The sequence below is a fragment of the Polaromonas vacuolata genome, assembly GCF_012584515.1.
Classification (GTDB): Bacteria; Pseudomonadota; Gammaproteobacteria; order Burkholderiales; family Burkholderiaceae_C; genus Polaromonas; species Polaromonas vacuolata.
On sequence record NZ_CP051461.1, the window covers coordinates 1,169,868 to 1,226,269 of the forward strand.

Genomic DNA, 56,402 nt, shown 5'->3' on the forward strand with positions numbered 1-56,402 from the left:
AACCCAATGGGATTCACGTGACGGCAGAGATGAAGACACGACCCGGCCGAGCTCGTCGAGTATGCGCACGGTGTTGGCGCTCCAAGGCCTGACCATATTGCTCGCCGTAGCGAGCGCTAATTGAAACCGCTCGTCACGCACTGTGAAGTACTGAGTGCCATGGTCAAAACTGCCAAAACTGCTGTCCCGTGTGGACATGCGTCCGCCTGCGCCGCGGCTTTTTTCAAATACCGTTACCTGGTGACCAGCCTGCATCAAAGTGCGCGCGCAAGCTATGCCGGCAATGCCCGCACCGATTACCGCGAAATGGCGGGGCGTTAATTTGGCAGCGGCAGCGGGAGGGCGGGATTTATTTGTCATGTCTTTGTACTTTTTTCTAGAGTTGGAAAGTCAACAAAAGGGATACGGTCAGAACCCGAGCAAAAGTTTTTTTTGCAGCAAGTCTAATTTTTTCCCTGTCCCCACTCTACACGCTGGCGGAGGTGGCAGCGGCATAAACGTACTTTTGATTTGCGTTGTCTATCAACGAGTAAGTCTTATCGGTCTAGTAATGCCTTGCGCGTGAGCGGTTTTTCTAGTTGCTTGAGCCACCACTGCAGCGCACGGCCCGGCTTGCCGCCAGCACTGGCGCGCCAAGCGTAACTAACCGTGACCACCCGCGGCGATTGCGCTACCGCCTTGGCCACCAGATGGCCGGCATCAATATGCGGTCTGGCTAGATATTCGGGTAAAAACCCCGCGCCCAGACCACGCAACTGGGCATCGAGTTTGGTTAGCATTCCGGGCACGGTGAATACATCTTGGCCACCGATTAGACCTATCGTCATACCGCTGCCGGACTGTACCGAGTCGGCTACTGCCACGACGCGGTGCGCTTGCATGACAGCGTCGCTAATTGGCTCAGCTGCGTTGGCCAGTGCATGCCCAGGCGCGACGGCAAATACAAAGCGTGTCTGGCCTAAGGGCTTGCTGCGCAGGCTTTGGGCGTCAGGTAGGGTTGAACTGCGGTTGGTTAAATCTGGCACTACGCCTATGGCCAAGTCGGCTTGGCCGCTGGTGAGGGCTAGCAAGGTGCCAGATAAGGCCTCATCGCGCAGCTTTAGCCGGGTGGGCGCTTGCTGCGCGAAAAATTCTTCGCATAACTCGAGTACTGTTTTGCGTGAAATGATGCTGTCTAAGGCCAGCGTGAGCTGCGGCTCCCAACCGGTTGCAACGCGTTTGACGCGATTGGCAACGGCGTCAAGCTCGAGCAGTAAACGGTTGCCTTCGCGCAGCAACTCTGCGCCGGCCGGGGTTAGCTTGGCTTGCCGCGAGCTGCGGTCAAACAGCAGCACATCGAGGGCATCTTCGACCAGTCGTATTCGATAAGTCAATGCACTGGGCACCACGCCCAGCTCTCGCGCCGCCGCTGCCATGCTGCCGTTTCTGTGCACTGCGTCTATCAGGCCGAGTGCTTGCGGTGTAAGAGTATCGCGAATGCCGGCTTTAGCCATAGATTTTGTCATTCAAATAATTGCAATGATGCCATCAAAACAATGCAACTAATTTGTTTTTAATTAAAGTTATATTTAATCCAACAGAGCACAGTAGCAAGATTCCTCAAGCTTTTTTGTGACTCGTCTACAAAGGTAACTCATGCAAATTCGTAAATCTCAAGACCGTGGCTATGCAGACCACGGCTGGCTCAAGTCTTTTCATTCTTTTTCATTTGCTGGCTATCACGATCCAGCACACATGAGCTTTGGTAATCTGCGCGTGATTAACGAAGACCGCATAGCCGCTGGCCGCGGCTTTGGCACACATAGTCACAGGGACATGGAAATCATTAGCTACGTGCTCAGCGGTGAGATCGCGCACAAAGACAGCATGGGCAATGTCAAAGGTATTCCGCCCGGTGATGTGCAGCGCATGAGTGCCGGTACTGGCGTGCAGCACAGCGAATTTAATAATGCACCAGACGCCAATACGCATTTTTTACAAATATGGATAGAGCCCAACGTCACCGGTATTGCACCTAGTTATGAGCAAAAAACATTTGCTGAAGTTGAAAAACGCGGCCAATTGCGGCTAGTGGCATCGGGCAACGGCGCGCAAGAATCGGTCACTATTCATGCGGATGCCAAAATTTATGCGGGTCTGTTCGATGGCGTTGAAAGCGCTTCATTAACACTTGATCCGGCACGTAAAACCTATGTGCATTTGATACGTGGCACTTTGGCTGTGAATGGCGAAACGCTAGCGGCCGGTGACGCCGCACTGCTGGAGTCGCAAGCGAGCTTGCAGCTAGACGCTGGTGTGAACGCCGAGGTGTTGGTGTTTGATTTGAGCGCTTGAGGCCTTGGCGTGCATGTTTATTAGTACGGAAATGAGCGAATTTGCGGATGTCGCGTAAGCCGCTTAGACTAGTCCGTCAGTTGTGATTTTGTGTTTTATCTAGCTTTTTTCCATTTTTTTATTGTCTTTTTTAACCCTTTTTAAAAAGAAAGCTCACTATGTTCAACGCACTGCAAAATCCTTTATCCCTAGTTGGTCGTGTCTTGTTGGCGCTGCTATTTATTCCCGCAGGCTACGCCAAGATGCTTGGCTTTGCGGCAACGACCGGCTATATCGCGTCCAAAGGTGTGCCGCTTCCTGCAGTTGCCGCAGCGATTGCGGTGTTAATTGAACTTGGCCTTGGCGTGTTGCTGCTCGTGGGCTGGCAAGCGCGCTTTGCGGCGTTGGGCATTGCCTTCTTCACGGTGGTCATCACCTTTGTTTTTCACCCCATCTTTGGTGTTGCGGCAGAAGTCGTGCAAGCTAATTCCATGAGTTTTTGGAAGAACGCCGCTATTGCCGGCGGCTTGCTCTCAGTCGCCGCATGGGGCGCAGGCGCTTGGAGCGTTGATGGTTTGTCGAAAAAGTAATTTCTCTTAAATTTTCGTTCCGTGTATTTTTTCTTTTATCTTTTTTAAGTCACTCATTTTCATGTCAAAAATAACTGTTCTCTACCATTCCGGCTACGGCCATACCCAGCGCATGGCGCAATCCGTAGCCGACGGTGCAGGTGGTAATTTACTTGCTATTGATGCCGACGGTAATTTGCCCGAAGGTGGTTGGGAACAACTCGCTGAGGCCGACACCATCATCATGGGCTCGCCAACTTACATGGGCAGTGTCAGTTGGCAGTTCAAGAAGTTTGCCGATGCATCGTCTAAAGCTTGGTTTACTTTGGCATGGAAGGACAAGCTTTTTGCTGGCTTTACCAATAGCGCCAGCATGAATGGTGACAAGGGCTCGACCTTGAACTATATGTTCACGCTGGCCATGCAGCACGGTGGTGTTTGGGTGGGCTTGGGCATGCCGCCAGCCAACACCAAAGCGGCTGACCGCAATGACCTGAACTATCTCGGTTCTAGCAGCGGCGCAATCGCCCAATCGCCTTCAGATGTGGGCGCTGCCGATATGTTGCCGGGCGACTTAGAGACAGCGCGTTTGTTCGGTGCGCGCGTGGCGCAGACTGCGGCGCGTTTTAAGGCTTAACCCGAAGCGAGTGACGTCCTAATCAGCACAAGTGTTGATGGGTTTAGCTTTTGGTTCCAATGCCGCATCCACTGCGCGCCTTTCGTCGAACACAAAGCAGTCACCTTCAAAATGCGCATGGCCTTGTTGCTCAAAGTATTTGAGAATGCCGCCGTCTAGCTGATAGACGTTTTCCAATCCAGCTTCACGCATGAAGATGGCGGCTTTTTCGCAGCGTATGCCGCCGGTGCAAAAGCTGACCACGGTTTTGTCTTTGAGCTCATCGGCATGGGCTTTTAAGGCGGCCGGAAATTGCGTGAATTTGCTGATGCGCCAGTCAATCGCGGCTTTAAAGCTTCCCACATCAACTTCAAAATCATTGCGCGTATCCAGCGTCACCACAGGCCGACCCGTATCGTCACAGCCTTGGTCTAACCAGCGCTTTAGGGTTGCCGCATCAATTGCTGGCGCACGACCGGTTGCGGGTTGAATCGCCGGATGGTCCATGCGTATGATTTCTGGCTTGATTTTGACGAGTAGCTTTTTAAACGGCTGAGTCTCTGACCAGCTTTGCTTGACTTCTAAATCGACCAGTGCCGGCTGCTCGCGCAGCAAGGCCAAAAAATCATTTACTTTATCGGCTTGTCCAGCTAGAAAAAGATTAATCCCTTCTTCTGCCAGCAGAACCGTGCCTTTAAGCTCACGGGCCATTAAAGCTGCCAACAATTGTTCGCGTAGCGGCGGGAGCGGGCCTAGGGCTGTGAACTTATAGGCTGCAATATTGAGAATTTCCATCATGTCAAGGATTGTAGGTAAGCGCAGTCAGGCGATAGGACTAGCGGCGACGAAAGGTCGGTTCGGCGACCTAAAATACGGCTATGTTTGTTCATTTACGTATCCACACCGAGTTCTCAGTCGTCGATGGCACGAATCGCATTGACGAGATAGTTCCCGCCGCCGCAGCCGATGGCCAGCCCGCACTAGCGATTACCGATTTAAGCAATCTTTTTGCCACCATAAAGTTTTACAAGCAAGGCCATAAGTCCGGCGTTAAGCCCTTGATAGGTGCTGATCTCTGGGTGCAAGTGCCGGGCAAAGATGCTGCCAGTCCACCCGCCCGCTTGCTGCTACTGGTGCAAAACCACCGCGGCTACCTTAATCTGTCTGAGCTAATTACCCGCGCTTGGACGCTGGGTGTGGTGCGTGAGCAGGCGATTGTTAGTCTTGCCTGGTTAGAAGAGCTAAGCGAAGGCTTGATTTGTTTGTCTGGCGCTCAGCGCGGCGCCGTCGGTCAGGCCTTGGTGCAGGGCGACGATGGCCGCGCCATGGACTGCGCGCTGCTGCTCGCTGGCATTTTTCCGCACCGCTTTTACATAGAACTGCAACGCGCCGAACAGGCCGATGATGCGCGTCACGTACCTGCCGCTGTTCAATTGGCGGCACGCCTACATTTGCCGGTAGTGGCGACGCATCCGGTTCAGTTTTTGAGCTATGACGACTATGAGGCGCATGAAGCCCGAGTCTGCATTGCCGAGGGCGAAATTCTGGGCAACATACGCCGGATTCGTAAATTCACACGCGAGCAGTACTTCAAGTCGTCCAGCCAAATGGAGCAGTTGTTTGCCGACATTCCCTCGGCCATCGCCAACACCTTAGAAATTGCCAAGCGCTGTAACTTAACGCTCGATCTGGGCAAACCCATGTTGCCCGACTACCCGACGCCGGAAGTCAACGGTGCGCACATGACGGCGGACGAGTATTTTCGCTATGCCTCATTTGAAGGCCTAGAGCAGCGGCTGCTACACCTCTATCCCGACGCGGTTTTGCGCGATAACAAGCGGCCCGAGTATGCGGCGCGTCTTGAGTTTGAAATCAAAACGATTTTGAACATGGGCTTTCCGGGTTACTTTTTAATCGTTGGTGACTTTATTAACTGGGCCAAGAAAAATGGTTGCCCGGTCGGGCCGGGACGCGGCTCGGGGGCTGGCTCTTTGGTGGCGTATTCGCTCAAGATTACTGACCTAGATCCATTGCAGTACAACCTGTTGTTCGAGCGATTCCTCAATCCCGAGCGGGTGTCAATGCCCGACTTTGATATTGATTTTTGCCAGACCAATCGCGACCGCGTGATTGATTATGTCAAGGATAAATACGGTCACCAAGCAGTCAGCCAGATCGTGACTTTTGGCACCATGGCCGCACGCGCAGCGATTCGCGATGTTGGTCGGGTGCTGGACTTTCCCTACGGTTTTTGCGATGGAATTTCTAAGCTCATTCCCAACAAGCCCGGCCAAGCCGTCACCCTGCAACTGGTGCCCGCCGAGCGTAAAAAAGGCGATAAGCTGGTTTATGCACTTGAAGCTGAGCCGATTCTGGCTGAGCGCGAACGCAAAGAAGAAGACGTGCACACGCTCTTGGAGTTGGCGCGAAAACTAGAAGGCCTGACCCGCAACGTCGGCATGCATGCCGGCGGCGTGCTGATTGCGCCGGGCAAGCTGACTGATTTTTGCCCGCTGTATTTGCAGCCCGGCAGCAGCTCAGCGGTGAGTCAGTTTGATAAAAACGACGTAGAAGCCATTGGTCTGGTGAAGTTTGACTTTTTAGGTTTGGCGACGCTGACTATTTTGGAGATGGCCAAAGACTTCATCATTGCGCGCCACCCCTCGCAAAGCGACTTTAATTTTGAGAATCTGCCGATTAATGATGCGCGGGTTTATGCGCTGTTTGCGCGTGGCCAGACCGAAGCCGTGTTTCAGTTTGAAAGTAGCGGCATGCAGCGCATGCTCAAAGACGCCAAGCCGGACCGCTTAGAAGACTTGATCGCGATGAATGCGCTCTACCGTCCCGGGCCAATGGATTTGATACCGACTTACATCGCCCGTAAGCAAGGCCGCGAGGTGCCTGAGTATCCAGACCCGCGGGTTAAACCCATGCTGGAAGAAACCTACGGCATCATGGTCTACCAAGAGCAGGTGATGCAAACGGCGCAGATTTTGGGCGGTTATTCGTTGGGCGGCGCCGACATGCTACGCCGCGCCATGGGTAAAAAAGACGAGAAGGAAATGGCCAGCCAGCGCGAGATTTTCCGCAAAGGCGCAGGCATTAACGGCTTGACGCTAGAAAAAGCCGATGAGGTTTTCGACTTGATGGAAAAGTTCGCGGGCTACGGCTTTAACAAGTCGCACTCGGCCGCTTATGCGCTGCTGGCTTATCACACGGCATGGCTGAAAGTGCATTACACCGCAGAGTTTTTCTGCGCCAACATGACGGTCGAGATGGGGGACACTGACAAGCTCAAGATCTTGTTTGGCGATGCGCAAAAAATGGGCATTAGCTTTGAGTCGCCGGATGTGAACCGCGGTCAATACCGCTTTGAGCCGATTACTTCTAGCAGCATTCGTTACGGTCTGGGCGCAATCAAGGGCACTGGCCAGCAAGCGATTGCCGCGATTGTGGCGGCGCGTGAAAGTGGTGGGGTGTTTACTTCGCTCTATGATTTTTGCGTGCGGGTTGACCGCGCACGGTTAAATAAACGCACGGTTGAGGCTTTGATTAAAGCCGGTGCTTTTGACAATCTGCATCTAAACCGTGCAGCCCTCAGCGCGTCCATAGACCGGGCGTTTGAGTTCGCAGCCGCACTAGAAGCCAACGCCAACCAAGGCGGCTTGTTCGATATGGATTCGCATGCGGCCAGCACACAAGAGCCGCCTTTGGTCGAAGCCATACCGTTGGGTGTAAAAGCCCGCTTAGTGCTGGAGAAAACCGCGATTGGTTTTTATCTTTCCGGCCATTTGTTTGATGAAGTCGAGCGCGAAGTGCGCCAGTTTGCGAAACGCAAAATTGAAGACTTAATCGATTCACGAGACCAGCAATTAATCGCCGCAATAGTGACTGATTTGCGGGTGATTAACGGCCAGCGCGGCAAGTTGGCGCTGTTCAAACTCGATGACAAGACGGCGATGATTGAAGCCACTGCCGACGAGGCTGTTCTCAACGCCAACCGCCATTTGCTCAAAGATGATGAGTTGGTGATTGTGCAGTGCGTGTTGCAGCCAGATAGATTTTCTGGTGGCTTTAGGCTCAAAGTCACTCAGGTCTGGGACTTGGAGACGGCGCGTTGCAAGTTCGGTAAATACCTGCGCGTTACCGTCGCTAGCAAAGCCCCGGACTTTGCCCGAATGGCACGCGACTTTCCGCCGCGCTTAGAAGCATCTGATTTAGGGGATGTCGTGCGTGGTTTACCCGTGCGACTGAGCTTGACCAGGTCAGTTGATTTTGCCGCCGGTTCAGGATCGGTTTGTGCCGAACTGATGCTGGGTGATAAGTCAAAATTTTTACCGACGGATGCGGCGCTGGCTAGCTGGATGGCGCAAGCCGGGCAGGGGCAGGCTGAGATTGTTTATGAGTAATGTGCCGCAAGCCCAGCCGTTTTTAAACTGCGTCCCACGGATTAATCACCGTCAGGCGGGCTGCTAGATACGGCGCTGTGTCACGCGACGCAATCATGAACCCTCTTGAGGCGGCTATTGCTGCGATGTAGCCGTCAGGCGTTGGAAAACCTCTGCCAACGGTTCTTGCTGTGACGGCCAATTCGGCATAGCGCCTGGCTGCATCGGTGTCGAAGGCTAGGATTCTGTCCCGGAACAGCCCCAAAAGTGCGTCTAGTGCTTTTGCCAACATGTCTTTGCGCTTACCGCTTGGCAGCGCCGCTATGCCAAACAATAACTCGGCCAGCGTCACGCTGGAGAGGTAGAGCGTTGGAGCGGCTTGGGCATTGAGCCAAGCCCTTACAGCGGGATGCGGCTCAGGCTTCATCGCTTCAGACACTACGTTGGTGTCAAGAACTATCATTCAAACCCCAGTGGCTCGGCCGGTGCTGTGTCGCGCACGCTGTCGAAAACGTCGAAATCGGCATTGGTGAGCCCAATTTCGCGGCTCAAAGCTGCGAGCGCGTCGCCCAAGCAAAGCCGCGCTTCTGGCTTGACGGCAAGGGCAATAATCCTACGCACTTCAGCTTCGGTACTGAGCCCATTGAGTGCGGCCTGTATCCGCAAAGCGCGGTGCACCTCATCTGGTAGATTACGAATGGTCAAAATTGCCATGATGTCACCTTTTGAAATTGCATTCAATGCATGCATACTAGTATTTTGAATGCAAGAATGCAAGAATGCAAGAATGCAAGAATGCAAGAATGCAAGAATGCAAGAATGCAAGAATGCAAGAAGGCAAGAAGGCAAGAAGGCAAGAAGGCAAGAAGGCAAGAAGGCAAGAAGGCAAGAAGGCAAGCGTAAGAATAATGCGCTCAGAACGGCGGTGAAAAGACTAGGCGGCGGCTTGCTCTAATTTTTAGCTTGGTGATCAACTTAGAAATAGTTGAAAAAAAGTAAAAGTTCGAATTTAGTTTTATTTGTCTTTCGGACTGAGATCCAAAATCACCACACCAGGTGCTCGGCCGTTGGTGTCTAGCGGCATGGAGCCCATGCGAATAATCGCTCGCACCACAGCATCATCCCAAGCCGCATTACCGCTGGATTTAACCAAGCGCTGGCTGATGATGTTGCCGTCGGGCAGGCTTCTGACTTCCACTGAACTCATGGGGTTGTCGGTGAGTTGGTCGCTGAAAACAATATTCGGTCTGATTCTTGCCCTGACTTTGCCGCCGTAGCTGGCCGATGGCCCGGCTGATTTCAGCGCTGTGCCAGTGTCTGCCGCGCTGCCATTCGCACCTGCAACACCGGCTTGCGTTTTCATGCGGTCCAAGTTGTCTTGACGCTGTTTTTCTCGTACGGCTTGGGCTTGTTTTTCTTTTTCTTTTTCAGCTTGTTGTTGGGCGACTTTTTGTTCAGCGGCTTTCTTTTCTGCTAATTTTTTCTCAGCTTCTTTTTTCTCAGCTTCTTTTTTTGCCTGCTCTTGTTTGAGTTGCAAGGCTTTTTCCTTCTTCGCTTGGGCTAGTTTTTCGGCTTCTAGCTTGGCGTCTTTGCGCGCTTGTTCTTCTGCTTTTACTTCTGCTTGTTTGGCTTTCAGTGCGGCTAGTTTTTGAGCCTCAAGCTCTTTTTGTTTTGCCAGTTCTTTGCGTTTTTTCTCTTGCTCAAGCGCAATATCCACGACGGGCTCTGGCGGTGCAACTTTCACTATTGGAGCCGGTGGTGGTGGTGGCGGCGGAGGGGCTGGCGCAGGTGTAGCTACTTCCGGCACGGGCGGCAGCTTTGGGGCGGGCGGTGTGGGTGCGAGTATTTCTCTGGGCGCCACTTGCTGCGCAATGTCGGACCAAATCTCTGCATCGTAAGTCACTGATTTATCGGCACTCTTCCAGTTTACCCCCCAAGTCAGGGCTGCAATCAGCAGTGCGTGAATGAGCAGCGCTAGACCGAATGCGCGCAGGTTTCCCGGCTCTTGGGGTGGACTAAATTCAATGCGGTCGGTACGGCTGGGCATGCAGGTTTTGACTTAATTACCGGTTTGAACCGACAGACCTATGCGTGGGATACCGGCTTTTTGCAGCTTGTCCATGACCTGAATCACGGTTTCGTAGCGAATAGATTTATCGGCGCTGATGACGACGGGCACGGCTTGCGCATCGGCTGTTGCAGGTTTCACGCCGGGCGCGAGAGCTACTACATCAGCGGCGACGTTGGCCATGCTGCTGGCCCTGCTGTCGGTTTTGAGTTTGAGTTGTAGCGACTCATCTTTTGCGATAAGAATTTGTACCGGATTGAGGGGCTGGCTAGGCGCTTTACCGACCTTGGGCAGCGAAATCATGCTGGGCGTGATCAATGGTGCGGTGACCATAAAAATAATCAACAGCACCAGCATCACGTCAATGAAAGGCACCATATTGATTTCGCTAATCGTGCGCCTACCGCGGCCGCGGGCTCTGAGTTCTGACATTGCTGCGAACCCCTTAATGACCGGAGGGTGAGTGTGCGCCTAAGTTGCGCTGCAAGATATTTGAGAACTCTTCGATAAAGGTCTCTAACCGATTGGCGATGCGGTCAATGTCGTGGGTAAAGCGGTTGTAGGCAACGACTGCCGGTATCGCCGCGAACAGGCCTATTGCGGTGGCTACCAAGGCCTCTGCAATGCCGGGTGCGACGGTTGCTAAGGTGACTTGTTCCAATGCGGCTAAGCCGGTGAAGGCGTGCATGATGCCCCACACTGTGCCGAACAAACCGACATAGGGTGAGACAGAGCCGACGGTAGCCAGAAAAGATAAATTGGTTTCTATGCTGTCGAGTTCACGCTGGTAACTCGCCCGCATGGCGCGGCGTGCACCGTCCATCAGAGCGCCGGGATCGGTGATTTGGCGTTCGCGCAGTTTTTGGTATTCGCGCATGCCACTGGCAAAAATTCTTTCCATAGCACCCGAATGTTTGGCGTTTTGTGCGGCACCGGCAAACAAATCGTTAAGGCTGGTGCCAGACCAGAATTCACGGTCAAACTCTTCATTGAGTTTTTGTACTTTCTTCAGCGTGCCTATTTTGCGAATGATGGCTGCCCAGCTGGCTATCGATACGCCGACCAGCAACACAACAACGAACTGAACCACCCAACTCGCGTGGAGTATGAGGCTGACAATGGAGAGGTCTTGGGTCATGGATGTGCTTGTATTTAAGTTGTAGTTTTTGCGAGGCTAGCCAGAACATCTGGCGGTATCCGCTTAGGCGACATGTTGGCCACATCGACCCAGCCTATGCGTATGCTGCCTTCACAAATCAGGGGGCGGTTTTGCGGGTCATCGTCTGCAGATGTTAAAAATGCTTGCTGTTTTATTATCAATGATGCCTTGCCGCTTTCTGCCAGACTCGCAGTAACAAGAAGTTGCTCATCGAGACGGGCAGGACGCAGATAACTGATTTGAGTTTGACTGACGACAAACATGCCGCCGCTTCGCTCCTTCAAGCTATGTTGCTCAATACCCAAATGTCTGAGCCACTCGGTGCGTGATCGTTCAAAAAACTTTAGGTAATTGGCATAAAAAACTATGCCGCCGGCATCGGTGTCTTCCCAATAGATTCGTACCGGCCAACTGAAAACCGCTGGTTGCTGTGATTCTTCGGTCTTATCTAATGACTTATCCAATCACGGCCTCCAGCCTAGCAATCGCCATTTGCAGCTGCGTCATGGAGCTGGCAGTTGAAAACCTGACGTATTGCGCGGGTGCTGCATTGCCAAAATCACGGCCGGGTGTGACCACTAAATGGGCGCGTTTCATGAGTTCAAAAGCAAAATCCCAGCTGCCGCCCGTGCCATCTGCTTTGGCTTTGGCTATGCCCCATTTATCAGCGACTTGGCGGCAGTCGGCGTAGGCGTAGAAAGCGCCGTCTGGCATGACCGGAACGGTTAAGCCGAGTCGATTGAGCTCTGGGATGAAGTAGTCGCGCCTAGCTTTAAATTGGCTGCGCCGGGATTCGTATTCCGCCAGACTATCGGGCTCAAAACACGCTAGCGCTGCGCGCTGGGCAATCGTGCTTGGGCAGATGAATAAGTGCTGGGCCATTTGCTCGACTACGCTGACTAACGCGTCGGGCACCACCATCCAGCCCAAGCGCCAACCGGTCATGTTGAAGTATTTGCTAAATGAATTGATGCTGATCAGGCTTTGGCCTAACTCGCCCGGCATGGCCAGTGCGGTTTGACCGAAGCGTTCCTCGTAGCTCAGGCCTAAATAGATCTCGTCAATTAAGGTAATGCCGCCCTTGCTTTGCACAAATTCGTGAATGCTTTGCAGTTCTTCGGGTGCGATAGATGTGCCGGTAGGGTTGGACGGCGACGCGAGCAGCACGCCGCGGGTGTTCTTTCCCCAAGCGGCTTGGACTTTGGCGCGGGTGAGTTGAAAACGTTCATCCGCCGTTGTTGGCAGCAGCACGGCCCGGCCTTCTGCGGCACTAACGAACTGCTGGTTGCAGGGGTAGCTGGGATCGGGCATGAGGATTTCATCGCCGGCCTCTATCAGTGCCAAGCAAGCTAAATGCAGGGCTGCCGATGCGCCAGCGGTGATGATGATGCGTCTGGGTGCTACATCCACACCAAAGCGCGTGGCATACCAAGCACTGATTTTTTCACGCAACTCTGGCATGCCGGTAGCTTGGGTGTACTGGGTGTCGCCGTCGGCAATCGCCTTGGCTGCTGCTTGCTGCACCAGTGGTGGCGCGGTGAAGTCGGGCTCGCCAATGTTTAACAAAATCAAGGGGTCGCTGCCGGCCGCTAGATCACGCGCCATAACGGCAGCCGCCTTGGAAACCTCCATGACATAAAAGGGTTGAAGGCGCTGGGCCCGTTGGGCGATTTTCACTGGTGGTGCTTTGGTGAGATTGTTTTTTTCGGTTTTTTAGATTTAACGCGCTTGGCTGCTGACTTCGGCTTCCCGCAGCATGGGCGCCATTTTGTGCAGCACGCCGTTGACGTATTTGTGTCCGTCGGTGCCGCCGAAGGCTTTGGCCAGTTCAATGCATTCGTTGATAACCACGCGGTAAGGCACGTCTAGGCAATGCTTGAACTCATATGCGCCTATCCACAGCACCGAGTGCTCGACTGGCGAAATTTCGTTCATCGGTCGGTCTAGCAGCGGCAAGATGATGCTGTCTAATGCCAGCGCTTGCTCTATGCAGCCGTGTAGCAAGGCGTCGTAATGGGCTGAATCGGCCTTATTAAAACCGGCTAAATCACGTGTGAATGCATCAATCGATTCAGCCGTGTTGCGGCCCACTAGGTGCTGGTATAAGGCCTGCATAGCGAACTCACGCGAGCGTGTACGGGCTGACTTGTCAGCGGCTTTTTTCACACCCGTGTCGGTCAGGCCGGTGCGTGATTGTGGCGCGCGCTTAAGAGGTGTTGTTGGTTTTGTAATTGGGTCAGCCATAGCGCCAGTCGGTTAGTAAAAATTATTGTTCTTCAAAAAGGCCAGCTTTGGGCTTGGCCTAGCGCTTAGCCTAGCGCTTCTATCAGGTTGGCCATTTCGACGGCGACGCGTGCGGCGTCTTGGCCTTTTTCAGTCTGGCGATCAAAAGCTTGAGACATGTTTTCAACAGTCAGTATCGCATTCGCGATAGGTATCTGGTAGTCCAGTCCTAACCGGGTGATGGCGCCGCCGCTCTCGTTCGCCACCATTTCGAAGTGGTAGGTTTGACCGCGAATGATGCAGCCAAGCGCAATCAGGGCATCGAATTTTTCGCTCTCGGCCATGGCTTGCAACGCGCAGGCCACTTCTAAAGCGCCAGGAACTTGTACATGGGTGATGTTTTTGGTTTTCACACCCAGCACGGCTAACTCTTCTAGGCAAGCGTCTGCCAATGCGGTGGTCACGCCATTGTTAAAGCGCGCTTGGACTATGCCAATCGAGAGTTTTTTGCCGTTGAGTAGTTCGCCCTGGCCCTTATCTGCTTCTAACATCTGCTGTCCTTTTAAGAGTTGGCTTGGTCACGGCTGAGGTAGCCGACCAGTTCAAGGCCGTAGCCTTGCATGCTGGGCATACGTCTTGGCGTGCCCATGAGGTTCATTTTGGTCACGCCGCATTCGCGCAGAATTTGTCCGCCTATGCCGTAAGGGCGTAAATCCATGCGGTTGCGCTCTTGCGGCGGGTGGTTGGGGGCTGCGCCTTCAAACTGGGCGAGCAGTTGCTCTGCACTCTCGCCGCAGTTGAGCAGCACGGCCACGCCTTTACCTTGCTTGGCGATATAGCCTAGGCTTTGCTCCAAGCTCCAGGCATGGGTTTGGCGACCAATTTCAAGCGTGTCCATGATGGACAAGGGTTCATGCACCCGCACTGGGACTGTGTCGCCGTCTTCCCATTCCCCTTTGACCAGCGCTAAATGTAGGCCTTCGCCGTGCATGTCCCGAAAAGCGTGCGCAGTGAATAGACCGTAAGCGGTTTTCAGTTGACGGCTAGAGACTTTTTTGATCAAAGATTCGGTGCGGCTGCGATGCTCAATTAAGTCGGCAATTGTGCCAATTTTTAGACCATGCTCGGCCGCAAACAGCAGCAAATCGGGCAGTCTGGCCATGGTGCCGTCGTCTTTCATAATCTCGCAGATCACCGCCGCTGGCGAGCAGCCCGCCATGCGCGCGAGATCGCAGCCAGCTTCAGTATGGCCAGCGCGCATTAGCACGCCACCGTCGACAGCTTGCAGCGGAAAGATGTGGCCGGGCTGAACCAAGTCTTGAACTTTTGAATTCTTGTCCACGGCTACTTGCACAGTGCGCGCCCGGTCAGCGGCTGAAATGCCGGTGGTCACGCCTTGGGCTGCTTCTATGGAGACGGTAAATGCGGTGGAGTGCAGCGCGTCGTTGCGCAGCGCCATGGGTGGCAATTGCAATTGCTCGCAGCGCTCTTTTGTCAGTGTCAGGCAAATCAGGCCGCGGCCAAAACGGGCCATAAAGTTAATCGCTTCGGCGCTAACGTGGTCGGCGGCAAGCACTAAGTCGCCTTCGTTTTCGCGGTCTTCTTCGTCAATTAATATGACCATGCGGCCGGCGCCCATTTCGGCGACTATCTCGGCGACGGGGGAAATTGCAATTGCTGAGGTCATTTATTGGACTTTAAGGTGTCCTGCAGCATACGCTCTACATAGCGCGCTATCAGGTCGATTTCGAGGTTAACGCGGCTGCCGTGGGCTAGCTGCTGCAAAGAGGTATTTTGTACGGTATGCGGAATCAAGTTGATGCTGATCTCGCAGCCTGCGCCAAATGGGCTTTGCTCGGCGCTTAAATCAGTGACTTGATTCACGGTCAGGCTCACGCCGTTGACGGTAATTGAGCCTTTGTAGGCGAGGTATTTGGCTAACTCGCTGGGGGCAAGAATGCGTAATTCCCAGCTCTCGCCGATTTCAGCAAAGTAGCTGACATGGCCTATGCCGTCTACATGGCCGGAGACCATGTGGCCACCTAGGCGGTCGTTGGCGCGCATGGCTTTTTCTAAGTTGATCACGCCGGTCTCTGTCAGGCCGCTGGTTTTGTCCAAGGACTCGGCCGAGATGTCGATATCGAATTGCCCTTTGGCTTGGTCAAAGCTGACTACCGTCATACAAGCGCCATTGATGGCAATGCTGTCGCCCAAACCCACATCGTCGAGGTAAGACTCGGGCGTGGCAATGGTCAAGCGCTTGCCATAAGTTGATGAGCTGCCCAGGCTTTGGATGGCGACGATGCGCCCCAAGCCGGTGATGATTCCGGTAAACATAGTTGTATTTTCGCAGGGATTAAGGGGAACTCTTGCAAAAAAACCTTGGCTGATTTTTTTCGCACTAAAGAGTGACGGTTTTAAGCGGTAATTTTGAAAAATTTCAGAACTGATCTCGCCCGCTAGGTCTTGCTATTACACGCAGATCTGGGCCAACCCTGTCGGCGGACAGGAATTCCAAGGCCCAGGCTTGGTCTATCTCAGTGAGCGGCCCCAATAACGCCAAGTCTTGGCCATGGCCTATGAGTTTGGGCGCAATGTAGTGCAGCAACTCGTCGACCAGCGCTGCGCGTATGAAAGAGCCGTTGAGTTTGTGGCCGGCTTCTAGGTGTATTTCGTTGACTTCTCGCGTGGCTAAATCGGTGAGCATGGCTTCTAAGTCGACCTTGCCGTTGGCGTCAGGCAGATAAATCACGCTAGCGCCGCTCGCTTGCAGCGCAGCTTGCTTATGCGCGTCGCGCACGGCGGCATAAATCAAGACCGGTCTATCGGCCGCGAAAAGCGCTGCGTTGGGCGGCGTTTGCAGCCGGCTGTCGACCACCACCAGCCGGGGCTGGCGCGGCGTGGCAATGCCGCGTACATCCAGCCTGGGATTGTCTTCTAGCACCGTGCCAATGCCGGTCAGCACGGCGCAGCTGCGGGCGCGCCAAACGTGACCGTCGGCGCGTGCTTCTGGGCCTGTTATCCATTGGCTTTGGCCGTTTTTAAGTGCTGTTTTGCCGTCTAGTGAAGAGGCTACTTTTAGCCTTAACCAAGGCCGGCGGCGAATCATGCGGCTGAAAAAACCGATATTGAGCTCGCGCGACTGTGCTGCGCCTAAGCCGACTTCGACGCTGATGCCAGCTGCGCGCAGCCGCTCAAAACCTTGACCGGCTACCAGTGGATTGGGGTCGGCAATCGCGGCGACGACCTTGCTGATGCCAGCAGCGATCACCGCATCACAGCAGGGCGGTGTGCGGCCGTGGTGGGAGCAGGGCTCTAGCGTCACGTAAAGCGTAGCGCCTAGCGTGCTGTGGCCTTGTTCGCTGGCGTGACGCAAAGCCATGACTTCGGCATGTGGACCACCGCGCACTTGGGTATGGCCAAAACCTAATACCTGGCCCTGAACATCGACTAAGACCGCGCCAACGGCGGGGTTCGGTGGGCAGATGAGCCTAGCCTCGGCAGCTTGAGCCAGCGCCAGAGCCATGGCTTGATCTGGCGAGAGTGGGGAGTTTGTATTTTTCATGCATTCAGTGTGAGGCGCCGAGTACTGTTCTTCACCGGCTTAGTGTTATTTTATAAGCTGGCTTGGTGACAGACTGTCTCAGACATTCTCGGCAGGCGGCTATTCATAATTTGGCCAATACCTACTTTGACTTTAGTCCACTGTGTCGCCGTCTGTTTTTCTGAAATGTCTTCTACGGTGTCGACGACCAACGTACTGGCTAAAGCGCAAGTATCTTCAAACGCGAGTGAAAAACGCGTGCGCTGTATGTCGTTTAGCTGCCAGGCAGTGTCTGATTTTGAAAGCTCAGCCCTTGTAATGGCCAAGGCGGCTAGGTTAAGCCTTGGGTTTACTTCCAGCATTTGAGGCGCTCGCCAGTGCCCGAAATACCGCGCTGCCCCGTGTGATCTAGGCTTAAGCTGCCGCATTCATCGCCAGTCATGGGTCCGCCATCGGTAGGCGTGGCATTCAGAATAAAGCTGTTGTCTGTGCTGGAAACGCTGAGCTTATATATTGCCTTTCCTTCGCCGACTCGGGGTGACTGGCTAAAAGACTGAGCTGCAAACGCCTCACCCACCTTATTGCCTGCTGTGTCTTTTGCATAGCTGTAGTTTTCGCTGTAAAAGCGCTCCATCCATTGCTGAGCGCTAGCGAGTTGGACTTTGGCGTCCGAGCGCCGCCCCCTCGCTATATGGGCGCTATAGGCGGGCCATGCGGTTGTGAGTAATAGGGCCAGTATCAGCATGACTAGCATCACTTCAATCAGTGTGAAGCCCTTATTACTTGTGAAGCGGTTGGCTTTAGTCAATGTTTTAGTCGGCGTTTTCATGGCTTTTTCTCAACGCCTGAAAGTGTTCATGCCGGGAACTTCACGCCAACCAATTCTGGCGTTAAAGCTGCGCATGCAAAGCGTGTGGTCAGCGCTTTGACCTATGACTCGGTAGGCGAAGGTATTGGCCGCGCAGGACTGAGTCAGACACTGCTCTGGGTGCTCTTCGCAAAATTTCTGGGTTTGTGCAGGCTTGGCTGCAGCAACACGACCAGATCGATCTGAGGCTAGTTTGACTTTTTGATCCGTGCTGGGTATGGCAATGAGCTTGCTCGGTTGTCCGTTGACCTGCCGCAAACTGCCCAAGCTGGTACTGCTTGGCAAACCGGTGTTGGGGTCCAGCATATAAAACCGGCCAACTGGGGCGTGGTTGCATTGGCTTTGATCGGACGCTGGTCTGACACTGGTGAACAGTATATTTTCGCTGCGCTCATCAGGGCTGCTCAGCAGCATTTCCGAGCGACTGGGAAAATCGAAGTACCAACCATCCTGATGGCTCAAATCTAATGCGTTGGCACTGGTTGCGCTGACTGTCAGTGCACCATTGCTTGTGCTGATGAGTTTGCGTTCTAGTAGCGTGGTTGTACCGCGAGGCGGGTTAGCGTGAGCGGGGTTGGTTGCGGTTTCACTGCTTGTGATGATGCTGCGGTCGTAAACACCATACATGCGCTGGGTGATTCCGTCGGCTGGAAAATCGTTGGCGCTTAGAGACTTACCTGTGCCAAACACTACCATCACACCGCCGCGCTTTGGAAAGCCAAAAGCCGGTGCGCTTGTGATGGCTAAAGTCTGGTCATTGGCGGTTTTGGCCGTATAAAAAGGAAGACTTAGGCCGTTTTTTTTTAAAGGCGGAACCCCAATTTCGTGGATCGCTGCTGCTTAAATCGAATTTCCAGACATTGCCCTTTAGGTCGGTGGCGAAGGCGTAGTCTGCCGTGCCGTTGTTGTCTATGTCTATCCAGCTCACACCCATCATGCCGTTGCCGCTGTCTTGGCCTAACGGTAAAAGTTTGTAGTAGTCGTTATTGATGCGCCAAACACCGCTACTGTCTGGGCCGTCAACGCCAAGAACAAAAAGTGCTGCGTTACCGTTGGCAGAGTTCACGCCATTGGGAATGAGCACCGCCCACTTGCCGTTGTTCAGCTGAACTATGGGTGAGGCTTGGCCGCTGAAATGGTTAACGCCGGGTTCGCTTAAAACATGGCCCATATCGCTGTCATCAGTTGGCGTGAATTGCCACTTAAAAATCGCTGCGGCATTGGATTCGACCAGCTGGCTTGGGTCAGTTACGGCCAATGCAAAAACCCCTTTTGCGCCGCGCCCCAGACTGGCAAAAAGATAGCTGGCCCAACTCGGTTGGCCGTTACTGGTTTGGCTGGTGATCACATCACCGCTAAATGGATTGCCGTCCATGCCCGCGCTAATGGCTGCCGTGGGCTTTGCTAAATCGGGCAGCAATGCTGCCAACATACCCGGCAAAAAAGATATGACGGGTGTACCCGTATTGGCTTTAAAGGCATGCAGCATGCCGTCATTAGCGCCTACCCAGAGTAGTTTTTCCCGTTGCGCATAGGTCGCAGAAAACGCCGCGTAAGAAGGCAGGCCAGCGGGTAGCAGTGCATCAAAAAACCGTGCGCTTGGCCTGCTTTGAAGCCAAGGTACGGCGTTCACGACAGTGCCCATTAAATTGCTTTGGCTGCGCGCCTGGAAGCGCTCGCCGCGTGGGTCTTCGTTTTGGGTGTCGCCGCGAATATAGTCCAGCAAAGCTTGGGCGCGATGTTCGGCTTTATCGCGACTCAATTTGCCAGTCAGGTCTGGGCTGCTTAACGCGACTTTGTATGCGGTGTTAAGTGCATTCCATTTCAAACTTATGCCTTGATTTTTACCTTGTGCAGTCGCTTGGTTGCTAATGATTTGTCGTTCTGTCCATGGCCATCGCTTGAGTGTCTCGCCGGCGTTCCAAGTCGCTGTGGTTTGAAAATTTCCATCTGCTTCGAGTCGGTAAGCCAGTACTGAACCGGTTTTAAGCGTTGGGTCGAATTGGCTGATGTATTTATAACTACCGACCACTAACTGACTGGATGAGACTGTTAGTCCTGCATTTGCTGATGTGACAATTTTTTCAAATCTGTCTTTGAGCTGGCGCTCTAGCCGCTCTGGCTGGCGGGTTGGGAAGTAGCCCTCAGGCATGTCGTCGCCGCAAGCTGCCAGCGGTGCATCGCCACAAGACTGGACGTCTGTACGCTGGCTACGCCATGAATTTTCGGGCAAAGACTCGCTGCTGCTGAGGTTAAAACTGCTGGCTTTGGTTGTGTCGAAGCCACCATATTTTGCGGCGTACCAAAGTGGGTCTTTAAGCAATACATCTGCTGCGCCACGCATGTTGAAGGTGCCGACAACGGGTAGGTCTACATCGTGGATGGTGCGCGCGCCTAAGCTACTCATGCAGGGACTAATGAGTAGGCCTAAATCTTTTGCCAGTGCGCGTGTGGCGACGTGGTCTGGCCAGTCTTGGGCTTTATAAGGTCCAGCGGCAATGGCATGCCCGTTAAGGCTGCCTGTTGTTTCGCGATAGTCTTGGCTGGCGCACAGTGTGCCTGCCATGCTAACAACAGTAGGCGTTTTTGCATTCGCTGGCACGACCCCGACATGGCCGTGTGTGAGGTAGACCTTGTCTGCCGAGTCTTGTCTTTGCTGGCTGCCGGACGGTGCGTTGGCGTGGTTTACGCCGATGATGCTGTAACCCTGCGCGGCTTGGTCGTTACCGCCTACATTGACGATGTCGCTAGTAATTTTTATTTGGTAGTCGGCGCCTTTGCTTGGCGGCGCGATGATGTCGTAACGCAAGTAGCCGGTGAGAGCCATGTCATGGTTGCCGCCAAACAGCGCATCGCTCCAAGTGACCAAAAAAGCGCCGTGTAGGTCGGACGTGCTAATCGCAGAAAAAGTCAGCATTGACGAAGCGCCGTTTTTTGACCGACCTTCTGGCGTGATGTAGACAAACTTTTGCGGTTGACTGTGGGGTATGGCTACGGCTATACGTGCAGTACTGCCGCCCAAATTCATGACCATGGTTTTGACCGTTAATGCGTGGGCTGGCGCATCGGCAGGCAGGCTTAGGTTTTGTATCTTGTGTGTGTTGCCATAAAGCGCTGCGCCAGCTATATGGTAGGAGCCGCCTAGAGCTGGTGCTTCTGGGCAAATGCCACTGACATCGGCTAGATTGGTCACGTATTTAGCGCTGCAGTCTTGGCCAAATTTGCCGTTTAAAGTGTTGCCAATACCGACGGCTCGCCAGCTGTTGTTTATGCCTTCTGCGCTGCCCACGCGCTGGGTGTAGCTAGCCAGTTCAGGTTGGCCAGGTAGCGCTGAAAAGAGTTGGCCAGCCTCTTGGTCAAAGCTCAACGCGCTGCTAGAGATGGCCAGTATGTTTAGCGGTCGGCAAGCTGGTTTGCCGTAGTGGCTCACTCGGCTAATATCGCTTTGATTAAGCGGATTAAGCGGATTAAGCGGATTAAGCGGATTAAGCGGATTAAGCGGATTTTTGACGCTGATGCCGCGGCTGTTGTCTTTACTTTTCGGCGGCTTGTTGTCGTTATTGCCAGCGTAATAATTCAGCGCTTGCACCACCATTTCGCTTATCGGATTGCCCCAAGCGGGCAGGCTGCCTTCGTTGGCCTGCATTTGAGTCGCTGTTTGGTGAGTCGCGCCATAACTACCATTTTGCCGGCCATAAAGCGTTATGCGGTCTAGCGCCGCAATCGCACCTTGGCCGGCGCTGGCGCAAGCGGGCGGCAAACTGGGGTTGTTGCCGTCGACTGAAATACTGTTGGCTGCATGGCAAAAACGCCCGGTTTTGAGGTCAATCTCATCTTGTAAATCGCCGATATTTTTGCGCAAAGCACCGGCGCTGAGGTTGCGGTCATAGCTGCCGGTGATCAGGCCGATTTCTGCTTTTGCACTGCTTTGACCGGCAGCGGGGAGGCCCAATTCTTGTAGTAAGCCATAGGGCTTGTAGTTGCTGTCTGTGGTTTGCTTGGTCGCGCTGGCTTGGTCAAATTTTTGACAGCGTTCTTGGCCTAGTAGTGCGGGCTCGCAAACCTTGATGCGCAGCGTTAAGTCTGGGCCTGTGTGGCCGTATGCGGCGGCATCGCTTGCTAGGGTGGGGAGGGCGGATTCATGTCTCAAGCTGGCGCCTCCATACCAGGCTTGGATGTTGCTGTAATAACGTGCCAGCTTATTGCCAAGCTTGGCAGCATTGGCCGCCTTAGGGTCAAGTTGCTCGTCAGCCCAGATGCAGCTGCGGTCGTTGATCGTGGCCCACATTTTGTAATTGCCTTTGGCTAGGCGTAATTGCGGTGTGCCCGATTCGCTGTCAAGCGCTGAGCGGTTGCAAAGCGTTAACCCGGCGTAGTTATTCACGTTGTCGCCGGTTTTTTTGGTCAGATCACGGGTCGAGAACGGGGTGTAGTCGCGGATATCTGCCCCAGCGTAAAACTTAACGAAGGCGTGTGAGTCCTGGCTCAAGCTAGCAGTCTCCAGTAGGGTTTGTTTTAGGCTGTCGGTGCTGCGCTTGCCGCCATACAGAATCTTGCGCAGGACATCTAGCCGCGTCATACTGGCCCAGTTCAAGAAGTTTCCACTCCACAAACTGGCGCTGGCAGGGCAACTATAGCGCACGCCTTTGTCCGTTGCTGTACGGTTAGTCTGTGCCATGCTGTCTGGCTCAAAAAGGTCATTGTTATACCTGTAGCATTTGCTGGAATCAAAATAACCGTAATAGCTAAAGCTTGGTTTGAACGTGGTGTCTAAAACACCATCGCCATCTAAATCCTCGAAGTCGCTATAGGCCGGTGAAAACAGTGTGTGGTCTTTGGATACGACCAACATCAACATGGGTTTAAGACTGTTTGTGGTGATGTTGGGCGGTAGGGCAGATAGCGGCTGGGCACCCATAAGATCGCTGCAAACCATGCCAATGCAAACTGGTAGAGAAATTCTTATTAGCCACCAGCAAGACAACATTTTTTTCAGAGCAAATGGTTTCATGTGGCAGTGTTGAAAAGTTAAAAACCTAAAATTATTCAAAGGGTTGAAAGTAGCTTTGCAGCACGATTTCAGTGTTCGGACTGCGGCCAAAGCCGCGTGCATTGATACGGAAATAGTTGTTTTGGCCAAGCCGAAAGTACTCGATCAAATACTCACTCTGACGAGATACGCCGATAATTTTTGGTCTACCCGTGTAGGTGCCAAAGGGCACGCCACCGCTGAAGTTGCAGTTCTCGGCTAAGCGCGCAGGTTTGCTGCCCAGGTTGTCGTTCCATTGGCCACCCTTCGAGGCTGGCCACCAAGGTTCTGAGAGTTCTGTGTTGCTTGCGCTGGCTAATTTGTAGTCACTGCTTTCGTAGCGCGCAGGATTTATGGCACATTGGCCTTGCGAACAATTGGCGTTGAACTGAGCAATACTTTCGCTGATCGGCCGTGCATCGCCTCTGGCGCAATAGGCACCGGGGCGGATCGCACCATTGGTGAGTAAAAGGTCAAATTCTCCGTCCCTGAGCGCCGCTTCTGCTGCCTCATGTGCGACTTGTGCATCGAGCTGCTGTCTGGCTAAGCGCTCACTCAGACTGACGCTGTTTGCGCTCCAAAGCGCCATGACCGTCATAGCCAACATAAAAAGCAATACGACAACTAATGCCGCGCCGTGCTGGCCCGTCAGCCTAGCCCATGACTTAGCTGATTTTTGGCCTGCGGTAGTGGGTTTGAACGCCTGCATGGACTGCTTTGCTTTAGTGAATAAGCGTTTGCGTGAGGTTGTTGCGCAACGCAAAAATCTTGCGGTAAACGCGGCGTATAAAGTTGTCCTTAGTTGTGACGCGCATGCCTTTGCAGTCGATATAAGTCGATACAGCGTTAGGGCTGGAGGTCAGTTTTGTTGGGCTTAATCCGCGCGCTAGCAGGCACACTTCTACGGATGACACGCGCGACCAGGCATTTCTCGTTTGCGCGTCTATTTCTAAATTGGCCAGCACGTCCATCTGACTGGCGCTGTAGAAAGCAGTTGCTTGCCGGGTTTCTGGGTCTGCGAAAACGCCGTAACGGAACTGCAAATCTTCTATGCCGTTGATTGCCGGCATGTAAGCGCTGGCGCGGTTACCGCTGCAGGCCAGGCTTGCAGTCTTGATGCTTTGGCCATCTTGGTTAAAAGTGACTGGGTTAAGGGTAAATCGGGCCGATACCCATAATGGCGTCTTGGCCGTGCGACCCAAATTGTTGCTTGAGTAGGTCGCAGCGCTGGCGTTGTTGTCCAATCTGTCGATGTTTTCTGCACTCAGACCTACATTGCCGCCGGCGCAATCCATGCGTTGGCCGATTTTTGACCCCATGGCGTCGTTGGTAAAGTAGTTAACCACCAGCGTGTCAGCGGTGATGCTGCTCGACGGGTGTGCGACGCAACCTTCGCCCTGAAAGCGCATGGCGGAGCAGCCGAATACACCGCTGTCAAAGGCTACGGGTGCACCCGCCACCACATTTGTATAGACGTCTACTTGTAGCCGTTCGCGCCCAGTATCCAATGCCCGAATGGCGGGATAAAAGCCAGCGTTAACCAGAACGCGTCCAATCATGTCTAACGCGAATTGACCGCTTTCGTCCACGCTTTGTTGTTCAGCCAAGGCGCGTCTGGTGTTTGAACTGTCTAAATAGAGGTTGGCTGCCGCAATCACAAGCGCTAAGTTGATGACCAGTGCAATCATTAATTCGATGAGGGAAAAGCCGCGCTCTTTTTTTGCGAAAGGGCGGACTTGCTCCGTCATGGCAGCAGCAGTGTGGTGTGGCAGCGCACGCCCTTAGGCACTTGGGCAGTACCGGGGCAGCAGTTTTGAAGACTGGCGTTAGATAGGCCGAGTTTGTCGCAGCTGTCGCTGTCGCGTAGTTGTTCGGTTTCGCGCTTAAGGTCTGATCGGGTGCGGTGCTGTTTGTCAAACCACATCAGAGTTAGCTTGATACCGTCTTGAGAGTTGCCAGAAATTTGCGCTGATCCGCCGGGTATTTCTTCACGCAGTTTGACGCGCCAACTGGCTACATCGCAAACTGACCTTTGCTGCGCACCTAAGTCCGAAGCGTTGCAAAACTTAGGCACTGCGACTGGCACTAAGGCCTGATTGGCCCAGCTGCTCACCAGATGAAATGCTGATGCGTTAGCGCTTTGTTCTTTTTTGGGTACTTGTGACAAATTGCTGCGCATGCGGTCAGAAAAATCCGCTGTTAGAAATGCCAGTTTGGCGCGCGAGGTGGCGCTTACCTGCTGACCTATAGATTGCGCTTGCAGCGCTGCCATGCCCAAGGTTGCAATACTCATGATGACTAGGCTGACAAGAACTTCTATTAATGAGCTTCCAGAGCAAGATTGCGGTGCATTAGCGCGGTCGGGCTTCATAGCTTTGTATTGACGTTATGACTGACGTTATTGCTGGCGTTAGTCTCAATTCTGGTGCGCCCCATGACGTCTACGTAAATGATGCTCGACATAGGGTCTTGGCTGCGTTCGGTGTCGGTAAGCCGCAGTTGACCGGTTTCACCTAAGCTCATACCGCCTTGCGGGCCAAAGCTAAAACTGGTTTTGTTGTTGACGCTGCGCAATGTGTAGCGCTTATCGCTCGCTTGTCTGACCGAGATGATGTAGCCGGGGCTGGCCGGATCGGAGTTGCTCACTGTAGTGCAATTTGGATTGAGAAAAACTATCCAACCCATCTGCCAATCATCTGGCCCATAACCGTCTGCGCCTGAAGCGTTGCACTGAGGTGCGGCTGTGCTTGTGCTGCTGGACTTACAGACGCTGGCGCAACTATTACGGTTAACTGCTTCGGCACGCGCCTTGTGCATAGCGCCTATGAAGTCGTGGCTTAGTGACTGCATATTGCTACGCCTGAAAAACTCGCCCAGAGCCGGTGCTGTCAGCGCGGCGAGGATTGCGGTAAGGCTAATAGTTACTAGCAATTCAGTGAGGCTTAGGCCTGACAGCGCTTGGTGAGCGGGACTAAATGGCTTGTGTGGGCTAGGTACATCTGTACCTAAGGTGCTTGCTGCTGTTGCAGCGATGGCAATTCGCTCTGGCAGAGCCTGATTACTGCGTGGCTCGACTGCAGCGGTCGAATAATGCATGGCGCAATTTTAGGTAGGCCTATCGACTTGATGCCAGCCCACTTATCAGCTTTATTCTGCCGTTCATCCTCCGCAGCGTACGCTCTCTACATTTCGACTTTTAACGATTGACCTCATCCACCATGACTCGAAAATCATCTATGTCTTCAAAGCTTCGGTAGACGCTGGCAAAACGGATGTAGGCGACTTTGTCTAGCCTTTTGAGCTCGTGCATAACCAGCTCACCTAAGTGCGGGGATGCAACTTCCCGCAGGCCTAGGCTGAGTAGCTTTTCCTCTATGTGTTCGACGGCGGCGTCAATTTGTTCGACGCTGACCGGGCGTTTTCGCAGAGCCAACTTCATCGAGTCCAAAATCTTGCCGCGCTTGTACTCTATGCGCCGGCCATCTTTTTTGACTATTGTGGGAAAAGTGACGTCAGCGCGCTCGTAGGTAGTAAAGCGTTTTTCACAGCTGCCGCACTGGCGGCGTCGGCGTATGAAGTCAGCATCTTCTGAGACCCGGGTCTCGACTACCTGGGTCTCAAGATGTCCGCAAAACGGGCATTTCATAACCGCTAGTCCTAGGCTTGTTGCAGCATGAGAAAAAGCAAGCGTATGCCCTGTTTTCTTAGCTGTAAACCGGAAAGCGAGTGGTCAGCGCATGCACTTTTGCACGCACTGCTGCCAAATTAGCCTCGTCACGCGGGTTGTCGAGCACGTCGGCAATCAGCATGGCGGTTTGGCGCGCTTCTTCGTCTTTGAACCCGCGAGTCGTCATAGCGGGTGTGCCTATGCGCACACCGCTGGTGACCATTGGCTTTTCTGGATCGTTAGGAATGGCGTTCTTATTGATAGTCATGTGAGCACTGCCCAGTACGGCTTCAGCTTCTTTGCCAGTGATGCCTTTGGCGCGTAAATCAACCAGCATGACATGGCTCTCAGTACGGCCGCTGACTATGCGCAGACCGCGCTCAATCAAGGTGTTGGCAATGATGTCGGCGTTACGCAGCACTTGCTTTTGGTAGACCTTGAACTCAGGCGCCATCGCTTCTTTAAAGGCAATCGCTTTGGCTGCGATCACATGCATTAATGGGCCACCTTGCAGACCAGGGAAGATGGCGCTGTTAATGGCTTTTTCATGTTCGGCCTTCATCAAAATGATGCCGCCGCGTGGGCCGCGCAGGCTTTTGTGAGTGGTTGAGGTCACGACGTCTGCAAACGGAACTGGGTTGGGATAAACACCCGCCACGACAAGGCCTGAGTAATGCGCAATATCGACCATGAAAATAGCGCCAACGTCTTTGGCGACTTTGGCAAAACGTTCAAAGTCAATCTTTAAGCTGTAAGCGGACGCACCAGCAATAATGAGCTTGGGCTTGGTCTCATGGGCTTTGCGCTCCATGGCGTCGTAGTCAATTTCTTCTTTGTCGTTCAGACCGTAGCTGACGGCGTTAAACCACTTGCCGCTGATATTGAGCGACATACCGTGAGTCAAGTGACCGCCTTCAGCCAAACTCATACCTAATATGGTGTCACCTGGTTTTAGAAAAGCCAGAAAAACTGCTTCGTTAGCCGATGCACCGCAATGCGGTTGTACGTTGGCGGCTTCGGCGCCAAACAGTGTTTTGATGCGGTCGATAGCGAGTTGTTCGGCAATGTCAACATGCTCGCAGCCACCGTAGTAGCGGCGGCCGGGATAGCCTTCTGCGTATTTGTTGGTTAGCTGTGAGCCTTGTGCGGCCATCACTGCTGGTGAGGCATAGTTTTCGCTAGCAATCAGCTCAATATGCTGCTCTTGGCGTTTGTTTTCGGCCTGTATGGCGGCAAAGATTTCAGGATCGGTTTGTTCAATGAGAATGTCGCGGTGATACATGGCAGTCCTTTGGAAAGACGTGGTCCCTGTGCATTAATCAATGCTAGAAGGGCTGCCCAGGCGAACGGCTGATCACTTTAATGTGCCAAAACAGCCATTAAAGCGGTGCGCTTCCCAGTGGTGTCCCACCTTAACTTAACAGCTTTTGCTGCCAAGCCTATCGCCAGTTGCGCACCTATTAAGTGTAGCGCAGAGGAGAAGGCTGTCGCCTTGCCCGGGCTTTACCAGAAAGTGGATAAGGCGGCTACTTTTTCAGAAGCGTTGTCACTGCCTGGGCGACGCTCTGAGGCTGGCAATGACGCTGGAATTGGACGTGATTGACCATTGTTGATGTTGGGCGAGGATGGGCTAAGTCCGGCGACAACAGCTAATAAACGAGCGTGCTCTGCCATGACTTTACTGGTGTAGCCACCGTCGCTATCAAGATTTGCAGCGCCTACGTAGTACTTCAGACCGCCCTCAATAGAGCCAGCACGGGTGATGCACTCTTGCAGCACTTTTACGCCAACGCGTAAATTGGTAACTGGATCAAATGCGGCCAGACGGCCACCGAAGTTTTCATATTTGTCATGATGGATTTTTGTCATCACCTGCATCAGTCCCTGAGCGCCAACAGGACTTTGCGCAAAAGGATTGAAACCAGACTCTATCGCCATAATGGCGAGAATCAAGGTTGGGTCAAGTTTGGCTTGTTGGCCAATCTCGAAAGCGGTTGCAACCAAAACGCTCAACGGCTCCGGTGCCACGCTATATTTTCTGCCCAACCAAAAAGCCAGCGCGGCTTGTTGTTTCGGTAAATCTTTTGGATTTGCCGCAGTTGCGCGATCAATCGCTTCTGGCTCAGTAAAACCAACAATCACTTCCTGGCGATCTTGCAACCAAGTCATGAGTCTGGCCTCGCCAGCTTGGCGCAGATCCGGGCGTGCAGTCAAAGTGATCACAGCAAAAGCCACTGCCAAGCCCAAAAGAGCAAAGCTGTTGTGGGTGATTTCGAAAAAGCCTTTCATAACATCTTCGGCAATATTGCCTAGACTGTTTTTAAGGTTTTGTATTTGCGTATCAAAGCTATGCTTGTAGCTTGAGTTGCGAGATGTTGACATAGCATTCCTGCTCTTACGCTTGACAAACACGGTATAGATGTGAGCATCAAGCTTGGGATTTGGGTCGCGATCAAAGCAGGAACAGCTTTTTTTGCTGTGATACATCCTGTTGGTATTTTGACCCTTAATTTTTCCTAGTCTTGCTAAGACTAAGGACGCGGGCGGTCCGGTTTGGTTTGGACAAGGCGTATCTTAATGGCGTGTCATAACCTGTCAAGTATAAGAAATGCGTTTTATATGCATTAAGGTTATTGCTAGTTTCTTTTGTGAGCTGACGAAAATCTGCTAGCAAGTCTTCAAACACCCGCTCATCACTGGTGAAGATCCAATGACAAAGTCAATCACAATGCAATAAGTGATGAATTTAAATATCTTGAAACTCATTTTTGCCGCGCTTAAGCTGTGTTTAGCCTAACTCGGTTGGGCAGCTGCCGGGTAACCAACCCTGGCTCACAGTGGTGATGATTAATCGTCCCCATTGCACAGTGAGACGATAGCTCTCTCCTGCGCTAAAGCCGGCGTCATGGGTTTGAATACCCGCCGCCAACCCCGGTTAGCCAGTCTGACCGGGGTTTTTTGCGACTGGTAAAGCTGTGTTTTTAGTAGCAAGTCAGTGTTCAAAATGAGGCTGGATTTGTAAGTTAATTGGGTCAAGCCATAAATCGGCGAAAATAGGCAATATTCGTGTTGGCTTGCCGATTCAAGAAGCCGGTTTCCTTCAAAAGTTTTTATCCCTGCCGCTTGGTGTGGGCGTCCAATAGGTCGCCCCTTGGCTGCTTTTTCTTGTTTAATATTTATGCTGCGTTTTCCCATGTCCAAATCTTCCAAATCTGACGCCGCCACAGCGGCCAGCTCCGCGGCCAAGACCGGCTCCGCAAAGTCCGACCAGGTGCATCCGCTGGATGGTTTGACGGGTGGTGCTTTTTCTGCGCCGACCTCGGGTGACAGAACCGCGCGCATTCGCCAGTGGCTGCTGAGTGAGCCAAATGCCGAGCAAATGGCAGAGGTCTACAAAGACTTGGCCAACCGCGACAAGGGCGCAGCCAAGCCACTCAAAGAAAAGCTCGACGAAGTCAAACGCAGCAAGGGCCAGGAAGCCGCCGCCGCCGAGTGGGCCGGCAAGGCCGAAGTCTTGCTGGGTCTGGGTAAGCTTAATTTAGCCGATGCTTTAGCTTGGCAGCGCGATGCCGCCAAGGCTGGCGCACCACTGTCTAAAGAGCCATTAGCAGGCCTGAAAGCCCAGTTGGCTGAACGCGTCAAGACCATCGAAGACTTGCAGCACCGCACACAAGTACAGCGTGAAGCTGCCGTATTGATTGCTCAGCGTATTGAAGTGTTGTCCATCAAGCCTTGGCGTGATGCGCAGAGCGCACTTGAAACTTTGAGTGCCGATGTCGCGCATTGGCAAGCCCAAGCCGATGAAATTGCTCAAGACATTAATTGGGCCAGCGTCGATGCAAAATTTCCGCCACTACTAGAAGCCTCACGCGGCCAGTTGCTAGCTGTCTGGGACGCCTTTCAAGGGGCTTTGGACTTGGCTGTAAAAGCCTCAGAAGATGCCAGTGCTACTTTGCCGGCTGTGCCACTTTGGGCTGAAGAATTGCGCGCCGGTCGTGGCCAATTAGTGCATGCCGTTGGCGAAGCTGCACCCCGCCCGCCGAAAACTAAAATTGATCCTGCTGTTCTTAAAGACATGCGCGAGAAAGCGGCCTCTATTGTTCAAGCAGCATTGCACAAACTTGAGCATGAAGTCACCGAAGGCCACGGCAAAGCCACTCCGAAAGTTGCGGCAGATCTGCGTCAGGCGCTTAAAGAAAATATCCGTAATATCGACAATAAACTCGAAGCTGCAGCCCACGCAGCACTGACGGCCGCCGGCGAACTCGAAGGCTGGCAGCGCTGGCGTGCCGACCAGATTCGTGAAGAACTGGTTGTCAAAGCCGAAGCATTGGTTCTCAAGCCTATGGGCGGACGCAAGCAACAAGAAGCTTTGCGCGTGATGCGCGAGCAGTGGAAAACCAGCGATCAAGGCGGCACGCCCAATCATGCGCTGTGGAAGCGTTTTGATGATGCTTGCAACGAAGCCCACAAATTGGTCGAAGTCTGGCTGGAAACCGTTAAAGAGCAAAGCGAAGCCGCCAAAGCGCAGCGCCGCTTACTGATCGATGAAGTATCGGCTTGGGCTGAGTCGAACAAAGGCAATACCGACTGGAAGCATCAAATCCGTAGTCTCAATGGATTTGTCGACAAATGGCGCGAAGCCGGCCACCTAAGCGAGAAGGCCTTTGCAGAAATGCAGCCGCTCTGGAAAGCCGCAATGGATCTTGCTGATTCAGCACTGAGCACTGCTCGCAGCGATAGCTTGGCGCGCCGCAAAGCCATGATTGAAGAAGCTCAAGCCCTAGGCGCTGAGCCGCAACTGCGGATTGACGCGGTAAAGCATTTACAGCAACGCTGGCAACATGAAGCTCAAGGCGTGCCGATTGAGCGCAAGCAAGAACAAAAGCTTTGGGACGCTTTCCGTAAACCTATTGATGACGCCTTTCAGCGCAAAACCGCTGAGCGTGAAAAAGCCACTTCGGCACTCGGCGAGTTTGACCGCATGGTGTTGGAAGCATCGAAAGCGGTTGCAGTCGCCAGTGCTACCGGCGATGCGCAAAAAATTCATGCTGCTGCCAAAGCTTTGGAAGCCATTGTGCGCGGCCAAGTAGCCGCGCCGGTTGTGGCCGTGCCTGCTGCTGCGCAAGAAGCAGTACAAGCTGTAACGGCTAACGAGAACGACACTGCATCCGTACAAGCGCAGGCTGAGCCAGTAACAGCCGTCGAACTGGACGCAGCAACTGACACCCCTGCGCCAGACACGGTTCAAGAAGCCGTAGAAGAACAGGCTCAAGAAGATGCACCAGCCGAAACGCCTGCCGCACCAAAGGCAGCGCCCAAGCCAGTTGTTGCTATGCGCGGTGATGACCGTCCTGGCATGCGCAAGGCTGAGCCTGCACCGGCTGCTCGTGGCGGCAAATCTGGTGACCGCAAAGACAGTCGTCCGGGCAGCAAGCCGGGCGGTCCGCGTCAAAGCACCGACAACAAGTTCGAGCCTTACCGCGAAGAGCGCACAGAACGCTTTGCGCGCAGCGAGCGCCCGGCCTTTGAAGAGCGTGGCCCACGTTTGGGTGACGCCGCTTTCCGCGCCCAGCGTGAAGCCTTTGAAGCGGCCAACATGGCGCTTAAAAAACTTTCTATGCATGCCCACGGCGAAGTGCTAACCCACGTTCTGACAGCGTGGGAAAAGCGCGATCCTGAGCAATTGCCAAGCGCCCAAGACTTGGGGAAACTGGTCACATCAACCGTGCGTGCGCAATGGGTGCAGGCTGTGGCCAAGCCTTCGGGCAAGGACGCGTCGGACGCCTTGCTGCGTCTTGAAATGGCTTCCGAGTTGCCAACACCGGCCGAGCACATTAGCGCGCGCCGCATGATGCAGTTGCAATTGCTGACCAAACGCAATGCCCCCGCTCCCGCAGAGACTTGGGGCGAAGATGCCGCCAAGGTAATGGCTGGCGAGTTTGATGCCGCATCGGCCAGACGCCTGCAAAACGCGTTGAAGGTTTTGCTCAAACGATAAGCGCTAATTAAGGTGATTAAACCTGCGCCAAAAACAGTGTCTGCGGCCAGTAGGCCACAGACATTGGGCGAAGAAATCGCCAACAGCATCAGCCACGGTGTGATTTTTCTCGCTGTGCTGATGGTCTGGCCAGTACTTATCATCGGTGCGTGGCGTAAGGGCGACTGGATTGATGTGGCGGGCGCCGCCGTGTTTGGCTTGTGCATGGCGCTGCTTTACTTTACCTCGATGCTTTACCACGCCTTGCCTTCGCTGCAGGCAGTGCGCGCTAAAAAGCTATTCCAAGTGCTGGACCACAGCGCGATTTATCTCTTGATTGCCGGCACTTATACGCCGTTTACTTTGGGTGTGTTGCGCGGTCCTTGGGGTTGGAGTTTATTCGTCTTGGTATGGGCCATGGCTTTGGCCGGTATTACGTCGAAAGCACTGGCCGGCATACGCTGGCCGCGTCTTTCCACCGTTTTATATTTGGCTATGGGCTGGTTGGTGATAGTTGCCGTCAAGCCGATGTGGGAACTCGTTCCCGGCTGGGGCCTATTTTGGCTGCTTGCTGGTGGTTTGTCATACACGCTGGGTGTGGGATTTTTTGCCACTGATTCGCGGCTGCGTTACGGCCACTTTGTCTGGCATTTGTTTGTCGCAGCGGGCACCACCTTTCACTGCGTGGCGGTGTTTTATTACGCGATTTAATTCGCGTTGATTTTTAAAATCTGCAGGCTTAGTTTTTACGTTTTCTAGAGATTGCAGTTAAAGCCTAGGCTTTAACTGGCTTGTAAAACGCGTCAAACAGCAGCGCTAAGTCTGCGAATTCCGCAACAAACTGCACGCGATTAACAAAATACGCTTCAGACGTCACTGCAAAAAATTCGGCGGGCGACGTCGCCCCGTAAGCATCTAGCCAAGGCGCTGGCTGTCCAAAGCGCTGGCTGATTGCTAACTGTCCTCTAAAGCGTTCATACGCTGTGTGCATCAGTTGATGCCACTGCGTGTAGGCCGCGCGTGTAGCCAAGGGCGGACAACCATTGGCTGAGCCGTCGCTCATATCTATCTTGTGCACAAACTCATGTATGACCACATTCGAGCCGTGCGCGGTTTTCTCGCTGGACGGTGAGGCATCTTGCCAACTCAATGTAATCGGCCCGCCCTGCATGGCTTCGCCGGCCAACGCTTGGCTATAGCGGTGATGCACACCCGCTGCATCAACCGCTTCCCGGCGCGCCAGCATAGCGCCGGGGTGTATGACTATGCCTTTGAAGTCGGCGTAATAGTCCAGCCCCAAATGCAGCACTGGCAAACAAGCTTGGGCGGCAATTGAGACGGCAATCGCGTCGGTCACTAGCAGTCCATTGGCGCCAGCGAACTCTTTGTCGCCGAGAAATTCGCTGGCCAGTTGGCGCAACTGCTGTTGTTCAGGAATCGGCAACTCGGATAAAAATAAGTACTGTGCTAAGGTGTCGCGCCAAAGCGGTGTATCTATCGGCCGTGGCAGGGACAGCAAGCCGACCGTAGATAGAAATTGTTGGATTTGCTTAAACATGTATTTTCAGTTTAGGCCTGTTCGTTGCCACTTCAGCGCGGTGAAATTGCAAACCCTTGAAAGCTTCTTTAAAGCTCAGACCAGTGAAATACGTTCAATTCTGCTTGGCGTCAGGCGCAATACTTCAGCCCGGGCGGGCGTGGCTGCGCCATCCCAATCGCTAAGCACAATACGCGTTAAGCCAGCGCCAAGATCGTGGCTAGCTGGCTTGTGAGTGTGGCCGTGAATTAAGGTGTTGGACTTTGCCGCGCTAAGCCAAGCGCGTGCGAACTTAGCATCGACATCGGCGTATTGAACGCCGGAATTTTTCCGCGCTTCGCTTTGCGCTCGCAGTGCTTTGGCAATCGCTTGGCGTTCGGCCAGTGGTTTGCTTAAAAATGCTTGTTGCCATTCTTTTGTGCGCACTTGAGCTCGAAACTGCATGTATTCCAAATCATCAATACACAGCGCATCTCCATGCGAGAGCAAGTAATTTTGACCCGCCCAATGCAGTACGCAGGGGTCATCCAACAAGCTGGTTTTACAGTCGAACAGCAGGCCTTGGCCGAGTAAAAAGTCACGGTTGCCGTGCATGAAAAAAAGCGCCAGCCGCTCACCCGTTGCGCGGATGATGTCGGTGCACTGCTTTTCAAAGCTCGCATCAGCTGGACTAACTACATCATCTCCAACCCAAACTTCGAACAGGTCGCCCAACATAAAGACGGCGTCGGCAGAAGTGTTCTGCATATAGCGCTGCCAGAGCGCAAAAGTGGCCGGTTCATTGGCCTGTAAATGCAGGTCCGAAATGAAATCGACCGTGCGCCAGTGTGCTGGCGCATTAAGCGCAGCAAACCGGGGCACGGTCTGAATCATATTGACGTTTTTGTCTGAAAATTACAGCGCGACGGCTTTTTCAATGATTACGTCGGTCTGTGGCACATCGCTGTGACCGGATTTATTGCCAGTCTTGACGGCTTCAATTTTGTCCACTACATCCATGCCGCTGATGACTTTGCCAAACACTGCGTAGCCCCAGCCCGAACCGCTAGGTGCGCTGTGGTTGAGGAAGTTATTGTCGGCTGCATTGATGAAAAACTGCGAGCTAGCTGAGTGCGGCTCATTGGTACGGGCCATGGCCAGGGTGTACTTGTCGTTTTTCAGGCCGTTGGTGGCTTCGTTCTCGATTTCACCGTCGGTTGATTTTTGTTTCATGCCGACTTCAAAACCGCCGCCTTGAACCATGAAACCAGGAATTACCCGGTGGAACACTGTATTGGCGTAATGGCCTTTGTTCACATAGCTCAGAAAGTTAGCAACTGTTTTTGGCGCTTTAATGGCGTCAAGCTCTATCGTGATGATGCCGTGGTCTTTAATGTGCAGTTCAACGGTTGGGTTGGTCATAGTGTGTCCTGATAAGGTTTAAAAAATATTGCAAGAAGAAGAAGACGGCGCTTGTTGCCGACTTCAGGCGAAATTTGCGGAATGCTTAGTTTTGAATACTGGCGGACTTGATCACGACCGGCGTTTTAGGTACATCGCTGGGGAAGGGGCCAGCAGCGCCAGTTGGAACCATACGAATTTTGTTCACGACGTCCATGCCGCTAACTACTTTACCAAATACGGTGTAGCCAAATAACTGCGGAGAATTAATCAATTGGGCGCGCGGCACATTGGTGTAGGTTTGACCCTGAAACTCAATTTTCGCCACAGGGTCGCCGGCTGGAATAATCGTTGGGTTGAGAAAATCATTGTCTTTGACATTGATGAAAAACTGCGAAGAGGCCGAGTTAGGCTCAGATGTGCGAGCCATTGCCAATGTGCCAATCACGTTTTTGTCACCGCCTTTGGCCAGCGCTTCACGACCTTCATGCACAACGGGTGGGCGAGTTTTTTTCTCGTTGTATTTGGCGTCGTAGCCACCGCCTTGGACCATGAAACCGGGAATTACGCGGTGAAAAATTGTGCCGTCGTAATGCTTGTCTCTGACGTATTGCAGAAAGTTCTCAACTGTTTTCGGCGCTTTGTCGGGATAAACCTCGACCATGAAATCACCTTCACTGGTGACAAATTTCACCTTTGGCGCGGCTTGCGCCAAAGCTGGAGCGGCTAGGCTGGCCAAAACTAAACTGGCAACAGCGGCTAGTAGTGCGCTACGTCGTTGAAATGAATTGCGCAGGCGAGTTGTTGCTAGAACTAAATGCATTAAGTGGCTTTCTTCAAAAAATATAAATCTATTGCCAGCTTTTGACATACCCAGTGCTGGCAATGGATTGACTGATATTGCTCGCTTGAATCTTTCAATCGACTTGACTTATCTGCCAAGCCGAATCTTTAAAGGGAGGTTTCAGTTTAAGCGCCCTTAGCAATGGATTGATAAGCCTCGAGTTGAACTGTTTTAAAGCTCTTATTCTTACTTTGCCATGGTCTGAGTATCGCTGCCTAAGTCTTGGCACATACCAGCTAGTTTGACGGGTGATTTTTGCGTTGAAAGTCAGTACTTTTTACCGTAATTTTTAGTATTGACAGTGCTGCGTTATGGGTCAAAACCTCAGTCGTCGCAGGTATCTTTCTTATTCTGCTGTTCGACACGCCGCACTCTGACATAAATAAACGACTGACCCTGATTGCTGGCGGTGTATAAAAACCAATCATCCGCCATTGGTTTTTTGCACGATTGAGCCGGGCTTTTCGACTTTCTTCATCACTGCTGTTGCTGTGGTGTTTGCAGGAGCAGATTGATCTGAACTTAAGTCCTTGGTCTCTAGCGCAAACAGACGGCTGATTATGTTTAATTTGGGCTGGACGCTGGTATTTTTACTGTCTAGTTGCAGTGCTTTGCTATAGGCTTGACTAGCTAATTTTGCGTAAACATCGCCTAAATTTTCATGTGCTCTTGCATAGCTGGGGTTGGTACGTATAGCCATTTCAAGAGCGGCTCTGGCCTTGTCAAATTGATTTTGCGTGGCGTATAAAGCGGCCAAGTTGTTGTAAGGCTCTGGCAGTTCGGGATAGTCTTTGGTGATATCGCTAAAGGTTGCAACGGCGTCTGCTGATTGACCCGCCTGGGTTTGAATCACACCTTTTAGAAAACGCATTTGCGGATCGCGTGGCTTCACGGCTAAATATTGATCGGCTTTTGTCATGGCCTGGGAAAGTTGACCAGAACGCACTAACTGATTGACGTCGGTATATTCGTCCGCATGCGCCACTGTGGCAGTGAGCGCGCTAGCAAGGAAAACGCTGTGTAGTGCGATTCTAAGCAAGGTGCGCAGGGACTGGCAATAAATGGGTACTGGCTTTGACATATTGAATCTTTACAGTTTTTTATTTGTGCTCGTTTGGGCTTGAATGATTACTTGGACAATCACTACTGAGTTTGCTGAGCCATCACAAGCACCAGCCTTAGTCTTAAAAAGTGCAGCAGTTCGCCGGTCAATTAAGTGATTAAGCCAGACTGTCAGCGCAGCAAAACTACCCATTATTGTAACGGAGGGCTATTAACTCTTTTGCCTGGTACCCAAAGGTGCGCGTCAACCTTAAGGCCTAGTGCTCACAAAAAATGCTATGCCTAATAATGATTTACACCTACTTTTATAGATCAATACCTGGCCCGACTTGCTCTACACTGAGTGCCTTAAGTTCTTGTCTTCGATTTTTTCCCCGGTCAATGTTTGTTAGTGTTTAGCTGACCACAACTCTTGGCCATCCCCGTTTCTCGCCCTATTGGGTTTATTCTTTTTGCCTTTACGCGCCAACTTTTCATGAGCCTCAGGATTTACAACACGCTAACCCGTGCAGTTCAAGCGTTTTCGCCGCTGATACCCGGTCATGTCCGCATGTATGTTTGCGGCATGACGGTTTACGATTTTTGTCATCTTGGCCATGCCCGCGCCATGGTGGCGTTTGATGTGGTGCAGCGCTGGTTAAAGGCCAGCGGCATGCAGGTAACCTATATACGTAATGTCACTGATATAGACGACAAAATTATTCGCCGCGCTCTGGAGAACGGCGAAACCATACGTGCACTTACTAATCGTATGGTCGAGGCCTTGCACCAAGACGCTGATGCGTTGGGAATCGAGCGGCCAACACACGAGCCCCGCGCCACCGACTATGTGCCGCAAATGCTAAACCTGATTGGCTTGCTTGAGCAAAAAGGCTTGGCCTATCGCGCCCAAGGCAGTGCGGATGTGGGTGATGTTAATTTCGCGGTGCGCAAGTTCGCGGGTTACGGCAAGCTCTCGGGTAAGTCGCTAGACGAGCTCCGCGCTGGCGAACGCGTTGAAGTGCTGGATGGCAAACAAGATCCGCTCGACTTTGTGCTTTGGAAAAGCGCCAAGCCCGAGGAGCCCGAAGACGCTAAATGGCCAAGCATTTATGGCAGCGGCAGACCGGGTTGGCACATCGAGTGCTCGGCCATGGCTTGCGAACTCTTAGGCGAATCCTTTGACATCCACGGCGGTGGCGCGGACTTGCAGTTCCCGCACCATGAAAATGAAATCGCTCAATCCGAGGGCGCTTATGGCCAACCACTGGCTAGCGTCTGGATGCACAACGGATTTGTGCGACTAGATAACGAGAAAATGTCCAAGTCACTGGGCAACTTCTTCACCATCCGTGAAATACTGGCCAAGTACGATGCCGAAACCGTGCGGTTTTTCATCGTGCGCGCACACTACCGAAGCCCTCTCAATTACAGCGACGCGCATCTTGATGACGCCTACAGCTCGCTCAAGCGTCTCTACACCGCCCTCGACTCAGTGCCACCTACGTCTCAAGCGATTGATTGGACTGATTCTTTTGCGCTGCGTTTTAAAGATGCCATGGACCAAGACTTCGGCACGCCAGAGGCGGTAGCCGTGCTGTTTGATTTGGCGACTGAAGTCAATAAAAGCCGCTCCGCTGAACGCTCAGGCCTGCTGCTGGCATTAGGCCAATGTTTAGGCTTGCTGCAAAGCGCGCCGCGCGAGTGGTTGCAACGCCGGCGTGAAACGCCGAATGCGTCTGGCGAATCCAGGACTGAGGGCAATACTGCGACCGATGTAAGTGCTGCCATCTCAACCGAAGCGATTGAATCGCTGATTGCCCAGCGCGCAGCCGCTAAAGCGGCGAAAAATTTTGTCGAGTCCGACCGCATACGTCAAAGCCTGTTGGCCCAAGGTATTGCACTTAAGGACGCGCCGGGTGGAACCAGTTGGGAAGCGCTGCCTTAATGGCCGTCTTCCAAACCACTCCGCAAGCCTCAAAGAAACCGTTTAGCAAGCTATGACAAAGACCGTTAAAAACGCCTCCACCAGCATGCTGCCAACGCATCTATTGGAGAGCGACGCCCCAGCGCCGCCGCATGTGAACACCATACCCAGTTACTGGGCCGATGCTTGCGTTCACTTAGTCAAAAAAGACCGTGTGATGAAGCGCTTGATACCGCAGTTTGGCGATGCCTGTTTGCAGTCTCATGGCGATGCTTTTTGCACGTTGGCCCGAAGCATAGTGGGTCAACAGATATCCGTGCCTTCGGCGCAAGCGGTGTGGAACCGCTTCGTGGCTTTACCAGAGCGTATGACGCCCAGCCATGTCCTCAAGCTCAAAGTCGCCGACATGCGCGCCGCGGGCCTAAGTCCACGCAAGGTGGAATACCTTGTTGACTTGGCTTTGCACTTTGACTCTGGCAGCGTTCACGTCACCGATTGGGCAGCGATGGAGGATGAAGCTATCATTGCCGAGTTAGTGGCGATTCGCGGCATTGCTAGGTGGACGGCTGAGATGTTCTTGATTTTCTACTTGATGCGTCCGAATGTTTTGCCGTTAGATGACGCCGGTTTAATCAGCGGCATTAGCCACAATTACTTTTCGGGTGAAGCCGTTAGTCGCAGCGATGCGCGTGAAGTAGCTGCCGCTTGGGCACCTTACTGCAGCGTAGCGACTTGGTATATTTGGCGCTCCATGGATTCTGTGGCCGCCAGCACTGTTATGGCGGCTTGAGCTGCCCTAGACACTAATTCAAAATAATTTCAGAAGACTTTAAGGAGCAGCAGATGGCCAAAAAGACCTTCCTCGATTTCGAGCACCCGATTGCGGAACTCGAAGGAAAAATAGAAGAACTGCGTTACGTGCAGACCGAATCAGCCGTCGATATCTCCGAAGAAATTGAGCAGCTGGCGAAAAAAAGCCAGCAGCTGACCAAAGATATCTACAGTGATTTGACACCTTGGCAAATCACCAAAATAGCGCGCCACCCTGAGCGTCCCTACACGCTCGACTACGTGCGCGAGATATTCACTGATTTTGTCGAACTCCACGGCGACCGGCACTTTGCGGATGACTTATCCATAGTTGGCGGCCTAGCGCGTTTTAACGGCACGGCTTGCATGGTCTTGGGTCAGCAAAAAGGACGCGACACCAAAGAGCGCGGACTGCGCAACTTTGGTATGAGTAAACCCGAGGGCTACCGCAAGGCCTTGCGCTTGATGAAAACGGCTGAAAAATTCAAGCTGCCAGTATTTACTTTTGTCGATACGCCAGGCGCTTATCCCGGCATTGATGCTGAAGAGCGCTGCCAATCCGAGGCCATAGGGCGCAATATTTTCGAGATGGCCCAGCTTGAAGTGCCCATCATTACTTGCATCATAGGCGAGGGCGGCTCGGGCGGTGCGCTGGCTATTTCGGTCGCGGACCAAGTGGTGATGTTGCAGTATTCAATCTATTCCGTGATCAGCCCTGAAGGCTGCGCTTCGATTTTGTGGAAGACTTCAGACAAAGCTGAGTTCGCTGCCGAAGCCATGGGGATTACCGCGCACAGGCTTAAAGCTTTAGGCGTGATCGACAAAATCGTCAGCGAGCCAGTGGGTGGCGCGCACCGCGATCACAAGCAGATGGCGGCTTTTCTCAAGCGCGCGCTGAATGATGCTTTTCGCCAAGTCAGCGACCTTAAAGTCAATGAACTGCTTGATCGCCGCTACGACAGGCTGCAAAGCTATGGCCGATTCACAGACACCAAGGCCGAAGCCAGCAAGTAATCCGCAGGCCACAGGTTTTGCTAGCGAAGCTATTGATTTATGAAGCTAGAACCCGCGCCCCATCAACTTGCCGCTGCAATGCAAGCTTTCACGCCCAGCCTGCCGCTGGCTGTGGCACTGAGCGGCGGGGCTGATTCATCTGCCTTGTTGATGGCCTGCGCGCAAAAGTGGCCGGGACAGATCAGGGCGATTCACATTCACCATGGTTTGCAAATCGCCGCTGATAGTTTTGCGCAGCAGTGCATAAACCTTTGCGACCAGTTTGAAGTGCCTTTAGTTATACACAAAGTAAACGCCAGACACGCCAGCGGCGAGAGTCCCGAAGACGCCGCCCGAGTTGCCCGCTATGCGGCTCTTGAGGACGTATGCAGGGCCAACTGGTCACCACTTCCCGTTATGGATATTGCGATTGCTCAGCATGCCGATGACCAGGTCGAGACAATGATTTTGGCTTTGTCTCGTGGTGCTGGCCTGCCTGGTTTATCCGCTATGCCGGCGCGGTGGCAGCGCGGTGCGATTACCTATCACCGACCACTTTTAAATGTGCCTGGTGCGCAGCTCAAGGCCTGGCTTAAAGCCTGCGGTCAAGTTTGGTTTGAAGACCCGAGCAACAGCGACGAAAACTTTACGCGCAACCGGATTCGCGCACGTTTATTGCCGCCGCTAGAGGCCGCTTTTCCACAGTTTCGCGAGACGATTGCGCGCAGTGCTCGCCACTGCGCCCAAGGCCAAGCCTTGTTGGTTGAATTGGCTACGCATGACTTAAGCGAAGTTGGTATGCCGCCCGTTATCAAGGCATTGCAAAAACTCACTGCGCTGCGCCAAGCCAATGCGCTACGCCATTGGCTTAAACAAGCGCATCGCGCCATGCCAAGCGAGGCGCAGCTGCTGCAGCTGCTCTCGCAAATTCAAGCCTGCACCACGCGCGGCCATCAGATACATCTAAAAATTGGTTCTGGTCATGTGCTGCGCGACGACGCACTGCTGCGTTTTATGCCTTCGCCATCGATGCGCGAAAAGTCAGCGCGCCAATCCGCTGTCTAAAAAAGGTACTCGGCTAAGCGCCAATTAGTGCCCAAAGTATTTGCTTTGAAGTACGCGTTGAAGGGTGTAATTTTGGCCCAAGGCTGGTCGTTATAATTGTTTTGTTGTTGGCGCTCACGGCGCTCTAAAAAAAACAATAAACCAGATTTAATTTCGCAACCCACCCCAAAAGATTTACATCCTGCAATGGCATTGATTGTTCATAAATACGGCGGCACGTCCATGGGCTCCACGGAGCGTATACGCAATGTCGCCAAACGCGTGGCCAAATGGGCACGCGCCGGTCACCAAATGGTCGTTGTTCCCAGCGCTATGAGCGGTGAAACCAACCGCTTACTTGGCATGGCTAAAGAGCTGGCGCCCGCCAGCACCACTGATTCCTACAGCCGCGAACTAGACGCCTTGGCCGCCACTGGCGAGCAAGCTTCAAGTGCATTGCTGGCCATCGCTTTGCAAGGCGAAGGCATGCAATCGGTGAGCTACGCCGGCTGGCAAGTCACTATCAAAACTGACAGCGCCTATACCAAGGCGCGCATTGAATCGATTGATGATGAAAAAGTACGCGCCGATCTGGACGCGGGCAGAGTCGTCATCATTACCGGCTTTCAAGGCGTGGACGAAGGCGGTAACGTCACCACGTTGGGCCGCGGTGGCTCAGACACATCGGCGGTTGCAATTGCTGCAGCACTTAAAGCCCATGAGTGTTTAATTTTTACCGATGTCGATGGTGTCTACACCACAGACCCCCGCGTCGTTCCAGAAGCGCGCCGTCTGACGACTGTTAGCTTTGAAGAGATGCTGGAGATGGCATCTATGGGTTCTAAAGTGCTGCAAATTCGCTCGGTCGAATTTGCCGGTAAATACAAAATGCCGCTGCGCGTTTTGTCGAGTTTTACCGACTGGGATATAGACATCAACATCGAAGCCGCATCCGGCACTTTAATCAGTTTTGAGGACGACGAAAAAATGGAACAAGCCATCGTATCGGGCATCGCATTTAACCGCGACGAAGCCAAAATCTCAGTGCTTGGCGTGCCTGACACCCCAGGCATTGCCTACCAAATTTTGGGTGCGGTGGCAGATGCCAACATCGAAGTCGATGTGATCATCCAAAACATCAGCCGTGATGGCCGCACAGACTTTAGCTTCACAGTTCATCGCAACGATTTTGCCAAGACCATGGACTTGCTCAAGACTAAAGTTGTGCCGGCACTGGGCGCTGAAGAAGTTCGCGGCGATGCCAAGATTTGCAAAGTCAGCATTGTTGGTATTGGCATGCGCAGTCATGTGGGCATCGCCAGCAAGATGTTCCGTGTGCTGAGCGAAGACAGCATCAACATACAGATGATTTCCACCAGTGAAATTAAGACCTCTGTCGTGATTGACGAAAAGTATATGGAACTGGCAGTGCGCGCTTTGCATAAAGCTTTTGAATTGGATATTGCGCCGGTCTAAAGAGTAGATAAAAAACTCTGCGGGCTCGTGAGCCAAAAACGGCCTAAAGTCGTGACATAATATACAAATTGGAAACGTGACCGAGTGGCCGAAGGTGCTCCCCTGCTAAGGGAGTATAGGGTGTAGAGCCTTATCGAGAGTTCGAATCTCTCCGTTTCCGCCAAATCAAGCCCCAAGTAAATTTTTTACTTGGGGCTTTTTTATTGCCGGTTATTTTTTAAAAAGTCTTACTGCGTCGCGTGAAGATAAGGCTATCAAGGCACTTGATGGGCGCATCAGTATTTTCTAACGCAGTCAAAAAAATTTCCAAAGCTAAAGACCTCGGTGTTATTTTTTTAGTCTTGGTCTGGAAACCGCAACTCCCAAGCCTCTACCTCCGCCAGACCAAGTGCTTGGTTGTATTCGTCTGAGCTCAGCATGCGCTTTTGCATCAATGCCGTGCTGCCGCTTTGACTCAAATGCTGCAACGCTTCGCGCATGGCAAAGCCGGTGGCGCTGCGAATTAATGAGGGGTAGATTGCCAGCGCAATGCCGTAGTGATGTAGCTCGCTGCTGTGCAGCGCCGCTAACGGACCGCCAGCGTCAATATTGACCATGCAGGGAATGTCAACCGCATCGGCAACACGGCGTATGTCGTCGAGAATGCCGGCATGCGTTTTGAGCTCAACAAACACGGCGGCAGCGCCGGCGTATTCAAAGGCTTGAGCTCTGCGAATCGCTTCATCGAGCCCGCAAGATGCGGCGCTGTCGGTGCGGCCTATGACCAGAAAACTGCTGTCGCTGCAAGCGTTGACCGCCGCTTCAATTTTTGCCACTGCGGTTTTAAACGGCACTACCTCGCGTGCGCCAGGCATTTGTGCGCAGCGCTTGGGGGAGAGTTGGTCTTCGATATGAATGCCAGCAACGCCTGCAGCTTCGAACTCTTGCACCGTGCGGCGCACGCCCACGACGCCGCCGTATCCGGTGTCGGCATCACAAATTAATGCAATCTCTACGCAGGCCGCAACCCGTCTGGCGTGGCTGCTGATCAGCGTTAAATCGACCAGACCCAGGTCTGGTTTTCCGAGCAAGCAGGCAGAAACGCCATTGCCGGTCATGTAGGCAACTTCAAAGCCTGCTTGAGCCACCATACGTGCGCCGTAACCGTCGTAAATACCGGGTGCAACCAAGGCGGTAGCGCCGGGCTGGTTTAGCCTGTGCCTTAGGGCTTGACGCAGTTGAGTCGCTGGATTGATGGGCCTTAGGGTGCTCATGCGGCGCTCTCCCAGTTGGGAAATTTACGCAGAAAAGGAATCAAACCACCGGCGTTCAAAATCGCGCGTATGGCTGGGGGTATGGCGCGCAAGGGCCGGCTTTGTCCGTTCCCGCTGAGCAGTTGTTGGGCCAGATCAATCACCAAGCTTTCGCCCTCGGCGATACCCGCTGTGTCACACTCAATCACTGGCAATCCATTGTTAATCGCATTGCGAAAAAACTGTCGACCAAAAGACGGTGCAACCACCGCCGCAACGCCCATGCGGCGCAAAATTTCCACTGCTTGTTCACGTGATGAATTAATGCCAAAGTGCTGACCCGCCACTATCACACCACCGCGCACAAAGCGTTGTGCAAAACCGGGTGAGACACTTTCAAACGCTTGGGCGGCGATAAAAGCCTCGTCTTTGCCGGGCAGGTATTTGCCCGAACAATTCAGATCAGTATTGACATCTTTGCCCAGCAAAAATGCGTTGCCAGTGAGTTTTTCGCCCAGCGAAAAGTTTGAATTCTCAAGCATTTGATGCCTCCCATTGTCCGCCTGCGACGGTTCTCGGATCGGTGATATAACCGGTCAAAGCAGACGCGGCGACAGTGGCGGCAGAGCCTAGCCAGATCTCGGCCTCACGGTTGCCCAACCGGCCTTTGAAGTTGCGGTTGGCGCTGGATATGACGACCTCTCGGTCGCCCGGGATTAGGTGATTGGTGATGCCCACGCATGTGCCGCAGCCCGCCGCTTCTACCGATGCGCCCGCTTCTGTCAACGCCTCCAAAAGACCTTCTCTGGCTGCGGCTAAATAAATCTGGCGCGAGGCCGGCGTGATGATCATGCGCACGCCCTTGGCCAGGCGTTGGCCTTTCAAAATGGCTGCGGCTTGGCGCAAGTCGTCTAGTCGGCCGTTGGTGCAAGTGCCAATCAAGGCGAAGTTAATTTTTTGTCCAATCACTTCGCTGGCGGCGACGATGTCGTCCACCGAATGCCGGCGCGCTACCTGCGGGCTTAGGGTTGAGGCGTTAATCGTCAAGCGATCGGCATATACCGCACCACTGTCGGCAAAGACCGGCTTAGGCGGCTTGGCACCGTGGGCGGCTAGCCAAGCCAAGGTCTTGGCGTCAGCCTGCATTAAGGCGGCTTTGGCGCCTAATTCTGCGGCGTGGTTGGCGAGTGTCATGCGGTCGTCGATTTCCATCGCGTCTACCGCGCTACCTACATATTCAATGGCGCGGTAGTTCAAGCCTTCGGCACCAAAGCGGCCCAGCATGTAGAGGGTCAAATCCTTGGCCCAGACGCCGGCTTGTAAGCGGCCATCGATCTGCACGCGTACCGATTCCGGCACGCGCAGCCAAATTTTTCCGGTTGCCATGACTGCGCTCACATCGCTGCCTTCTATGCCGGTGCCAAAGGCATTAAAAGCACCGTAGGTCACCGAGTGGGTGTCAGTGCCGACTATCAAGTCGCCGCAGGTCAGGTGTCCGCCTTCGGGCAGCACTTGATGGCAGATACCGTCGCCAATGTCGTAGAGGGGGCTTTCATGTTTGTCGGCAAAGCGGCGCATAGCGGTGTGCGTTTGAGCCGCTTCTAAGGTGGGCGGCGGCGAGTAGTGATCTAACACCCAGGCGGTCTGTTTGGCAAACGGTAAGCGTGTGGCGCCTAGCTTATCGACCATGCGTATGGTGCTGGCAGCACGTGCATCGTGGACCATGGCGAAGTCTACTTTTACGACTACGATGTCGCCGGCTGCTACTTGCGCAAGACCGGCATGACTGGCGAGGATTTTCTCTGCAATAGTGGCGTTCATGATCACTCGCTTTTGATTCCGTTTTTGCGCACTAACGCGCCCCATTTTTCACTTTCTTCTCGCATGTAGCGGGCGGCTTCATCGGGCGTTGATGGTGTTGGCTCTAAACCCAGTTTGCGTAATTTGGCCGCGACTGTCGCATCGCTCAACGTGGTGACTATGGCGTTATTTAAGCGCTTGATAAATTCGGGCGGTGTTTGCACCGGAGCGGTAAAGGCATACCAGTTATTGGCTTGAAAACCGGGATAACCTGATTCAGCAATCGTTGGCACATCGGGCAATGAATCGAGGCGCTTGGAGCCGGTTGTTGCGATGGCGCGTAGTTTGCCCGCCTTGATGAATTGCAAGGCATCCGTTGGGCTAGAAAAGATGGACGCCAGAGAGCCGCCCAGCAAATCATTCATGGCCGGTGCGCCGCCGCGGTAGGCAATATGTTGGTTATTTAGGCCAGCGGCGGATTTAAGCAATTCGCCCGCCAGATGGCCGCTTCCGCCGACACCGGAGGAGCCAAAAGACAGCGCTGAATTGGGCTGCTTGGCCTGACGCACATAGTCGTCCAGTGTGCGCACATTGCTGCTAGCTGAGACCACCAATACATTGCTGAATCCCACGGCTAAAGACAATGGCGCCATGTCTTTGAGTGGGTCGTAGCTGAGTTTATTCAGGTGCTGATTAACGGCTAAAGAGCCTATCGTGCCCAGCATGATGGTGTAGCCATCAGATGCGGCTCGTACCAGCGCGTCAGAGGCAATATTGCCGCCTGCGCCGGGGCGATTTTCTATCACCACACTTTGTTTGAGCGCCTCGGCTAGACGCGGCGACAAGATGCGCGCCACTACGTCAGAGCTGCCGCCAGCTGCAAATCCTACCAGCAGCTTAATCGGACGATTGGGGTAAGCGTCGTCAGATGCCAAGGCCGTGTTTGAGTAAAAACTGGCTAAGCCGGATAGGCATAAAAATGCTGCCGCTATGCCTTTATGAAAAGTCATGCCTTGTCTCCATTTTTTTAATATGTATGATTATTAATTATGGCGCAGACAATGAGATTTTCAAAAAAATGCTTTTTCAGTAGAAAAGTTTTTTGCCCTATCTGCCGCGGATTCGATTCACAGTCAACGGTGAAACCAGGCCGGCCTGATTGCCCCAACTGCCGCGCACGTGGGTCAAAATTGCGGCGATTTCTATGTCTCTGAGCACCAGTACAAATGGCGGCATGCCGTAAGGTCTAGGGTTGCCGGCAGTCGCTGGTGCGAAGCCGCCTTTGAGTACGATTTGAACCAAATTGGAAGTGTCCTGCATGGTCACTGCGCGATTGCCCGCCATCGCTGGGTAAGCACCAGCCACGCCTTCGCCCTTGTCGCCGTGGCACTGGGCGCAGTGTGTGCCGTAGAGTTGTGCGCCGGCGACCGATTGGCCGCTCACTGCGACCGGCAGATCTGCTGACAAAGACGCCACCGGTAACTCGCTACTCGGTAGTAGAGGCTGGTCGCTGACCAAGGTTTTGAGATACGCCGCCATAGCCGCTAAATCCTTCACGCTCATATGCGCTGTGCCGCCACGCACAACTTCTGCCATAGGACCTATGACGACGGCATCTCGTGATATGCCGGTTTTAAGTAATGTCACGAGTTGCGCGCTGTCGATATTGCCGCCCTCATGCGGCGACAACAGCGATGGTGCATACCAGTTCTGCAAAGGAATAATGCCGCCGCCTAACGCTTGCCCCGTGCTGCCGCCGATTGCATTGCGTGCGGTGTGGCAGGCCGCGCAGTGGCCCAAGCCGTTGATTAAATAAGCGCCACGATTCCACTCTGCGTCTTGCTTGGCTTGCGGCTCAAAACTGGCGGGCTGAAAGTAAAGCGCCCGCCAGACTGCTAGCGCGGCTTGCTGGTTATAAGGAAATCGCAGTGTGTTGGGTTGATTGGCTTGCTCGACGGCAGCAAGACTTTTGAAATAGGCAAACAGCGCGTCAGAATCTTCCCGCGTGACCGTGGTGTATTGCTGATACGGAAACACCGGATAGAGCAGACGACCACTTTTCGAGCGACCGTTATGCATAGCGCGCCAAAAGTGCGCGGCCGTCCAACTGCCTAAGCCGGTCTTAACGTCTGGTGTGAGGTTGGGGCTGTAGACAGTGCCGAACTGCGTGGCTATACCGCCGCCGCCCGCATACGCTGCGCCACCCTGCGAGGTATGGCAGGTGATGCAGTTGCCAGCACTGGCCAGATAAGCGCCGCGCGTGATTTGACGATCGTTGACCAAAGTACTCGCCGGACTGTGGCTGACACTGCTGGCCATAGTGGTTTGGACTAAGCCATCGACGTCTACTTCATCTCGGTTGTTGAGAAACCAAACAGCTGCACCGGCTGTCATTAGCGTGAGGAGTGCAGTGAAGCCGATTTTTAGCATGATTTTCATGGCTTGGCCTTTGCAATCATGGAGGCCTTGGAGATAGTTGCTTCGCCTACCGTTGTTGGCACGGCAGCTAATGCCGCTGCCAAAGGTGCGCTGCCGCATTCAATGGCTTTTTCTCCCACCGGTAAGGGTGGCCTCTGGCGCACCGCATGGGTATTTGCGGGTAATGGCTGCGCAGCGAGCCAACTCCCAATGGCATTGATGTCGTCGCTGCTCAAGCGCTCGACCACGTGTTTCATACAGTCTGGCGCATGGGCTTTGCGTTGGCCGGTTTTCCAAGCGCCAAGTTGTGAATTCAGATAATCGCGCGGCAGACCTAACAAGCCGGGAATGTTGGGCGCCACACCGGTCATGGCTTGGCCGTGACACTGAACACAGGCCGGTATCTGACGCGCCTTGTCGCCTTTTAGTACCAAACGTTCACCCTGATTGCGTAATTCGTTTGAGCCGTTGGCCGGTAGCGGTGCAGGGTAGGGGATGTCAAGGGTAGAAAAATATTCGGCAATTTCCAGTAGGTAGTCGTCGCTTAAAGGACTGATCAGCTGCGACATCAAAGCGTAGTTGCGCCTACCGTCACGAAAATTAATCAATTGATTAAACAAATAGCCGGCTGGTTTGCCCGCTAGTCGCGGATAAAACCCATCCGGTGCAGCTCGACCCTGAGGGCCATGACAGGCGGTGCAGGCTAGCGTGCGCTGAGCCATGTTGTCTTCAAACTTGTGTGGACTTGCGGCGATTGCTGGCGCTGATAGCAGCGCTGAAAATAAGCTTGCTGAGCCTAGAAGGCTTAGGGTTATGCGTTTTAGCGGTTTTTTGAAAGGCAATGCATTAAGTAACATGATGCGTATCATGCACCTCATCTTTACCTGTTTTTGTAAGCCGTAAAAGGAAGTTTGCGCTACTTGCCAAAAATAGCATCGACTTTCAAGGGGTGGGATGTCAGCAGCATTACTGATTAGCTACGTTAGCTTTGTTGGGCTAGCGAATGACAAAGCTGGGGATGCTTGCCGTTGCCAAGCGGGTTTAAAACTTGCCATAGTTAATTGCTTAAGTTGGTGGCGGGTCTTGTTTTGACTCCAGGCAAGCTATGAAGTGGTCCCAACTAGCTTGTACTTCCTGAACCCTTGCGCCTTTGTCCAACACCGCGCCGCAGGCCGCTTCGGTACGCCGAATCACTTTAACCAATGCACTAGCAGTCAATGGCGGCACACGGTTGCGCAGTGCTTGGGCTTTTGTGCGCATCTCACAGATGGCTTGTTTCGCGTTAATTTTGTTGTTAGTACCGGACAGGCTCATCACCATTTCTGCTAGTTCACCAAATGCCGGGTCTTGGCGCCAGACTTCCGCTGTTCCCAAGCTCAACGACCAGATTCGCCGCGTGCGAATGAATTTTTTTTTAGTCGCTTGCAACGGCTCTAGGCTATTAAATTCGGACGCCACGGGCGCCATTAAAGGATCACTCGGTGTATCGAGGGGCTCAATGGGTAACTGGTTCATGATCAATGTCAGTTAGTTTGTGACACTTTTTCTATCCCAAGCTCAGAAATCTTTCCTTCACATCTGATTAGAAAAGGGCTCAATTGGTTAACTTAATTAAGTTGTGTGATAAATAATTTATTAATTATATAAGACTACTTATTGATGTTTTGTGTTGTGTTTGTGACTTAAATAGTCGCATTAGCTATCTATGGCGTGGATAGCTACGTGTTGCAATAGCTCAGGTTAACGTGCCCGTTGCACGGCTTGCGCTTTAAAACTCATGGCTGTATTTTTTTCTCTTGATTGCGCGCAGTGATGCGTGCAGCAGCTTTGCTCTGACTGATCTTGATGTTGTGACTACGCCCTGCAAAAACTAGAAAGGCCGTGATTTACATCACAGCCTTAAATCTAATCATTAAACCGCTGCAAGATTCGCTGTTGGTCGATATTCATTGGTTTAAAAAAGCGCATTCAAGCAAAGTATTACCTGCACCCTTAGATCACAATATTACGCAACAGCTTGATGGGTCAGGTGGCGGTATGTCTGTGGGACGTTGTGCACCTATGTCTGGTGATTCATTTATGTAATCGGTGGTTATCGTCGATAACGCCGACGGAAGAAGGTCGATCAGTAGCGTGTGAAGTCCTTGAGTCCTGTCCCACCGCTCTTTTCTACCTTCATCAAACGCTGCAAGAAAATTCTTTTGATGAGTCTTTGATTTTATGGTTGCAGCAATATTTCTTATTTGATCTGAAGATGTTTGACTTGCAAAGAATTTAATAGTTTCCATTATATCTTTGGCATTTTCTGTATCTTCGGTATTGACATTTTGCAGAAGACCAGAGGAATTTAAAATAAAGTTAATATTATTTATAATTTCATTTTCTTTAACTTTAATCAATACATTTAATTTTTCAAAAATTAATAAATTGTATTCATTTGTATTTAAATTTAGATTGAAATCAATCAAGGCTTTGGTAAATGATAAGTTTATTTTTATAAAATATAAACTTGAGAAGTTTTCAAAAAAAAGTGAATCGTTCAGATCAATTGATACTTGTCCTAAGTAACTTTTCAGACTGTCAACGGTTGTAAAACCACCAATATTAAAGTGATCAATAAAATTTAAAATTTTTACCGCATTTCCGTTTTGTTTTTCTGAGTTTTTGTTTTGTACGGGCGAATTTTCAAAGTCCTGGGTTGTAAGGGGTAATGATTTTCTGTCTAATTTACTGCTCGTCGTTGTTTCGATTCTGCTGACTAAGCGCTGTTGCAGTGGTGTTTGATGGATGGTGGTGGTCGCCCGCGCCCTGATTGAATTCGGACTTACTTGCGCAGTATGTTTACCATCTTTCACTTTAGGTTTTTCAACTGAAGCCGTTTGTGTGGGAGTCAATACTGTTTGCCTATTGATCGGTGAATTTTGCATTTGAGTAATCTCTTAATGTGATAAGAATAAAATAAAAAGTCAAAAACTTTGAAAGTTTATTCTGCCGTTAAAAAAAACACTAGGGTCTAACGGTTTTTAAAATATTATTTTTAATTCACTACGTTGTGCATCTGTGTTTTAAGTTCTACGTGAGTACGGCTAATACTTAATTTTTAAAAATTAAATTAAATTGGTAAAGACAAATCTAATGCAGGCGGTATTGAATAGAACCTAAACGGTCGCCCGTTAAACACCTGTTAAGTTGAGCGCCATAGATCCTGTCAAGAAGATGCGCGAGCAAGTGTTCCTCGAGCAGGTGAAAAAAGTTGTTCCGTTGGCTGCTTTAGTCGAACTCGTTGCGACATTTTTTCCTGGAGGCAAGACTGGGCCGCCATCGTTATCACTGCGTACTATGTTTTGTGTTCGCTGCATGCAGAAGTGGTTCTTGCTTTCGAATCCAAGCATGGAGGAGATATTCTTTTACACACCGCTTTATCGGGCGTTTGCTCGCTCGGTTAGTTTGGGCGTCTGCTTGACGAAGCACCATTTTGCTTTTTTGGCACAGGCTTAAGATGTAGAAACTAGCCGATCAAATCTTGGATCTAGTCAAAAGTTTGCACATTAAATCTAGCTATTTAAAAACTACCGACGCTTTTTACATATTGATGGCGAGTTATTCAGTCGCTCCATCTGAAACCAGAAAATATTGTTGTTAATTACGCTAGCAACCGTGATTTAAACAGTTAAAAACGTTGTCTTAAAGCCTGTAGTCACATATTTAAATCACTGTATTTCGCATCGACTTGATGAGTCTGGCGTCTGAGGAAGGTGCTTTGTGTCCTTGCCAGCTGATTCGGATGTGTAATCTAATATTATTCTTAATAAAACAGGTGGAAAATATTTTTCTAATTCAATTTGAATTTTTTAAATTCGTTCCGAACGATATTGCCTACCTTTATCGAATGCTTCGATGAATTTATCTTTATAAATCTCGGATTTCCAGGCAGTAGCATTGTGTTTAATTTCATCTGTCGGTATTTGACACGCAAAAAAACTAATAGTATCGCCCATACCATATTTGTCTTCAAAGTCGTAACCGAGTTGAGCTGATAATTTTCCCAAAATACTCATACTATTAATTAGCCGATCATTTTCTAATTCAATACCACCTTTCATTAGAAATAATTTTTCATTGATTAAATTAATGTAATTTTCCGTATTTAAATTTAAATCAAACATTACCAATACTTTAATAAAATCTATGGGAAGACTTTCAAAATATTTAGTTGAAAATTCATTAAAAAAACACTCATCGTTAAGATCGATTAATTCTTTTTCTAAGAAAATTCCTAGGTTATATGCACTATCAAATTTGCCATCTTTATATCGATCAAAAAAACATAAAATTTTATTTTTATTTTTATTTTTATTTTTATTTTTATTTTTATTTTTATTTGAGATTATGTTTTCGAAATCTTCAGCCCTTATTTCTTGCGATTCCTCGTTCGATTGATTACAAATTTTCGGTATAACTACGGCAACACTGCGCTCACGTAGCAATTTTTGATTGCTGGCGATAAATGGCCCTGTTCGGTTTGGTTCGGCTGTTAGTTGAACGACTTGCTTGCTATCCGTCTTTTTATTTTTTTCAGTTGATGCCTTTATTGTGTGGATAGTTACTGGTCTTCCAAGGCTTGAGGATCTTTGCATATGAGTAAACTCCATGTGTAAAAATTGAAATATTAAAAATTTTTGAGGGTTATTTAAATACTAAAAGTTTTAAGCTTTATTAAGCTGTGCATAGAGAGTTTCAGACAAGTAAAAGTAGTTTTCATAAAAACTTTTTAAATAGATAACTATTTACTATCAATTTAGTTGCACAAGTAAGCTTATTGAATATTTGGTATTTATTTTTATGAAAGCTATATTTTGTCAGTACCGAAATATTTATACAGAGGCGGATTCAAGCTTGAAGTGCAACAGCGTGTTAGTTGGACTTTAACTCTTCCATAAAAACCTGATGCGGTGTTCGATACCCCAAACATTTTCTAGGACGATGATTGAGCCTGTGCATCGCTAAAGCAATGTCATCGTCGGTGATGCAATTAAAGCGCATCCCCTTTGGGAAAAACTGGCGAATCAAACCGTTCATATTCTCGTTTGCCCCACGCTCCCACGAGGCGTATGGATGGGCGAAAAAGAAATCTGCACTCAGCGCAGAAGCTATTCGTTCATGCTGAGAAAATTCCTTGCCGTTATCTGTCGTGAGTGTGTGCACGCAATGAGCGAATGGTTTAAGTAAAGTGATTAACGCGTCCCCTACGGCTTGCGCTGTTTTGAATGGCACGTGGAAAATTATTGAATACCGAGAGACACGCTCGTTAATCGTCACTAGGGCTTGCTTCTGCCCGGCACCAATCACCAGATCAGCCTCCCAGTCGCCAAAGCGCGCACGCTCAAGCACGATGGCGGGTCGCAGTTCTATTGAGACCTGGCGAGAGATGGTGCCGCGCCGTTCACGGCCGCTGCTGCGTTTTTTTCGCGTCTTCTGGCAACGCAGTGTTTTATGCAAGCTGCCGCCCGCGCGTTTGTCAGCGTAGATGTACTGGTAAATGCTCTCATAGCTAACACCGGGTTGGCATCGAGCTTCGAGGTGGCCGCTGATTTGTTCGGGGCTCCAAGCCTCAGCCAACTTTTCCTCCACTACAGCCCATGTCGAGTCAGCAACTCTAGGACTGTTGGCGCAGGCAAGTCTACGTTCTTGGGCTTTGTCATTTGCCTGCTTAGGGCGATAGCCTCGTAGACCGCGGTTACGACGCAACTCACGGCTGATGCTCGATTTATCACGGTCCATCATTTTTGCAATTTCACTTTGATTGAAGTTTGCTTTGGCGAGGATTGCAATCTGGTAACGTTCGTCACGGGTGAGGTGTGTGTAAATCATTCTGGGCAACTTTGACTTGGTGGTCGGGAAGCTTGGATGCTCTCACATCTCACCCACCCGTCCGGTTAGTTTCAAAGTTGCACTTCAGACTTGAATCCGCGAGATGAAAAGATTTATCCTAATTAAAGCAATCGAATTTCGTCAAGTGCTAAAAATTTAAGTTTTTGAATGTGCTTAGCGTCCTTAAGTTGAGCATTTTTTCGCAATATTTACTTTTAAATAAAGACTGTCGCGACTAGCCGCTCTGGCAAATTTATGCTGTGTACATTTCATAAATAATTGCCTCAAGATGTTTGTGGGGGGTTTTTTGTAAGTCGTTGTCAACGATGAGTATCATTAATTTTTAGCGATCATGAGAGACCGTCTTGCAAAAACAAGTAAGGCCATGATTCACATCACAGCCTTACATCAAAGCTTTCTCCAGAGCATTAAATTTTCAAACCAAACCAAACCAAATTGGTAAATATCTAGCATTCGCCGTTTTAATAAATAGCGCCTAGATATAGTTATAAACCTTCCCGATATATACACCAAATATATACACCTTTAAATCACAATATTACGCAACAATTAGCTGGATCAGGTTCAGCTGGTGGGTCAGGTGGACGCTTTGAATCTTTGTCTGGTGATTCATTTAGGTATTCAGTGATTATTGTCGATATAACTTTTGGAAATATTTCGTTTAATTGTGCGTGCAGCCCTTGTGTCTTATCGTAGCGTTCGATTTTGCCGGCATCAAAACTTTTTAGGGCTGATTCGATACCCAGCCCTGTTTCCGATGCATTGATGCTCTCTTTAATTTGATCTGTGGACGTTTGGCTAGCAAAAAATCTAATATTTTCGTTAAATAATTTCGCATTATCTTTATTTTGTTGATTGAAGGGTATGGTTGGAACAGGAGCCTGTGTCAACAATGCCATATTTAGTGTTTCATTAAAACTATCATTATTAACATGATTTAGTAAAACTATTCTTTCATTCATCAAGGAGATATAGTTTTCCGTGTCTAAATTCAAACCATGTTCAACTAATATTTTTATAAAAGGTAAGCTCAGCTTACTGAAGTTGACTTTTGAGAAACTTTCATAAAAAAGTGGATCGTTTAGATCAATTGATTCTTTCTTTAAGTAACTATCTGGACTGCTACCGCTTAAAAGATTTTCCAAGTCAAAGACTCTGACGAAGTTTAAAATTTTGGTGGAATTATCCAAGTTTAAATTTTCAAAATCTTGACTCGTTATTACTGACGACTTTCTGTCTGATTTACTACTCGTTGTCTCGGCTGTGGCGACAGATCGCTCAAGTAATGACGATTGACTCGTGACGCTTGATGAGGCGCTTGGCGGCAATGGTTCAGAATTTACTTTTACAGCATGCTTGTTATCCGGCACTTGGATTTCTAGGTTTGTCTGCAGTGGGCTATGAATAAATACTGGTTTCCCAGTGAGTGGTGAGTTTTGCATTTAAGTAATCTCCTAGAGTAATAAGAAGAAAATGAAAGCCAAAAGGCTCTTAAAGTTTATTCTTACAACCTAATATTTACTAGGTCTTAAATGTTATGAAATTCTTAAAGAATTATTACGCTGTACTTTAATGTTTTATGAC

Annotated in this window: 55 protein-coding genes, 1 tRNA gene and 1 riboswitch (1 of these 57 only partly in view); of the genes, 14 read left to right on the plus strand and 42 right to left on the minus strand. The window is 51.6% G+C overall.

Annotated elements, in window-relative coordinates; genetic code table 11:
- A protein-coding gene (locus tag HC248_RS05445) for an NAD(P)/FAD-dependent oxidoreductase (RefSeq protein WP_168921620.1) crosses the window boundary here: on the minus strand, positions 1-360 show its 5' portion. 720 nt of this gene lie to the left of the window's left edge; 360 of the gene's 1,080 nt are visible here — the first part of the coding sequence; its start codon is at positions 358-360; the stop codon falls past the left edge of the window.
- 176 nt (positions 361-536) lie between these two features.
- Positions 537-1,505, minus strand: a complete 969-nt coding sequence (locus HC248_RS05450) for a LysR family transcriptional regulator (RefSeq protein WP_238342730.1) — start codon at positions 1,503-1,505, stop codon at positions 537-539.
- Positions 1,506-1,635: 130 nt separating this feature from the next.
- On the opposite strand from HC248_RS05450, the gene HC248_RS05455 reads away from it, so the two are divergent.
- From HC248_RS05455 to HC248_RS05465, 3 genes are all read left to right on the plus strand, one after another.
- Positions 1,636-2,334: a pirin family protein gene (locus HC248_RS05455; protein WP_168921621.1), complete on the plus strand. Its 699-nt coding sequence runs from the start codon at positions 1,636-1,638 to the stop codon at positions 2,332-2,334.
- A 158-nt stretch (positions 2,335-2,492) separates the two neighbouring features.
- Positions 2,493-2,903, plus strand: a complete 411-nt coding sequence (locus HC248_RS05460) for a DoxX family protein (protein WP_168921622.1) — start codon at positions 2,493-2,495, stop codon at positions 2,901-2,903.
- A gap of 61 nt (positions 2,904-2,964) precedes the next feature.
- Positions 2,965-3,519 (plus strand): flavodoxin family protein, encoded by a 555-nt coding sequence (locus HC248_RS05465; protein ID WP_168921623.1) that lies wholly within the window; start codon positions 2,965-2,967, stop codon positions 3,517-3,519.
- A gap of 18 nt (positions 3,520-3,537) precedes the next feature.
- Here the strand turns inward: HC248_RS05465 and HC248_RS05470 are convergent, their stop codons facing one another.
- Positions 3,538-4,296 carry a sulfurtransferase gene (locus HC248_RS05470; RefSeq protein WP_168921624.1) on the minus strand — a complete coding sequence of 253 codons (759 nt, stop codon included), beginning with the start codon at positions 4,294-4,296 and terminating at the stop codon, positions 3,538-3,540.
- An 80-nt stretch (positions 4,297-4,376) separates the two neighbouring features.
- Here HC248_RS05470 and dnaE point away from each other — a divergent pair, with 80 nt between their 5' ends.
- Positions 4,377-7,907: a DNA polymerase III subunit alpha gene (dnaE, locus tag HC248_RS05475; RefSeq protein WP_168921625.1), complete on the plus strand. Its 3,531-nt coding sequence runs from the start codon at positions 4,377-4,379 to the stop codon at positions 7,905-7,907.
- A gap of 22 nt (positions 7,908-7,929) precedes the next feature.
- On the opposite strand, the gene HC248_RS05480 is transcribed toward dnaE, so the two are convergent.
- Entirely contained in the window at positions 7,930-8,349 is a 420-nt protein-coding gene (locus HC248_RS05480; protein WP_168921626.1) for a type II toxin-antitoxin system VapC family toxin, read from the minus strand.
- Complete coding sequence (locus tag HC248_RS05485) at positions 8,346-8,600, minus strand: FitA-like ribbon-helix-helix domain-containing protein (RefSeq protein ID WP_168921627.1); 255 nt, start codon at positions 8,598-8,600, stop codon at positions 8,346-8,348. The genes HC248_RS05480 and HC248_RS05485 overlap by 4 nt, the downstream gene beginning before the upstream one ends.
- 73 nt (positions 8,601-8,673) lie before the next feature.
- On the opposite strand from HC248_RS05485, the gene HC248_RS05490 reads away from it, so the two are divergent.
- Positions 8,674-8,841, plus strand: coding sequence for a hypothetical protein (locus tag HC248_RS05490; protein ID WP_168921628.1), 168 nt, complete (start codon positions 8,674-8,676; stop codon positions 8,839-8,841).
- Between the two features lie 60 nt (positions 8,842-8,901).
- Here HC248_RS05490 and tolA read toward each other — a convergent pair whose 3' ends face one another.
- The 21 genes from tolA to HC248_RS05595 all read right to left on the minus strand — a co-directional run bounded on the left by tolA (position 8,902) and on the right by HC248_RS05595 (position 29,639).
- On the minus strand, positions 8,902-9,933 hold the full coding sequence (gene tolA, locus HC248_RS05495; protein ID WP_168921629.1) for a cell envelope integrity protein TolA: 1,032 nt from the start codon (positions 9,931-9,933) through the stop codon (positions 8,902-8,904).
- A 12-nt stretch (positions 9,934-9,945) separates the two neighbouring features.
- Positions 9,946-10,386, minus strand: a complete 441-nt coding sequence (locus HC248_RS05500; RefSeq protein ID WP_168921630.1) for a biopolymer transporter ExbD — start codon at positions 10,384-10,386, stop codon at positions 9,946-9,948.
- Positions 10,387-10,399: 13 nt separating this feature from the next.
- Entirely contained in the window at positions 10,400-11,092 is a 693-nt protein-coding gene (gene tolQ / locus HC248_RS05505) for a protein TolQ (RefSeq protein ID WP_168921631.1), read from the minus strand.
- Positions 11,093-11,106: 14 nt separating this feature from the next.
- A complete protein-coding gene (locus HC248_RS05510) occupies positions 11,107-11,577 on the minus strand; it encodes a YbgC/FadM family acyl-CoA thioesterase (protein ID WP_168921632.1) in 471 nt (156 codons plus the stop codon).
- On the minus strand, positions 11,570-12,790 hold the full coding sequence (locus tag HC248_RS05515; RefSeq protein WP_168921633.1) for a pyridoxal phosphate-dependent aminotransferase: 1,221 nt from the start codon (positions 12,788-12,790) through the stop codon (positions 11,570-11,572). Before HC248_RS05515 ends, HC248_RS05510 begins: the two co-directional genes overlap by 8 nt.
- A 42-nt stretch (positions 12,791-12,832) precedes the next feature.
- Positions 12,833-13,357, minus strand: a complete 525-nt coding sequence (nusB, locus tag HC248_RS05520) for a transcription antitermination factor NusB (protein ID WP_168921634.1) — start codon at positions 13,355-13,357, stop codon at positions 12,833-12,835.
- A gap of 65 nt (positions 13,358-13,422) precedes the next feature.
- Positions 13,423-13,887: a 6,7-dimethyl-8-ribityllumazine synthase gene (gene ribH, locus HC248_RS05525; RefSeq protein ID WP_168921635.1), complete on the minus strand. Its 465-nt coding sequence runs from the start codon at positions 13,885-13,887 to the stop codon at positions 13,423-13,425.
- 11 nt (positions 13,888-13,898) lie between these two features.
- Positions 13,899-15,023: a bifunctional 3,4-dihydroxy-2-butanone-4-phosphate synthase/GTP cyclohydrolase II gene (ribBA, locus tag HC248_RS05530; protein ID WP_168921636.1), complete on the minus strand. Its 1,125-nt coding sequence runs from the start codon at positions 15,021-15,023 to the stop codon at positions 13,899-13,901.
- Entirely contained in the window at positions 15,020-15,673 is a 654-nt protein-coding gene (locus HC248_RS05535) for a riboflavin synthase (RefSeq protein WP_168921637.1), read from the minus strand. Before HC248_RS05535 ends, ribBA begins: the two co-directional genes overlap by 4 nt.
- Positions 15,674-15,776: 103 nt before the next feature.
- Positions 15,777-16,901 (minus strand): bifunctional diaminohydroxyphosphoribosylaminopyrimidine deaminase/5-amino-6-(5-phosphoribosylamino)uracil reductase RibD, encoded by a 1,125-nt coding sequence (gene ribD / locus HC248_RS05540; protein WP_202882424.1) that lies wholly within the window; start codon positions 16,899-16,901, stop codon positions 15,777-15,779.
- A gap of 328 nt (positions 16,902-17,229) precedes the next feature.
- Positions 17,230-17,709 (minus strand): type IV pilin protein, encoded by a 480-nt coding sequence (locus HC248_RS05545; protein WP_168923687.1) that lies wholly within the window; start codon positions 17,707-17,709, stop codon positions 17,230-17,232.
- A 9-nt stretch (positions 17,710-17,718) separates the two neighbouring features.
- A complete protein-coding gene (locus tag HC248_RS17795) occupies positions 17,719-18,579 on the minus strand; it encodes a PilC/PilY family type IV pilus protein (RefSeq protein WP_168923688.1) in 861 nt (286 codons plus the stop codon).
- Positions 18,503-22,759: a pilus assembly protein gene (locus HC248_RS17800; RefSeq protein WP_168921638.1), complete on the minus strand. Its 4,257-nt coding sequence runs from the start codon at positions 22,757-22,759 to the stop codon at positions 18,503-18,505. Before HC248_RS17800 ends, HC248_RS17795 begins: the two co-directional genes overlap by 77 nt.
- 31 nt (positions 22,760-22,790) lie before the next feature.
- A complete protein-coding gene (locus HC248_RS05560; RefSeq protein ID WP_168921639.1) occupies positions 22,791-23,486 on the minus strand; it encodes a pilus assembly PilX family protein in 696 nt (231 codons plus the stop codon).
- Between the two features lie 13 nt (positions 23,487-23,499).
- On the minus strand, positions 23,500-24,525 hold the full coding sequence (locus HC248_RS05565; RefSeq protein WP_168923689.1) for a PilW family protein: 1,026 nt from the start codon (positions 24,523-24,525) through the stop codon (positions 23,500-23,502).
- Entirely contained in the window at positions 24,522-25,148 is a 627-nt protein-coding gene (pilV, locus tag HC248_RS05570) for a type IV pilus modification protein PilV (protein WP_168921640.1), read from the minus strand. The genes HC248_RS05565 and pilV overlap by 4 nt, the downstream gene beginning before the upstream one ends.
- Positions 25,145-25,873: a GspH/FimT family pseudopilin gene (locus HC248_RS05575; protein ID WP_168921641.1), complete on the minus strand. Its 729-nt coding sequence runs from the start codon at positions 25,871-25,873 to the stop codon at positions 25,145-25,147. Before HC248_RS05575 ends, pilV begins: the two co-directional genes overlap by 4 nt.
- Positions 25,874-25,973: 100 nt before the next feature.
- Positions 25,974-26,423, minus strand: a complete 450-nt coding sequence (gene nrdR, locus HC248_RS05580; protein WP_168921642.1) for a transcriptional regulator NrdR — start codon at positions 26,421-26,423, stop codon at positions 25,974-25,976.
- A 58-nt stretch (positions 26,424-26,481) separates the two neighbouring features.
- The gene (gene glyA, locus HC248_RS05585; RefSeq protein ID WP_168921643.1) at positions 26,482-27,726 is read right to left on the minus strand and encodes a serine hydroxymethyltransferase; all 1,245 of its coding nucleotides are present in this window, start codon (positions 27,724-27,726) and stop codon (positions 26,482-26,484) included.
- Positions 27,727-27,773: 47 nt separating this feature from the next.
- Positions 27,774-27,907, minus strand: a riboswitch (ZMP/ZTP riboswitch).
- Positions 27,908-27,947: 40 nt separating this feature from the next.
- Positions 27,948-28,733, minus strand: a complete 786-nt coding sequence (locus HC248_RS05590; RefSeq protein WP_238342781.1) for a lytic transglycosylase domain-containing protein — start codon at positions 28,731-28,733, stop codon at positions 27,948-27,950.
- A gap of 558 nt (positions 28,734-29,291) precedes the next feature.
- Positions 29,292-29,639, minus strand: a complete 348-nt coding sequence (locus tag HC248_RS05595) for a hypothetical protein (protein ID WP_168921645.1) — start codon at positions 29,637-29,639, stop codon at positions 29,292-29,294.
- On the opposite strand from HC248_RS05595, the gene HC248_RS05600 reads away from it, so the two are divergent.
- Together HC248_RS05600 and trhA are read left to right on the plus strand one after the other, a co-directional pair.
- Complete coding sequence (locus tag HC248_RS05600; RefSeq protein ID WP_238342732.1) at positions 29,638-32,445, plus strand: DUF349 domain-containing protein; 2,808 nt, start codon at positions 29,638-29,640, stop codon at positions 32,443-32,445. The two genes, HC248_RS05595 and HC248_RS05600, sit on opposite strands and share 2 nt — an antisense overlap.
- A gap of 12 nt (positions 32,446-32,457) precedes the next feature.
- Positions 32,458-33,135, plus strand: a complete 678-nt coding sequence (trhA, locus tag HC248_RS05605) for a PAQR family membrane homeostasis protein TrhA (protein WP_238342733.1) — start codon at positions 32,458-32,460, stop codon at positions 33,133-33,135.
- 64 nt (positions 33,136-33,199) lie between these two features.
- Here trhA and HC248_RS05610 read toward each other — a convergent pair whose 3' ends face one another.
- The 5 genes from HC248_RS05610 to HC248_RS05630 all read right to left on the minus strand — a co-directional run bounded on the left by HC248_RS05610 (position 33,200) and on the right by HC248_RS05630 (position 37,266).
- Entirely contained in the window at positions 33,200-33,982 is a 783-nt protein-coding gene (locus tag HC248_RS05610; RefSeq protein WP_168921647.1) for a M90 family metallopeptidase, read from the minus strand.
- A gap of 75 nt (positions 33,983-34,057) precedes the next feature.
- The gene (locus HC248_RS05615; protein ID WP_168921648.1) at positions 34,058-34,834 is read right to left on the minus strand and encodes a UDP-2,3-diacylglucosamine diphosphatase; all 777 of its coding nucleotides are present in this window, start codon (positions 34,832-34,834) and stop codon (positions 34,058-34,060) included.
- A gap of 21 nt (positions 34,835-34,855) precedes the next feature.
- Complete coding sequence (locus HC248_RS05620) at positions 34,856-35,362, minus strand: peptidylprolyl isomerase (RefSeq protein ID WP_168921649.1); 507 nt, start codon at positions 35,360-35,362, stop codon at positions 34,856-34,858.
- 85 nt (positions 35,363-35,447) lie between these two features.
- Positions 35,448-36,164: a peptidylprolyl isomerase gene (locus HC248_RS05625; RefSeq protein WP_168921650.1), complete on the minus strand. Its 717-nt coding sequence runs from the start codon at positions 36,162-36,164 to the stop codon at positions 35,448-35,450.
- A 445-nt stretch (positions 36,165-36,609) separates the two neighbouring features.
- A complete protein-coding gene (locus HC248_RS05630; RefSeq protein ID WP_168921651.1) occupies positions 36,610-37,266 on the minus strand; it encodes a tetratricopeptide repeat protein in 657 nt (218 codons plus the stop codon).
- 456 nt (positions 37,267-37,722) lie between these two features.
- Between HC248_RS05630 and cysS the strand changes: the two genes are divergently transcribed.
- The 6 genes from cysS to HC248_RS05660 all read left to right on the plus strand — a co-directional run bounded on the left by cysS (position 37,723) and on the right by HC248_RS05660 (position 43,639).
- Positions 37,723-39,174, plus strand: coding sequence for a cysteine--tRNA ligase (cysS, locus tag HC248_RS05635; RefSeq protein ID WP_168921652.1), 1,452 nt, complete (start codon positions 37,723-37,725; stop codon positions 39,172-39,174).
- Positions 39,175-39,259: 85 nt separating this feature from the next.
- A complete protein-coding gene (locus tag HC248_RS05640; RefSeq protein ID WP_202882449.1) occupies positions 39,260-39,943 on the plus strand; it encodes a DNA-3-methyladenine glycosylase family protein in 684 nt (227 codons plus the stop codon).
- A 53-nt stretch (positions 39,944-39,996) separates the two neighbouring features.
- The gene (locus tag HC248_RS05645) at positions 39,997-40,977 is read left to right on the plus strand and encodes an acetyl-CoA carboxylase carboxyltransferase subunit alpha (protein WP_168921654.1); all 981 of its coding nucleotides are present in this window, start codon (positions 39,997-39,999) and stop codon (positions 40,975-40,977) included.
- 39 nt (positions 40,978-41,016) lie between these two features.
- Entirely contained in the window at positions 41,017-42,021 is a 1,005-nt protein-coding gene (tilS, locus tag HC248_RS05650; RefSeq protein WP_168921655.1) for a tRNA lysidine(34) synthetase TilS, read from the plus strand.
- 186 nt (positions 42,022-42,207) lie between these two features.
- On the plus strand, positions 42,208-43,476 hold the full coding sequence (locus HC248_RS05655; RefSeq protein WP_168921656.1) for an aspartate kinase: 1,269 nt from the start codon (positions 42,208-42,210) through the stop codon (positions 43,474-43,476).
- 70 nt (positions 43,477-43,546) lie between these two features.
- Positions 43,547-43,639, plus strand: a tRNA-Ser gene (locus HC248_RS05660).
- A 172-nt stretch (positions 43,640-43,811) separates the two neighbouring features.
- Here HC248_RS05660 and HC248_RS05665 read toward each other — a convergent pair.
- The 8 genes from HC248_RS05665 to HC248_RS05700 form a co-directional block, all read right to left on the minus strand.
- Positions 43,812-44,729, minus strand: coding sequence for an isocitrate lyase/PEP mutase family protein (locus tag HC248_RS05665; protein WP_168921657.1), 918 nt, complete (start codon positions 44,727-44,729; stop codon positions 43,812-43,814).
- Positions 44,726-45,250, minus strand: coding sequence for a LeuD/DmdB family oxidoreductase small subunit (locus HC248_RS05670; protein ID WP_168921658.1), 525 nt, complete (start codon positions 45,248-45,250; stop codon positions 44,726-44,728). The genes HC248_RS05665 and HC248_RS05670 overlap by 4 nt, the downstream gene beginning before the upstream one ends.
- Positions 45,243-46,529: a 3-isopropylmalate dehydratase large subunit gene (locus HC248_RS05675; protein ID WP_202882425.1), complete on the minus strand. Its 1,287-nt coding sequence runs from the start codon at positions 46,527-46,529 to the stop codon at positions 45,243-45,245. The genes HC248_RS05670 and HC248_RS05675 overlap by 8 nt, the downstream gene beginning before the upstream one ends.
- A 2-nt stretch (positions 46,530-46,531) precedes the next feature.
- The gene (locus HC248_RS05680) at positions 46,532-47,518 is read right to left on the minus strand and encodes a Bug family tripartite tricarboxylate transporter substrate binding protein (RefSeq protein ID WP_168921660.1); all 987 of its coding nucleotides are present in this window, start codon (positions 47,516-47,518) and stop codon (positions 46,532-46,534) included.
- A 97-nt stretch (positions 47,519-47,615) separates the two neighbouring features.
- Positions 47,616-48,947, minus strand: coding sequence for a c-type cytochrome (locus HC248_RS05685; protein WP_168921661.1), 1,332 nt, complete (start codon positions 48,945-48,947; stop codon positions 47,616-47,618).
- Positions 48,944-49,795 (minus strand): c-type cytochrome, encoded by an 852-nt coding sequence (locus HC248_RS05690; protein WP_337778963.1) that lies wholly within the window; start codon positions 49,793-49,795, stop codon positions 48,944-48,946. Before HC248_RS05690 ends, HC248_RS05685 begins: the two co-directional genes overlap by 4 nt.
- 196 nt (positions 49,796-49,991) lie before the next feature.
- Positions 49,992-50,441: a hypothetical protein gene (locus HC248_RS05695; protein ID WP_168921662.1), complete on the minus strand. Its 450-nt coding sequence runs from the start codon at positions 50,439-50,441 to the stop codon at positions 49,992-49,994.
- 482 nt (positions 50,442-50,923) lie between these two features.
- Positions 50,924-51,820: a hypothetical protein gene (locus HC248_RS05700; RefSeq protein ID WP_168921663.1), complete on the minus strand. Its 897-nt coding sequence runs from the start codon at positions 51,818-51,820 to the stop codon at positions 50,924-50,926.
- 295 nt (positions 51,821-52,115) lie between these two features.
- Between HC248_RS05700 and HC248_RS05705 the strand changes: the two genes are divergently transcribed.
- Complete coding sequence (locus tag HC248_RS05705; RefSeq protein ID WP_168921664.1) at positions 52,116-52,424, plus strand: transposase; 309 nt, start codon at positions 52,116-52,118, stop codon at positions 52,422-52,424.
- Between the two features lie 353 nt (positions 52,425-52,777).
- Here HC248_RS05705 and HC248_RS05710 read toward each other — a convergent pair whose 3' ends face one another.
- The 3 genes from HC248_RS05710 to HC248_RS05720 form a co-directional block, all read right to left on the minus strand.
- The gene (locus HC248_RS05710; RefSeq protein ID WP_168921665.1) at positions 52,778-53,563 is read right to left on the minus strand and encodes a hypothetical protein; all 786 of its coding nucleotides are present in this window, start codon (positions 53,561-53,563) and stop codon (positions 52,778-52,780) included.
- Between the two features lie 277 nt (positions 53,564-53,840).
- Positions 53,841-54,797 (minus strand): IS30 family transposase, encoded by a 957-nt coding sequence (locus tag HC248_RS05715; RefSeq protein ID WP_168921001.1) that lies wholly within the window; start codon positions 54,795-54,797, stop codon positions 53,841-53,843.
- Between the two features lie 551 nt (positions 54,798-55,348).
- Complete coding sequence (locus tag HC248_RS05720) at positions 55,349-56,260, minus strand: hypothetical protein (protein ID WP_168921666.1); 912 nt, start codon at positions 56,258-56,260, stop codon at positions 55,349-55,351.
- Positions 56,261-56,402 lie beyond the last annotated feature (142 nt).

Excerpts from the sequence above, each read along its gene's own strand:
- HC248_RS05450 (WP_238342730.1), bottom strand. The coding sequence starts at position 1,505 with ATGACAAAATCTATGGCTAAAGCCGGCATTCGCGATACTCTTACACCG.
- HC248_RS05455 (WP_168921621.1), top strand. The coding sequence starts at position 1,636 with ATGCAAATTCGTAAATCTCAAGACCGTGGCTATGCAGACCACGGCTGG.
- HC248_RS05460 (WP_168921622.1), top strand. The coding sequence starts at position 2,493 with ATGTTCAACGCACTGCAAAATCCTTTATCCCTAGTTGGTCGTGTCTTG.
- HC248_RS05465 (WP_168921623.1), top strand. The coding sequence starts at position 2,965 with ATGTCAAAAATAACTGTTCTCTACCATTCCGGCTACGGCCATACCCAG.
- HC248_RS05470 (WP_168921624.1), bottom strand. The coding sequence starts at position 4,296 with ATGATGGAAATTCTCAATATTGCAGCCTATAAGTTCACAGCCCTAGGC.
- dnaE (WP_168921625.1), top strand. The coding sequence starts at position 4,377 with ATGTTTGTTCATTTACGTATCCACACCGAGTTCTCAGTCGTCGATGGC.
- HC248_RS05480 (WP_168921626.1), bottom strand. The coding sequence starts at position 8,349 with ATGATAGTTCTTGACACCAACGTAGTGTCTGAAGCGATGAAGCCTGAG.
- HC248_RS05485 (WP_168921627.1), bottom strand. The coding sequence starts at position 8,600 with ATGGCAATTTTGACCATTCGTAATCTACCAGATGAGGTGCACCGCGCT.
- HC248_RS05490 (WP_168921628.1), top strand. The coding sequence starts at position 8,674 with ATGCAAGAATGCAAGAATGCAAGAATGCAAGAATGCAAGAATGCAAGA.
- tolA (WP_168921629.1), bottom strand. The coding sequence starts at position 9,933 with ATGCCCAGCCGTACCGACCGCATTGAATTTAGTCCACCCCAAGAGCCG.
- HC248_RS05500 (WP_168921630.1), bottom strand. The coding sequence starts at position 10,386 with ATGTCAGAACTCAGAGCCCGCGGCCGCGGTAGGCGCACGATTAGCGAA.
- tolQ (WP_168921631.1), bottom strand. The coding sequence starts at position 11,092 with ATGACCCAAGACCTCTCCATTGTCAGCCTCATACTCCACGCGAGTTGG.
- nusB (WP_168921634.1), bottom strand. The coding sequence starts at position 13,357 with ATGGCTGACCCAATTACAAAACCAACAACACCTCTTAAGCGCGCGCCA.
- ribH (WP_168921635.1), bottom strand. The coding sequence starts at position 13,887 with ATGTTAGAAGCAGATAAGGGCCAGGGCGAACTACTCAACGGCAAAAAA.
- ribBA (WP_168921636.1), bottom strand. The coding sequence starts at position 15,023 with ATGACCTCAGCAATTGCAATTTCCCCCGTCGCCGAGATAGTCGCCGAA.
- HC248_RS05535 (WP_168921637.1), bottom strand. The coding sequence starts at position 15,673 with ATGTTTACCGGAATCATCACCGGCTTGGGGCGCATCGTCGCCATCCAA.
- ribD (WP_202882424.1), bottom strand. The coding sequence starts at position 16,901 with ATGAAAAATACAAACTCCCCACTCTCGCCAGATCAAGCCATGGCTCTG.
- HC248_RS05545 (WP_168923687.1), bottom strand. The coding sequence starts at position 17,709 with ATGAAAACGCCGACTAAAACATTGACTAAAGCCAACCGCTTCACAAGT.
- HC248_RS17800 (WP_168921638.1), bottom strand. The coding sequence starts at position 22,759 with ATGAAACCATTTGCTCTGAAAAAAATGTTGTCTTGCTGGTGGCTAATA.
- HC248_RS05560 (WP_168921639.1), bottom strand. The coding sequence starts at position 23,486 with ATGCAGGCGTTCAAACCCACTACCGCAGGCCAAAAATCAGCTAAGTCA.
- HC248_RS05565 (WP_168923689.1), bottom strand. The coding sequence starts at position 24,525 with ATGACGGAGCAAGTCCGCCCTTTCGCAAAAAAAGAGCGCGGCTTTTCC.
- pilV (WP_168921640.1), bottom strand. The coding sequence starts at position 25,148 with ATGAAGCCCGACCGCGCTAATGCACCGCAATCTTGCTCTGGAAGCTCA.
- HC248_RS05575 (WP_168921641.1), bottom strand. The coding sequence starts at position 25,873 with ATGCATTATTCGACCGCTGCAGTCGAGCCACGCAGTAATCAGGCTCTG.
- nrdR (WP_168921642.1), bottom strand. The coding sequence starts at position 26,423 with ATGAAATGCCCGTTTTGCGGACATCTTGAGACCCAGGTAGTCGAGACC.
- glyA (WP_168921643.1), bottom strand. The coding sequence starts at position 27,726 with ATGTATCACCGCGACATTCTCATTGAACAAACCGATCCTGAAATCTTT.
- HC248_RS05590 (WP_238342781.1), bottom strand. The coding sequence starts at position 28,733 with ATGAAAGGCTTTTTCGAAATCACCCACAACAGCTTTGCTCTTTTGGGC.
- HC248_RS05600 (WP_238342732.1), top strand. The coding sequence starts at position 29,638 with ATGTCCAAATCTTCCAAATCTGACGCCGCCACAGCGGCCAGCTCCGCG.
- HC248_RS05595 (WP_168921645.1), bottom strand. The coding sequence starts at position 29,639 with ATGGGAAAACGCAGCATAAATATTAAACAAGAAAAAGCAGCCAAGGGG.
- HC248_RS05610 (WP_168921647.1), bottom strand. The coding sequence starts at position 33,982 with ATGTTTAAGCAAATCCAACAATTTCTATCTACGGTCGGCTTGCTGTCC.
- HC248_RS05615 (WP_168921648.1), bottom strand. The coding sequence starts at position 34,834 with ATGATTCAGACCGTGCCCCGGTTTGCTGCGCTTAATGCGCCAGCACAC.
- HC248_RS05620 (WP_168921649.1), bottom strand. The coding sequence starts at position 35,362 with ATGACCAACCCAACCGTTGAACTGCACATTAAAGACCACGGCATCATC.
- HC248_RS05625 (WP_168921650.1), bottom strand. The coding sequence starts at position 36,164 with ATGCATTTAGTTCTAGCAACAACTCGCCTGCGCAATTCATTTCAACGA.
- HC248_RS05630 (WP_168921651.1), bottom strand. The coding sequence starts at position 37,266 with ATGTCAAAGCCAGTACCCATTTATTGCCAGTCCCTGCGCACCTTGCTT.
- cysS (WP_168921652.1), top strand. The coding sequence starts at position 37,723 with ATGAGCCTCAGGATTTACAACACGCTAACCCGTGCAGTTCAAGCGTTT.
- HC248_RS05640 (WP_202882449.1), top strand. The coding sequence starts at position 39,260 with ATGCTGCCAACGCATCTATTGGAGAGCGACGCCCCAGCGCCGCCGCAT.
- HC248_RS05645 (WP_168921654.1), top strand. The coding sequence starts at position 39,997 with ATGGCCAAAAAGACCTTCCTCGATTTCGAGCACCCGATTGCGGAACTC.
- tilS (WP_168921655.1), top strand. The coding sequence starts at position 41,017 with ATGAAGCTAGAACCCGCGCCCCATCAACTTGCCGCTGCAATGCAAGCT.
- HC248_RS05655 (WP_168921656.1), top strand. The coding sequence starts at position 42,208 with ATGGCATTGATTGTTCATAAATACGGCGGCACGTCCATGGGCTCCACG.
- HC248_RS05665 (WP_168921657.1), bottom strand. The coding sequence starts at position 44,729 with ATGAGCACCCTAAGGCCCATCAATCCAGCGACTCAACTGCGTCAAGCC.
- HC248_RS05670 (WP_168921658.1), bottom strand. The coding sequence starts at position 45,250 with ATGCTTGAGAATTCAAACTTTTCGCTGGGCGAAAAACTCACTGGCAAC.
- HC248_RS05675 (WP_202882425.1), bottom strand. The coding sequence starts at position 46,529 with ATGAACGCCACTATTGCAGAGAAAATCCTCGCCAGTCATGCCGGTCTT.
- HC248_RS05680 (WP_168921660.1), bottom strand. The coding sequence starts at position 47,518 with ATGACTTTTCATAAAGGCATAGCGGCAGCATTTTTATGCCTATCCGGC.
- HC248_RS05685 (WP_168921661.1), bottom strand. The coding sequence starts at position 48,947 with ATGAAAATCATGCTAAAAATCGGCTTCACTGCACTCCTCACGCTAATG.
- HC248_RS05690 (WP_337778963.1), bottom strand. The coding sequence starts at position 49,795 with ATGATACGCATCATGTTACTTAATGCATTGCCTTTCAAAAAACCGCTA.
- HC248_RS05695 (WP_168921662.1), bottom strand. The coding sequence starts at position 50,441 with ATGAACCAGTTACCCATTGAGCCCCTCGATACACCGAGTGATCCTTTA.
- HC248_RS05710 (WP_168921665.1), bottom strand. The coding sequence starts at position 53,563 with ATGCAAAGATCCTCAAGCCTTGGAAGACCAGTAACTATCCACACAATA.
- HC248_RS05715 (WP_168921001.1), bottom strand. The coding sequence starts at position 54,797 with ATGATTTACACACACCTCACCCGTGACGAACGTTACCAGATTGCAATC.
- HC248_RS05720 (WP_168921666.1), bottom strand. The coding sequence starts at position 56,260 with ATGCAAAACTCACCACTCACTGGGAAACCAGTATTTATTCATAGCCCA.